At 69.9% G+C, this 56,633-nt stretch carries 53 protein-coding genes, 1 tRNA gene and 1 pseudogene (1 of these 55 running past the window's edge); 14 read left to right on the top strand and 41 right to left on the bottom strand.

Annotated elements, in window-relative coordinates; all coding sequences use genetic code 11:
* From NS220_RS01025 to NS220_RS20755, 8 genes and pseudogenes are all read right to left on the bottom strand, one after another.
* Nucleotides 1-417: the 5' portion of a 16S rRNA (uracil(1498)-N(3))-methyltransferase gene (locus NS220_RS01025; RefSeq protein ID WP_058622255.1), read on the bottom strand. It extends 318 nt beyond the left edge of the window; only the first 417 of its 735 coding nucleotides appear in the window; the start codon lies at nt 415-417; its stop codon lies beyond the left edge, outside the window.
* A gap of 2 nt (nt 418-419) precedes the next feature.
* Nucleotides 420-1,541, bottom strand: a complete 1,122-nt coding sequence (gene dnaJ, locus NS220_RS01020; RefSeq protein WP_058622254.1) for a molecular chaperone DnaJ — start codon at nt 1,539-1,541, stop codon at nt 420-422.
* A gap of 61 nt (nt 1,542-1,602) precedes the next feature.
* A complete protein-coding gene (gene hrcA / locus NS220_RS01015) occupies nt 1,603-2,643 on the bottom strand; it encodes a heat-inducible transcriptional repressor HrcA (protein ID WP_058622253.1) in 1,041 nt (346 codons plus the stop codon).
* 297 nt (nt 2,644-2,940) lie between these two features.
* Nucleotides 2,941-4,158, bottom strand: a complete 1,218-nt coding sequence (gene hemW, locus NS220_RS01010; RefSeq protein ID WP_058622252.1) for a radical SAM family heme chaperone HemW — start codon at nt 4,156-4,158, stop codon at nt 2,941-2,943.
* Complete coding sequence (locus NS220_RS01005; RefSeq protein ID WP_058622251.1) at nt 4,158-4,802, bottom strand: DUF1990 family protein; 645 nt, start codon at nt 4,800-4,802, stop codon at nt 4,158-4,160. The genes hemW and NS220_RS01005 overlap by 1 nt, the downstream gene beginning before the upstream one ends.
* Before the next feature lie 22 nt (nt 4,803-4,824).
* The gene (gene lepA, locus NS220_RS01000; RefSeq protein WP_058622250.1) at nt 4,825-6,669 is read right to left on the bottom strand and encodes a translation elongation factor 4; all 1,845 of its coding nucleotides are present in this window, start codon (nt 6,667-6,669) and stop codon (nt 4,825-4,827) included.
* Nucleotides 6,670-6,698: 29 nt separating this feature from the next.
* A complete protein-coding gene (locus NS220_RS20490; protein WP_058622249.1) occupies nt 6,699-7,175 on the bottom strand; it encodes a pyridoxal phosphate-dependent aminotransferase in 477 nt (158 codons plus the stop codon).
* A 106-nt stretch (nt 7,176-7,281) separates the two neighbouring features.
* Nucleotides 7,282-7,479, bottom strand: a pseudogene (locus NS220_RS20755) (pyridoxal phosphate-dependent aminotransferase); the annotation flags it as partial.
* Nucleotides 7,480-7,621: 142 nt separating this feature from the next.
* On the opposite strand from NS220_RS20755, the gene NS220_RS00985 reads away from it, so the two are divergent.
* Nucleotides 7,622-8,344, top strand: a complete 723-nt coding sequence (locus tag NS220_RS00985) for an alpha/beta fold hydrolase (protein ID WP_058622247.1) — start codon at nt 7,622-7,624, stop codon at nt 8,342-8,344.
* A gap of 118 nt (nt 8,345-8,462) precedes the next feature.
* Nucleotides 8,463-8,723, top strand: a complete 261-nt coding sequence (gene rpsT, locus NS220_RS00980; protein ID WP_013586458.1) for a 30S ribosomal protein S20 — start codon at nt 8,463-8,465, stop codon at nt 8,721-8,723.
* A 354-nt stretch (nt 8,724-9,077) separates the two neighbouring features.
* Here the strand turns inward: rpsT and holA are convergent, their stop codons facing one another.
* From holA to NS220_RS00940, 10 genes are all read right to left on the bottom strand, one after another.
* Complete coding sequence (holA, locus tag NS220_RS00975) at nt 9,078-10,115, bottom strand: DNA polymerase III subunit delta (protein ID WP_058622246.1); 1,038 nt, start codon at nt 10,113-10,115, stop codon at nt 9,078-9,080.
* Nucleotides 10,116-10,179: 64 nt separating this feature from the next.
* On the bottom strand, nt 10,180-10,527 hold the full coding sequence (locus NS220_RS00970; RefSeq protein ID WP_058622245.1) for a hypothetical protein: 348 nt from the start codon (nt 10,525-10,527) through the stop codon (nt 10,180-10,182).
* 387 nt (nt 10,528-10,914) lie between these two features.
* Entirely contained in the window at nt 10,915-11,397 is a 483-nt protein-coding gene (locus tag NS220_RS19090) for a DUF4265 domain-containing protein (protein ID WP_193755233.1), read from the bottom strand.
* 150 nt (nt 11,398-11,547) lie between these two features.
* Nucleotides 11,548-12,099, bottom strand: a complete 552-nt coding sequence (locus NS220_RS19535) for a hypothetical protein (protein WP_153004095.1) — start codon at nt 12,097-12,099, stop codon at nt 11,548-11,550.
* A complete protein-coding gene (locus NS220_RS00965) occupies nt 12,096-12,329 on the bottom strand; it encodes a hypothetical protein (RefSeq protein ID WP_058622244.1) in 234 nt (77 codons plus the stop codon). Before NS220_RS00965 ends, NS220_RS19535 begins: the two co-directional genes overlap by 4 nt.
* A gap of 340 nt (nt 12,330-12,669) precedes the next feature.
* The gene (locus tag NS220_RS00960) at nt 12,670-15,033 is read right to left on the bottom strand and encodes a ComEC/Rec2 family competence protein (protein WP_058622243.1); all 2,364 of its coding nucleotides are present in this window, start codon (nt 15,031-15,033) and stop codon (nt 12,670-12,672) included.
* Nucleotides 15,030-15,647, bottom strand: coding sequence for a ComEA family DNA-binding protein (locus NS220_RS00955; RefSeq protein ID WP_058622242.1), 618 nt, complete (start codon nt 15,645-15,647; stop codon nt 15,030-15,032). Before NS220_RS00955 ends, NS220_RS00960 begins: the two co-directional genes overlap by 4 nt.
* A gap of 95 nt (nt 15,648-15,742) precedes the next feature.
* Nucleotides 15,743-16,108: an SdpI family protein gene (locus NS220_RS00950; RefSeq protein ID WP_058622241.1), complete on the bottom strand. Its 366-nt coding sequence runs from the start codon at nt 16,106-16,108 to the stop codon at nt 15,743-15,745.
* Nucleotides 16,109-16,196: 88 nt separating this feature from the next.
* Nucleotides 16,197-16,853, bottom strand: a complete 657-nt coding sequence (locus tag NS220_RS00945) for a response regulator transcription factor (RefSeq protein WP_058622240.1) — start codon at nt 16,851-16,853, stop codon at nt 16,197-16,199.
* Nucleotides 16,850-18,004, bottom strand: coding sequence for a sensor histidine kinase (locus tag NS220_RS00940; RefSeq protein ID WP_058622239.1), 1,155 nt, complete (start codon nt 18,002-18,004; stop codon nt 16,850-16,852). The genes NS220_RS00945 and NS220_RS00940 overlap by 4 nt, the downstream gene beginning before the upstream one ends.
* A gap of 58 nt (nt 18,005-18,062) precedes the next feature.
* Here NS220_RS00940 and NS220_RS00935 point away from each other — a divergent pair, with 58 nt between their 5' ends.
* Entirely contained in the window at nt 18,063-18,557 is a 495-nt protein-coding gene (locus NS220_RS00935) for a DUF2087 domain-containing protein (RefSeq protein ID WP_058622238.1), read from the top strand.
* A 62-nt stretch (nt 18,558-18,619) separates the two neighbouring features.
* Here the strand turns inward: NS220_RS00935 and leuS are convergent, their stop codons facing one another.
* Both leuS and NS220_RS00925 read right to left on the bottom strand, forming a co-directional pair.
* A complete protein-coding gene (leuS, locus tag NS220_RS00930; RefSeq protein WP_153004094.1) occupies nt 18,620-21,193 on the bottom strand; it encodes a leucine--tRNA ligase in 2,574 nt (857 codons plus the stop codon).
* 67 nt (nt 21,194-21,260) lie between these two features.
* Nucleotides 21,261-22,496, bottom strand: coding sequence for an anthranilate synthase component I family protein (locus NS220_RS00925; protein ID WP_058622236.1), 1,236 nt, complete (start codon nt 22,494-22,496; stop codon nt 21,261-21,263).
* Nucleotides 22,497-22,538: 42 nt separating this feature from the next.
* Between NS220_RS00925 and NS220_RS00920 the strand changes: the two genes are divergently transcribed.
* From NS220_RS00920 to NS220_RS00900, 5 genes are all read left to right on the top strand, one after another.
* A complete protein-coding gene (locus NS220_RS00920; protein WP_058622235.1) occupies nt 22,539-23,219 on the top strand; it encodes a DedA family protein in 681 nt (226 codons plus the stop codon).
* A gap of 5 nt (nt 23,220-23,224) precedes the next feature.
* Nucleotides 23,225-24,256, top strand: coding sequence for an App1 family protein (locus tag NS220_RS00915; RefSeq protein WP_058622234.1), 1,032 nt, complete (start codon nt 23,225-23,227; stop codon nt 24,254-24,256).
* Between the two features lie 55 nt (nt 24,257-24,311).
* Nucleotides 24,312-25,022, top strand: a complete 711-nt coding sequence (locus tag NS220_RS00910) for an SOS response-associated peptidase (RefSeq protein WP_058622233.1) — start codon at nt 24,312-24,314, stop codon at nt 25,020-25,022.
* Entirely contained in the window at nt 25,019-25,924 is a 906-nt protein-coding gene (locus tag NS220_RS00905) for a hypothetical protein (protein WP_058622232.1), read from the top strand. The genes NS220_RS00910 and NS220_RS00905 overlap by 4 nt, the downstream gene beginning before the upstream one ends.
* Nucleotides 25,925-25,967: 43 nt before the next feature.
* A tRNA-Ala gene (locus NS220_RS00900) sits at nt 25,968-26,040 on the top strand.
* Nucleotides 26,041-26,481: 441 nt separating this feature from the next.
* Here NS220_RS00900 and NS220_RS00895 read toward each other — a convergent pair.
* The 10 genes from NS220_RS00895 to rplU all read right to left on the bottom strand — a co-directional run bounded on the left by NS220_RS00895 (nt 26,482) and on the right by rplU (nt 34,456).
* Entirely contained in the window at nt 26,482-27,717 is a 1,236-nt protein-coding gene (locus tag NS220_RS00895; protein ID WP_058622231.1) for an LCP family protein, read from the bottom strand.
* Nucleotides 27,718-27,802: 85 nt separating this feature from the next.
* Nucleotides 27,803-28,183, bottom strand: a complete 381-nt coding sequence (rsfS, locus tag NS220_RS00890; RefSeq protein ID WP_058622230.1) for a ribosome silencing factor — start codon at nt 28,181-28,183, stop codon at nt 27,803-27,805.
* On the bottom strand, nt 28,180-29,256 hold the full coding sequence (locus NS220_RS00885; RefSeq protein ID WP_058622229.1) for a hypothetical protein: 1,077 nt from the start codon (nt 29,254-29,256) through the stop codon (nt 28,180-28,182). The genes rsfS and NS220_RS00885 overlap by 4 nt, the downstream gene beginning before the upstream one ends.
* Nucleotides 29,253-29,849 (bottom strand): nicotinate-nucleotide adenylyltransferase, encoded by a 597-nt coding sequence (nadD, locus tag NS220_RS00880; protein WP_013586445.1) that lies wholly within the window; start codon nt 29,847-29,849, stop codon nt 29,253-29,255. Before nadD ends, NS220_RS00885 begins: the two co-directional genes overlap by 4 nt.
* A 10-nt stretch (nt 29,850-29,859) precedes the next feature.
* The gene (locus tag NS220_RS00875; protein ID WP_013586444.1) at nt 29,860-30,084 is read right to left on the bottom strand and encodes a hypothetical protein; all 225 of its coding nucleotides are present in this window, start codon (nt 30,082-30,084) and stop codon (nt 29,860-29,862) included.
* Nucleotides 30,085-30,134: 50 nt separating this feature from the next.
* Nucleotides 30,135-31,394, bottom strand: a complete 1,260-nt coding sequence (locus NS220_RS00870; protein WP_058622228.1) for a glutamate-5-semialdehyde dehydrogenase — start codon at nt 31,392-31,394, stop codon at nt 30,135-30,137.
* A gap of 4 nt (nt 31,395-31,398) precedes the next feature.
* A complete protein-coding gene (gene proB, locus NS220_RS00865) occupies nt 31,399-32,235 on the bottom strand; it encodes a glutamate 5-kinase (protein ID WP_058622227.1) in 837 nt (278 codons plus the stop codon).
* Nucleotides 32,232-33,776: a GTPase ObgE gene (gene obgE / locus NS220_RS00860; protein WP_058622226.1), complete on the bottom strand. Its 1,545-nt coding sequence runs from the start codon at nt 33,774-33,776 to the stop codon at nt 32,232-32,234. Before obgE ends, proB begins: the two co-directional genes overlap by 4 nt.
* Nucleotides 33,777-33,871: 95 nt before the next feature.
* The gene (gene rpmA, locus NS220_RS00855) at nt 33,872-34,129 is read right to left on the bottom strand and encodes a 50S ribosomal protein L27 (protein WP_013586440.1); all 258 of its coding nucleotides are present in this window, start codon (nt 34,127-34,129) and stop codon (nt 33,872-33,874) included.
* 18 nt (nt 34,130-34,147) lie between these two features.
* Nucleotides 34,148-34,456 carry a 50S ribosomal protein L21 gene (gene rplU, locus NS220_RS00850; RefSeq protein ID WP_013586439.1) on the bottom strand — a complete coding sequence of 103 codons (309 nt, stop codon included), beginning with the start codon at nt 34,454-34,456 and terminating at the stop codon, nt 34,148-34,150.
* A 213-nt stretch (nt 34,457-34,669) separates the two neighbouring features.
* On the opposite strand from rplU, the gene NS220_RS00845 reads away from it, so the two are divergent.
* Entirely contained in the window at nt 34,670-34,945 is a 276-nt protein-coding gene (locus NS220_RS00845; protein WP_058622225.1) for a DUF4031 domain-containing protein, read from the top strand.
* A 54-nt stretch (nt 34,946-34,999) separates the two neighbouring features.
* Here NS220_RS00845 and NS220_RS00840 read toward each other — a convergent pair whose 3' ends face one another.
* Nucleotides 35,000-37,777: an Rne/Rng family ribonuclease gene (locus NS220_RS00840; RefSeq protein ID WP_242864483.1), complete on the bottom strand. Its 2,778-nt coding sequence runs from the start codon at nt 37,775-37,777 to the stop codon at nt 35,000-35,002.
* Nucleotides 37,778-38,060: 283 nt separating this feature from the next.
* On the opposite strand from NS220_RS00840, the gene NS220_RS00835 reads away from it, so the two are divergent.
* Both NS220_RS00835 and NS220_RS00830 read left to right on the top strand, forming a co-directional pair.
* Nucleotides 38,061-38,657: a vitamin K epoxide reductase family protein gene (locus NS220_RS00835; protein WP_058622224.1), complete on the top strand. Its 597-nt coding sequence runs from the start codon at nt 38,061-38,063 to the stop codon at nt 38,655-38,657.
* A gap of 38 nt (nt 38,658-38,695) precedes the next feature.
* On the top strand, nt 38,696-38,926 hold the full coding sequence (locus NS220_RS00830) for a PLD nuclease N-terminal domain-containing protein (RefSeq protein WP_058622223.1): 231 nt from the start codon (nt 38,696-38,698) through the stop codon (nt 38,924-38,926).
* A gap of 171 nt (nt 38,927-39,097) precedes the next feature.
* Here NS220_RS00830 and ndk read toward each other — a convergent pair whose 3' ends face one another.
* The 8 genes from ndk to NS220_RS00790 all read right to left on the bottom strand — a co-directional run bounded on the left by ndk (nt 39,098) and on the right by NS220_RS00790 (nt 49,981).
* Nucleotides 39,098-39,514: a nucleoside-diphosphate kinase gene (gene ndk / locus NS220_RS00825; RefSeq protein WP_013586434.1), complete on the bottom strand. Its 417-nt coding sequence runs from the start codon at nt 39,512-39,514 to the stop codon at nt 39,098-39,100.
* Between the two features lie 3 nt (nt 39,515-39,517).
* Nucleotides 39,518-39,946, bottom strand: a complete 429-nt coding sequence (locus NS220_RS00820) for a DUF4233 domain-containing protein (RefSeq protein WP_058622222.1) — start codon at nt 39,944-39,946, stop codon at nt 39,518-39,520.
* Entirely contained in the window at nt 39,934-41,286 is a 1,353-nt protein-coding gene (locus tag NS220_RS00815; protein WP_058622221.1) for a bifunctional folylpolyglutamate synthase/dihydrofolate synthase, read from the bottom strand. Before NS220_RS00815 ends, NS220_RS00820 begins: the two co-directional genes overlap by 13 nt.
* A complete protein-coding gene (gene ileS / locus NS220_RS00810; protein WP_058622220.1) occupies nt 41,283-44,678 on the bottom strand; it encodes an isoleucine--tRNA ligase in 3,396 nt (1,131 codons plus the stop codon). Before ileS ends, NS220_RS00815 begins: the two co-directional genes overlap by 4 nt.
* Nucleotides 44,679-45,004: 326 nt before the next feature.
* The gene (locus NS220_RS00805) at nt 45,005-46,555 is read right to left on the bottom strand and encodes a dipeptide ABC transporter ATP-binding protein (RefSeq protein WP_058622219.1); all 1,551 of its coding nucleotides are present in this window, start codon (nt 46,553-46,555) and stop codon (nt 45,005-45,007) included.
* Complete coding sequence (locus NS220_RS00800) at nt 46,552-47,364, bottom strand: ABC transporter permease (protein WP_058622218.1); 813 nt, start codon at nt 47,362-47,364, stop codon at nt 46,552-46,554. The genes NS220_RS00805 and NS220_RS00800 overlap by 4 nt, the downstream gene beginning before the upstream one ends.
* Entirely contained in the window at nt 47,361-48,338 is a 978-nt protein-coding gene (locus NS220_RS00795; RefSeq protein WP_058622217.1) for an ABC transporter permease, read from the bottom strand. Before NS220_RS00795 ends, NS220_RS00800 begins: the two co-directional genes overlap by 4 nt.
* Nucleotides 48,339-48,367: 29 nt before the next feature.
* On the bottom strand, nt 48,368-49,981 hold the full coding sequence (locus tag NS220_RS00790) for an ABC transporter substrate-binding protein (protein WP_058622216.1): 1,614 nt from the start codon (nt 49,979-49,981) through the stop codon (nt 48,368-48,370).
* Between the two features lie 263 nt (nt 49,982-50,244).
* Between NS220_RS00790 and valS the strand changes: the two genes are divergently transcribed.
* On the top strand, nt 50,245-52,815 hold the full coding sequence (gene valS, locus NS220_RS00785; RefSeq protein WP_058622215.1) for a valine--tRNA ligase: 2,571 nt from the start codon (nt 50,245-50,247) through the stop codon (nt 52,813-52,815).
* Nucleotides 52,815-53,063, top strand: coding sequence for a hypothetical protein (locus NS220_RS00780; protein ID WP_058622214.1), 249 nt, complete (start codon nt 52,815-52,817; stop codon nt 53,061-53,063). Before valS ends, NS220_RS00780 begins: the two co-directional genes overlap by 1 nt.
* 47 nt (nt 53,064-53,110) lie before the next feature.
* On the opposite strand, the gene NS220_RS00775 is transcribed toward NS220_RS00780, so the two are convergent.
* Nucleotides 53,111-53,335 carry a hypothetical protein gene (locus NS220_RS00775; RefSeq protein ID WP_058622213.1) on the bottom strand — a complete coding sequence of 75 codons (225 nt, stop codon included), beginning with the start codon at nt 53,333-53,335 and terminating at the stop codon, nt 53,111-53,113.
* Nucleotides 53,332-53,922: a winged helix-turn-helix domain-containing protein gene (locus NS220_RS00770; protein WP_058622212.1), complete on the bottom strand. Its 591-nt coding sequence runs from the start codon at nt 53,920-53,922 to the stop codon at nt 53,332-53,334. The genes NS220_RS00775 and NS220_RS00770 overlap by 4 nt, the downstream gene beginning before the upstream one ends.
* An 81-nt stretch (nt 53,923-54,003) precedes the next feature.
* On the opposite strand from NS220_RS00770, the gene NS220_RS00765 reads away from it, so the two are divergent.
* Nucleotides 54,004-56,055 (top strand): M3 family metallopeptidase, encoded by a 2,052-nt coding sequence (locus NS220_RS00765; protein WP_058622211.1) that lies wholly within the window; start codon nt 54,004-54,006, stop codon nt 56,053-56,055.
* Nucleotides 56,056-56,633 lie beyond the last annotated feature (578 nt).

Here is a 56,633-nt window from a genome sequence, read left to right as displayed (position 1 = left end):
CTTGGCGGCCTCGCGCACGATCGTCCGCCAGCGGGCGAGGCCTTTCTCGGCCTTGGCATCCCACCGGGACACGCAGCGATTCGCCTGCCAGGGCATGATCGCGTCGACGCCGAGTTCGGTCGCCGCCTGGATGGCGAGCTCGTCGCGATCGCCCTTGGCAAGGGCCTGGACGAGCACGAAGCGCGGACTCGGGGCAGGCACGTCGTCGCGGCCGGTGATGCGGACGTCGACCTGCTGGGGCGACGCGGCGATCACGAGGCCCGCGAGCCACGCGCCGCGCCCATCGCCGAGGGTCACCGCCTCATCGACGCGCACTCGACGCACCGTGGACGCGTGATGCGCCTCGGAACCTCGGAGGGTGACGACGTCGCCGGGCTCCGCGGATGCCGCCTCGTCGGTGACGAAATGCAGAGCCACGATCAGTGCCGGAAGCGATCGCGGAACTTCGCGAACATGCCCTGCTGGTGCTCGGCGAGGCGGGGCTGGGGAGCCTTCGTCCGCTTCGCGAACTCCTCGATGAGGGCGCGCTCCTTGTGATCGAGGCGGGTCGGGGTGACCACCTGCACGCCGACCTTCAGGTCGCCGCGCTGGCTTCCGCGCAGGGGCGTGATGCCACGATTCTTGATCGTCAGCACGTCGCCGGACTGGACTCCGGGACGCACCTCGAGGTCGACGCTGCCGTCGAGCGACTGGATCGTCGTGGTCGTGCCGAGAATGGCATCCGGCATCGAAACCTCCAGGGTCGCGAGCAGGTCGTCGCCCTCGCGGCTGAAGGCCTCGTGCGCCTCGACGGTGACCTCGATGTAGAGATCGCCGTTGGGGCCTCCGGCGGGACCGACCTCGCCCGAGCCGGGGAGCTGCAGACGCAGGCCCGACTCGACCCCGGCGGGGATGTCGACCGAGACGGTGCGACGCGCGCGCACGCGGCCCTGACCCTGGCAGGTGTTGCAGGGGTACGGGATGGTCGTGCCGTGGCCCTGGCAGACGTTGCAGGGCTGGCTGGTCACGACGTTGCCGAGGAGGCTGCGGACCGTGCGCTGCACGTGCCCCGAGCCGTGGCAGATGTCGCACGTGACCTCGCTCGTGCCCGGCGCGGTGCAGGCGCCCTGACAGGTCTCGCACAGCACCGCCGTGTCGACCTCGAGGTCGCGGTGCACCCCGAACACGACGTCGCCGAGCGAGAGGGTCACGCGCACGAGGGCGTCCTGACCGCGCTCACGCCGCGAACGGGGTCGCGGTCCGCGTCCGCCGCCGCCCTGAGCCCCGCCGAAGAACGTCTCGAAGATGTCGCTGAAGCCGCCGAAGCCGCCCGCTCCCCCGCCCCCGAACGGATTCTGGTCGCCGCCCATGTCGTACCGGCGGCGCTGCTCGGGGTCGCTCAGCACGTCGTAGGCGTGCGTGACGAGCTTGAAGCGCTCGGACGCTTCTTCGCCCGGGTTCACATCGGGGTGCAGTTGGCGCGCCAGGCGTCGGTACGCCTTCTTGATGTCTTCGGGGCTGGCGTCGCGCTCGACGCCCAGGACCTCGTAGTGGTCAGCCACAATCGCCTTCCTGTCCGCTTGCGCGGGGTCGTTCTCGGTGGGGTGCTCGTCGTGCTCGGTGTCAGCGAGCGCCGTCGTCGTCTTCGAGCATCCGGGTCAGATAGTGCGCGACGGCGCGGACCGCCGCGAGGTTGGAGGAGTAGTCCATGCGCGTCGGGCCGAGCAGACCGACGCGGGCACCGCCCGTCGACCCGTCGTAGCGGCTGGCGAGGACCGACGCCTCGACGAGGCCGAAGGGCTCGTTCTCGCGGCCGATACTGGCCGAGAGGCCCTTGTCGTCCGCGACCATCTCGCTCATGAGACGCAGCAGGGTCACCTGCTCCTCGATCGCCTCGAGGAGCGGGTAGATGCTGCCGCGGAAGTCGTGCTCGCGTTTCGCGAGGGTCGCGGCCCCCGCCATCACCAGGCGATCCTGGCGGAATTCCTCGAGCTCTTCGCCCACGACGCGCAGTACCGCGTCGGCGATCGCGTCGAGCACCACGCCGGGGCGCGGCCCGTCGGCGAGGGCGTCGGCGACCCGCTGGACGCAGTCGGCGACGCTGCGGCCGACCAGGATCGCGCCCACCCGCGCGCGCAGCTGCACGATCTCGGTCTCGCCGGGTTCTGCCGGGGCGAACGAGATGCGCTGCGACACGCGACCGGTGTCGGTGACGAGGATGACGAGAACGCGCGGCCCGCCGAGGGCGACGAGTTCGACATGCGAGACGTTGGCGCGCGCGAACGACGGGTACTGCACGATCGCGACCTGGCCGGTCAGCTGCGTAAGGGCTCGCACCGTTCGGGCGAGGAGGTCGTCGAGATCGCCGGCCTCGTCGAGGAAAGACGTGATGGCGCTGCGCTGGGCACTCGAGAGCGGGCGCAGCTCGGCGAGGTGATCGACGAAGACGCGATAGCCCTTGTCGGTCGGGACGCGCCCCGACGAGGTGTGCGGGGCGACGATGAGCTCTTCGTCTTCGAGCAGGGCCATGTCGTTGCGGATGGTGGCCGCAGACACCCCGAAGGCATGGCGGTCCACGATGGCCTTGCTGCCGACGGGCTCGCGCGTGTCGACGTAGTCCTGCACGATCGCGCGGAGCACCTGAAGGCCGCGTTCCGACACCATGAGCTGCTCCTCCCGTCTGGCACTCGACTCGACTGAGTGCCAATTCTACGACGATCACCGCGGCCGGTGCGTCGAGCGGCTCGCGGGGTTGAGGGTGCACGCGCCCCGTCTCCCCTCGAGAAACGCCTTCCGATGCGAGACACGGTGCGTCGCGGCGTGTCTCGCAAGGATCACCGTTTATCGCTGATGGGGGCCAGGGGCCACGGTGCGTCGCGGCGTGTCTCGCAAGGATCACCGTTTATCGCTGATGGGGGCCGGGGGCCACGGTGCGTCGCGGGCGGGCGATGTCCGCGCCCCTCAGGCCGTCAGCGCGCGCACCACGGCATCCGCCAGGAGGCGACCGCGCCGCGTCAGGACGATGCGTCCGCGCACGGCATCCGGACCCTCCACGAGACCGTCGGCGATGAGGGATGCCACGGCCTTGCGGCCCTCGCCGAGCAGCTCGGAGACCGCGAGACCCTCGCGGATCCGGCTGCGCAGGAGCACCGACTCGAGGCGCCGGGCCGTCTCGTCGGGCCGTTCCCGCGCCGCGGCCGGCGACTCCTCGGCGGCGAGCCGCTGCGCGTACGCCGCGGGATGCTTCACGTTCCACCAGCGGAGGCCGGCCACGTGACTGTGCGCCCCCGGGCCGAAGCCCCACCAGTCGGTGCCCCGCCAATACGCGAGGTTGTGGCGCGAGCGGTGCTCGACACCCCGCGACCAGTTCGACACCTCGTACCAGTCGTACCCGGCGTCGGCGAGGAGCTCGTCGGCCAACTCGTACATGTCGGCCTGGAGATCGTCGGAGGGCTCGGCGACCGCGCCCGAGCGGATCTGCCGCGCGAGCTTCGTGCCGTCCTCGACGATGAGCGCGTACGCCGAGATGTGGTCCGGCGCGAGCACGGCCGCCGCCTCGAGGGACGCGCGCCAGTCGTCGAGCGACTCCCCCGGTGCCCCGTAGATGAGGTCGAGCGAGACGTCGAGTCCCGCGCCCCGCGCGGCGGCGACCGCGGTGGCGACGTTGGCCGGATCGTGGGTGCGGTCGAGAGCGGCGAGGACGTGCGGCCGCGCCGACTGCATCCCGATCGACACGCGCGTGACGCCGGCCGCAGCGAGCGTCTCCATGACCGCGTCGTCGACGGTGTCGGGGTTGGCCTCGACCGTGACCTCGGCCCCGTCCGCGATCCCGAACTCCGCGCGCACCGCGTCGAGCATCCGCGCGAGGTCTCCCGGGGGGAGAAGCGTCGGCGTTCCGCCCCCGAAGAAGACGGTGGATGCCACGCGGCGGCCGCCCGCGGCATCCATTACCGTTCCCGCCAGACGCACCTCGGCGGCGAGGGTGTCGGCGAAGTCGTCCTGGCGCGCGCCGCGGAGCTCGCTCGCGGTGTAGGTGTTGAAGTCGCAGTAGCCGCACCGTACGCGGCAGAACGGGACGTGCAGGTAGACCCCGAAATCGGTCGACGGGTCGATGGTGAGGTCGGCGGGCAGATGTCCGTCGGTGGGAGCCGGGTCTCCGAGGGGAAGAGGCCCGCCCATCAGGACGTGTAGAGCGGGGAGATCGCGCGCAGATACTGCGAGAAGAGAGCGCGCCGACGACGGCGGAGGCGGCTCGCGAACAGCCGGTACGACGGCACGGTCGGGCGGTCGAAGGCACGGACGACGAACCACACCTCGTCGTTGTCGCGCCACTCGACGACGAAGAGCTCCTCGCCGCTGACGATCGAGTGTCCGACGGTGCCGAGGATGAAGCCGACCCGGCGCGGCTCCTCGAAGACCGAGATCACGCGCAGCTCGGCGTCGGCGCGGTGCCCGTCGACCTTGCCGTGCAGGCGCACGCCCGCGCCCGGGCTGACGAACGGCGTGCCGTCGGCGGCGAAGCGCTGCTCGGGCTCGAGGCTGCTGGGGGCGACCGGGGCGCCTTCCGCGTCGAAGCCGACGCCCGAGTACCCGCCTCCGGATGCCGGCCGCACATCGCTGATGCTCAGGTCGCCCGAGCGCAGCGGCGCCCACGACAGCAGCAGCTCGCTCGCCGCGGCGAAGCGCTCCTCGCCGCTGCCGATACGCCAGGCGTCCTCGGCCGGCACGGAATGCTCCGGCGGATACTGCATGAGGTCGGGCGCCTGCGTGGCGCCGACCGCCGCGTAGTCGACCGTGTCGTCGGTGAAGTTCTGCCGTCGCATGATCTCCCTCTCGATTCGGTCGCTACTTCTTCGCCTCGACGTCTCCCGACAGGGCGGCGATGAACGCCTCCTGGGGGACCTCGACGCGGCCCACCATCTTCATGCGCTTCTTGCCCTCTTTCTGCTTCTCGAGGAGCTTGCGCTTTCGGGTGATGTCGCCGCCGTAGCACTTGGCCAGAACGTCCTTGCGGATCGCTCGGATGGTCTCGCGCGCGATGATGCGCGCACCGATCGCGGCCTGGATGGGCACCTCGAACTGCTGGCGCGGGATCAGCTTGCGCAGCCGCTCGGCCATGAGGGTGCCGTAGGCGTACGCCTTCTCGCGGTGCACGATCGAACTGAACGCGTCGACCTTCTCGCCCTGGAGCAGGATGTCGACCTTCACCAGATCGGCGGTCTGCTGGCCGGCGGGTTCGTAGTCGAGGCTCGCGTAGCCCTGAGTGCGCGACTTCAGGTGGTCGAAGAAGTCGAACACGATCTCGCCGAGCGGCATGTGGTAGCGCAGCTCGACGCGGTCTTCGCTGAGGTACTCCATGCCGAGCAGAGTGCCGCGGCGGGACTGGCAGAGCTCCATGACGGTGCCCACGTAGTCCTTCGGGAGCAGGATGCCGACCTTGACGATCGGCTCCGACACCGAGGCGACGCGACCGTCGGGGTACTCGCTGGGGTTGGTGACTGAGACCGTCTCGCCGTTGTCGGTGGTGACCTCGTACGTCACCGACGGCGCGGTCGTGATGAGGTCGAGACCGAACTCGCGGGACAGGCGCTCGGTGATGATCTCGAGGTGCAGGAGGCCGAGGAAGCCGGCACGGAAGCCGAAGCCGAGGGCGACCGAGGTCTCGGGCTCGTACTGCAGCGAGGCGTCGGAGAGCTTGAGCTTATCGAGGGCTTCGCGCAGCTCTGCGTAGTCACTGCCGTCGATCGGGTAGATACCCGAGAAGACCATGGGCTTGGGATCCGTGTAGCCGGCGAGGGCCTCGGTGGCGGGCTTGCGGTGCGTGGTGATCGTGTCGCCGACCTTCGACTGCCGCACGTCCTTCACGCCGGTGATGAGGTACCCGACCTCGCCGACGCCGAGCCCCTTGGTGGGGATCGGCTCGGGGCTGGAGACACCGATCTCGAGCGCTTCGTGCGTCGCGCCGGTCGACATCATCTGCAGACGCTCGCGCGGCTGCAGGGATCCGTCGATCATGCGGACGTACGTGACCACGCCGCGGTAGGCGTCGTAGACCGAGTCGAAGATCATCGCGCGTGCCGGGGCGTCGGCCTGGCCGACGGGCGCGGGGATCTTCTCGACGATGAGATCGAGCAGCTCCTCGACGCCCATGCCGGTCTTGCCGCTCACGCGCAGCACGTCTTCGGGCTTGCCGCCGATGAGGCCGGCGAGCTCGGCTGCGTACTTGTCGGGGTCGGCCGCGGGGAGGTCGATCTTGTTGAGCACCGGGATGATCGTCAGATCGTTCTCGAGCGCGAGGTACAGGTTGGCCAGCGTCTGGGCCTCGATGCCCTGCGCCGCGTCGACGAGGAGGATCGCGCCCTCGCACGCGGCGAGCGAGCGGCTGACCTCGTACGTGAAGTCGACGTGACCGGGCGTGTCGATCATGTTGAGGGCGAACGTGCCGTCGGCGGTGGACCACGGCATCCGCACCGCCTGGGACTTGATCGTGATGCCGCGCTCGCGCTCGATGTCCATGCGGTCGAGGTATTGCGCGCGCATATCGCGGTCGCTGACGACGCCGGTGATCTGCAGCATGCGGTCGGCCAACGTCGACTTGCCGTGGTCGATGTGAGCGATGATGCAGAAGTTGCGGATCTGCTCCGGCGGAGTGGCAGACGGCTCGAGGGGCTTCAGGGCGCGCGGTGACATGTTCCGTCGATTCTACGGGAGGCCTTGCCTCACGACGGGCGCGAGGGCGCCGGCAGCGCCGACAGCCCGCGTCGCAGGGCTTCCCACGGGCTCGCTGCGCAGATGCGGATCCAGCCCTCCCCGCCGTCCCCGAACGCGGATCCCGGCGCGACGGCGACGCCCTTCTCGATGAGGAATCGCTCCGCCCACCCGGCGACATCGCCCCGCGAGGCGTGCGAGACGTCCACCCACAGGTAGAACGCGCCGGTCGGCGGGAGGTACGCGATGCCGCGTTCGTCGAGGAGCGCGCAGCTCGCCCGCAGGCGCTCCCGGTAGACCTCGCGCGCGTCGCGCACGGAGTCCTGTGGGCCGGTGAGAGCGTCGAGAGCCGCATGCTGCGCCGGGGTGTTGACGCAGCTCGTGGTGGCTTCCTGGATCTTCCCGAGCACCTCGTCCACACCCGGGGGCGTCACGAGCCACCCGACGCGGGCACCGGTGAGGGCGTACGTTTTGGAGACGGAGTGCACCGTGAGCGTGCGGTCGGCGGCGCCCGGGAGGGTCGCGACGGAGACGTGCGAGGACCTCGTCGCCCTCGCCGAGCGCGAGGAGGATCGCGTGCGAGAGCGCCTGGGTGCCCCCGTTCGTGACGTGGACGCGGTCGGTGTCGACGAGGAGCTGGTTCTCGCGCCGAAGCTTGTCGACGATCGCCTCTCGCAGCTCGACGACGCCGGCGTTGGCGGTGTATCGCACATCGGCGGCCGTCCATGTGTCGGTGCCGGCCGCGAGGGTGTGCGGCGGCGCTTCGGCGACCGGTTCCCCGACCGCGAGCATCACGGTGTCCGGACGCCGCAGAGCGAGCTCGAAGATTCGACGGATCCCCGACGCGGGCATCCCCGAGGAGCGAGACGAGGGCTCATGCTAGGCACCGCGGATTTCGTGCCGGTCACGGGCCGCTTTTCGTAGATTGGATGCCATGACGGTCCAGGTCGTGCTCGTGCACGGCATCCGCACGTCGGCGACGATGTGGCGATCCCAGGTCGCGTATCTGGAAGAACGCGGCACCCCCGTGACCGCCGTCGATCTGCCCGGACACGGAAGCCGCCGGGGCGAGGAGTTCACGCTCGACGAGGCGTTCGCGACGATCGATCGGGCGGTTCAGGATGCCGCCGCCTGCGGCCCCGTGCTTCTGGTCGGGCATTCGATGGGCGGGCTGTTGTCGATCGAGTACGTCGGGCGCGAGGAGCCGCCGCCGGTCGCGGCGTTCATCGCCGCGTCCTGCACCTCGATCCCCCGCGGGATCGGGCTCGCGGCGTACCGGTTCCTCGCGCGGCGGTTCGACAGCCTCCCCGATCGGGGTCTCGGCCTGACCAACCGCGTGCTGGATCGGACGCTGCCGCCCGAGACCCGGCCGGACTTCGGCGCGGGTGGGTACGCGTTCGACGCCCAGGACACGGCGCTGGCGTCGCTGTCGGTGCTCGACCTGTTGGCATCCGTTCGTCGGATCCGCGTGCCGCTGTGGTTCATCAACGGGCAGTGGGACCAGCTGCGCGTGAACGAGAGGCTGTTCGTCGCGCTCGCCCCTCATGCGGAGCTCATCGTCGTGCCGAGGACCACTCACCTCGTCACCGCCATGCGACCGCGGGTGTTCAACGCGCTGCTGGAGGTGGCGCTCACCACGATCGAGGCGGCGACCTGATAGAATCGGTCCTTGGCTTGCGTGTGGGGTTTTTCCCGACCTCCACGACCGCCGGTGCAGCGTCCCTCTACCGCTCGCCCGGCACTTCCAACACTCACTCAAACGAAAGACCGATGACGTGGCGAACATCAAGTCGCAGATCAAGCGCAACAAGACCAACGAGAAGGCGCACGAGCGCAACAAGGCCGTCAAGAGCGAGCTGAAGACGCACGTGCGTCGCACCAAGGAAGCCGTCCTGGCCGGTGACAAGGAAGCCGCCGTCAAGGCGCTCGCCACCGCGACCAAGAAGCTCGACAAGGCCGTGAGCAAGGGTGTCATCCACCAGAACCAGGCCGCGAACCGCAAGTCGGCCATCGCGAAGTCGGTCGCCGCTCTCTGAGCCGCCGAACCTCGACAGCCCGTCCCGCATCAGCGGGGCGGGCTTCGTCGTTTCCGGGGGTCATGCGCGGTGCGGCACCCGGCGGTGCGCCGTGCCGGTGGCGGGAGGAGATTCGGTGAAGGGAGAATGCGCGCGCGATCGGCTGTCCTCCTGGGAGCGGGTCTCCTGCCGTCGCGGGGTTCGACCGGCGCGTCGTGGTGGCCGGCGGACGGTGTGGGAACCGAAGGCGGCAACACGGTGGGCCGGGCGTGAGCGGTTCCCGCGTCGGGCCGGGGCCGCGACGCTCAGGAACCGAAGGCGGCAAAGCGGTGGGCGGGGCGTGGGCGGTCCCCGCGTCGGGTCGGGCCGCGACGCTCAGGAACCGTAGGGCGCGCGCGTCGCGATGATCGTGATCATCCGTTCGAGCGCGAAGACGGGATCGCGAGACGCGCCCTTCACTTCGGCGTCGGCGCGCGCGGTCGCGTGGATCGCTCGGCCGAGACTCGCGGCGGTCCAGCCCACGAGGTCGCGGCGGGCGCGGTCGACCTGCCAGTCCTTCATACCCAGACGCTGCGCGAGCTGCGACGATGGCTCGCGCGTACCGGCCACGCGGGCCATCGTGCGCAGTTTCATCGCGACCGCGGCGACGAGGGGGACGGGATCGGCTCCGGATGCCAGAGCGTGACGCAGTGCGAGGAGCGCGGGGCCGTACTGGCCGGCGATCGCGGTGTCGGCCACCGTGAACGCGGAGGTCTCGACGCGGCCCCCGTAGTACCGCTCGACGGTGCGTTCGTCGATGTCGCCCGGGACGTCGGCGATGAGCTGCTGGCAGGCCGCCGCGAGTTCGGTGAGATCGTCGGCGAAGGCAGACACGAGCGACCGCAGCGCGACGGGCGCGATGCGCTTTCCGGCCGCCTTGAACTCGCCGACGGCGAAGTCGAAGCGATCGGAGTCGCGCTTGATCGCGGGGCACGCGATCTCGATGCCGCTCCCCTGTCCCGCGCGAATCGCGTCGAGGAGCTTCTTGCCGCGCACGCTCGCGCCGGTGTGGCGGAGTACGACCGTCGCGCCGTCCTGCGGCTGAGCGAGGTACGACACGGCTTCGCTGAGGAAGGTGTCGCTGCACTTCTCGACACCTCCGACGCGGACGAGACGCGGCTCGCCGAACAGGGATGGCGAGGTGACGGCCAACAGCGTTCCCGCGGCGTAGTCGTCGGCGCGTACGTCGGTGACCTCGAGGCTCGGGTCTTCGCTCTTGAGGAACTCCCGGATGCCCGCGGTCGCGCGCTCCGCGCAGACCTCTTCGGGTCCCGAGACGAGAACGATCGGCGCGGGCTGCGGCGTACGCCACGACACCTGCGGGATGGCCGTTTTGGCCTTCGCCGGAGCGGAGCGTCGGGGAGCCGGGGTCACCTCTCCAGCCTACCGACCGGGTCCGACATCGCGGTTCGTGGCCGACGAGGCATCGGCCCGGTCGTCACCCTGGGGGCCGCGCGCGCCACAGGGTGAGATCGCCCTGACTCATGCTGACGGCGAGGTCTCCGTCGGTGTCCGTTCGCCCCACCACGACGCCGAGCGCGGCCATCGTCGACAGGAGTGTGGCGGGGCGGTGCCCGTAGCGGTCGTCTGCTCCGACGTCGATCATTCCGACGATGGGATGCAGACGCCGGTAGAGCTCCGGATCCTGGTCGGCGCTGCCGTGGTGCGAGATTTCCACCACATCGATCCGCGGCGCCTCGACCCGACGAAGGAGGGCCGCCCGCGCGTCCTTGCGCCTCACGACAGCCCGCACCGACGTCCAATTGCTCGCCGAAGCGACCGACATCCGTGGCGCGTACGCCTCCCGTTCACTCGCCGCCAAGAGAATCATCGCTCGTAACGTGGTGCAGGTAACTCTGCACACGGGGAATCAAGCGGGTACCAGAAGGCTCCAGTTAGCGCTCGACCAAAGTGAGACTCGGTGGCCGGTCGATCGATCGGGAACAGCGTCGCCACGACTGACGCCGCATGGATACGCGCCACATTGCCCTGGTGCTCTTTCTCGGCTCTCTGGTCCGACGCCCAACCGAGCGTTGATTCGATCTGACCCTTCAATGTATCGAATACTTGCCGCGCAGAGTCACAAATCTACGGGGACGAGGCGATCATCGCCCGGTCTACTTGCCGTGCGGCCGCCCATCTTTACATTCTCGAAGAAGGCCGGGATGGCTTGTCAGACCCTGCCTGTCTCGTAATGAAGAAGTCCTCTTTGTTGGCACTCCATAAGCCACGTGGCAATCGCGTCCGCTTGCTTCAGATTTGGCGCATCTATGGACATGAGGCCAGCGGAATACCATTCGAGTAGGGCTTCAAATTTGTTCAACTCGGCCATGATCGATTCGCGCCACCCATACTGCTTTTCTTCCAGCAGCACCCGAAAGACGTAGTGCCCAGATGGCTCAAGGACCCTCTGAAAATGATAATTTGGCGCCAAGATAATGTCGCCTAACGCGACGTTGTAGAGATAGAAGGGAATGCAGCAAACCTCAAACTTGTCGTCGCCTAGCTCTCTGCGCCAAATTTGCTCTGAATTGTTCTCCTCTTCTAGGAGTGCTTGAACTAAGGCGTCCGATTTATGCCACCAGGCGGGTAATTCGTGTGTTCGGAATATCATTATCTCCATCCGAGTCAGTTGGGCCACCACGGTGGACGCCATGGGCCGTTGTACCCGGGGGGGCTTACCCGGGAACTGACGCGCACCGCCAGGGTTGGACCGGCGTCGCGATAAAACTGATGCTCGCATCACCCAGCTACGCGGGACTTCGCAGCCACAATGGCCAGATCGCCGGCGCCGCCATCTGGCCGGCTACTGCTTCTGGCCGATTTGCAGGAGCTTGGTCGCCTGGTCGACGATTGCCACGAAGTGGTCAGGTCGCACCGGTAGCTGGCGAACCACGCGAGTAGCGTAGGTGACGAGTGGGGCGGATATGTTCATTTCCATTCGAACTTTAGGAATGTTATCGAAACCCATGATCACCGGGTGCTGATAGGAGATATCAATCTTCCTTCCAGTAAAGAATTCCCAATGCAGGTTTGGGTGTCGGTATATGATCATCTCCCCCATAAAGGCAGACAAATCTTGGATCACCGAGTACCAGAGGTTCTCAAGCTTGTCGGGGTCTCGTTCGCACCTTTCGACGTTTTGAATGAACCAATCGTTGACATTCTGAAGATCCCCTTCGATGAAATCTAAGGCAATGCCGTTTCGCTTCAGGAGGCCTTTCAATTCTGTGACGCGTGTGTTTCTTTCTTTCATGAAGTGCTCGAAGGAAATTTTTGCTTCTTTTCGACTCAAGGAGCTCAGGGGGCCTTCGAACGGGGGCCAATCGGGCTTATAGTTCGTCCAGTCGACGGTCATTCAAACATCCTCACTGTGATGCCCGACTCCTCCAGGAGCGATCTCAGCGCCGGGCTGGGACCGCCGCGGCCGGTTACCTCTCTGGTCGAGAACCACCACTCGACGCTATAAACGCGCCGGTCAGAGCGCGCCAGCAGCTCGACGTTCTTGGCGATTTGGGTCCGAATGGCCTTGGTGGCAGACGTGTATCCCACCATAGACTCGATCGCAATACCGTCCGTGGTGAGCACGTCGATCCTCCGCCAGCCTAGTGTCGTCTCCAGGCCCTCTCGTGGCGATCTGCGCCAGCACCCACCGCAGTCGCGATTTTGTCCGACGCTGCATCTCCAGGTGCTTTGTTCGCAGCAATCGTCGAGCCAGCCTTGGAACCTGGTCCGGCAGCCGCAAGGGCGTTTGCAGCCCCATCTACCGCCGCCGTACGCTCTCCGGTCGCGGCGGCCGAGGCGAATGCACTCCCGACAGCGCCGGATGCGGGTTTGGTGAGGAGTCCGACTGCTCCCCCGAGCGCCCCACGCGCGGCTCCCAAGAGGGTTGCGGTCAGCGCGCCTTCTGCGGTCTCAGCCCCAGAAGTCAACTGGTAGGTCGCCGCCGCGGCCCCGGCGCCGACAGCGAGGGAAATACCTCACCACCAGTCAGTACTTTCGCGGGCCGCGCGCGCCATAGCGTGAGCTGGCCGTCGGCCATGGTGACGGCGAGGTCGCCATCCGTATCGGTTCGCCCCACGACGACGCCGAGCGCGGCCATCGTCGACAGGAGCGTGGCGGTGGGGTGCCCATAGCGGTTCTGCGCCCCCACGCCGATCAGCCCGACGACCGGATGCAGCCGGCGGTAGAGCTCTGGATCCTGATCGGCGCTGCCGTGGTGCGACACCTTCACCACATCGACCTTCGGCACCTCGACCCGCCGGATGAGAGCGGCCTGCGCGTCTTCGCCCAGGTCGCCGAGAAGCACTGTGCGCGGGAAGTCCGCACCGACCACGTCGAGGGCGACGCTGGCACCGTTGCCGGGCTCGTCGCGCGGCGCCGGCCCGAGAGCCTGCCAGCGGGTATCCCCCACCATTCCCGTCGTCCCGGTCGTCGCCTGCTGCAGCTCGGCACCCGCCGCGGCGAACCGGTCGAGCAGCCGCTGATCCTCGGGGACGTCGACGGGCCCGTGGACGACGAGTGCGGTTCGTCCGACGACGGCCGCCGATCCGCCGATGTGGTCGAGATCGAAGTGCGTGAGCACGACGACGTCGAGGTGTTCGACACCGAAGGTCTGGAGGCACTGCGCGAGTCGTTCCGGTTCGGGTCCGGTGTCGACGAGCGCCACCGCGCCGCCGGAGCGCCACAGCGTGGCGTCGCCCTGCCCCACATCGCACATGGCCACGTCCCACGTCGTCGGGACCGTGAGCGGCCCGGCGACGGTTCGCAGGGTCGTGTGGCCCGCGACCAGGCCGACCGTGACGGCGACGATCGCGGTCGACAGTGCGGTCACCCGTCTGACCCGGGTCGGTCTGATGAGGGCGACGGCCATCGACGCGCTGACGACCGTCAGCAGCGTCGCGCCGAACGCGCCGTCGGGCCACGGCAGGTTCTGTGCCCCGATGCCGCTCGTGGTGTGTGCCACCGCGGCGATCCAGGCCGCGGGTACCCAGGCGAGAGCGGAGAGTCCGTCGCGCAGCCACGGAAACGGGGCGATGCACGCCAGAACCCCCGCAATCGTCGCCGGTGCCGCTGCCGGGTCCGCCACGAGGTTGGCTGCGATGCCCAGCAGCGGGACGTGGGGATCGATCAGGACGACGAGGGGCCCGCACGCGAGCTGAGCGGCCGTCGGCACCGCCAACGCGAGGGCGAGGGCGCGTGGCATCCATCGCTCCAAACCGCGGGCGAGCGGTCGTGCGAGCAAGAGGAGCGCGGCGGTGGCCGCGGCGGAGAGGGCGAAGCCCAGCGACGTGGACAACCAGGGGTCGGCGATCAACAGCGACGTCACCGCGGCGGAGAGCACCGCCACTCCCGCCGCAGGACGCCCCAGGACGACAGCCAGGAGGGCGATCGCGGCCATGGTCGCGGCGCGCACGACACTGGGCTCGGGCGTCACCAACGCCACGAAGCCCGCGAGAACACCCGCGGCGCCGACGACGCGGAGCCACCGCGGAGCCCCCACCGCGGCCAAGAGGACGAAAGCGGCACCCACCACGAGCGCACAGTTTGCTCCGGAGACGGCCGTGAGGTGAGAGAGCGAGGAGGCGGTCATAGCCTCCTCCGTCGCCGGATCAAGGGTCGAGGTATCGCCCACCGCGAGTCCGGGCACGAGCCCCGCCCCGGGCTGCGGCAGGCCGCGGGTCGACGCGACAAGACCGTCGCGGAGCGCCTCGAACCACGCCCACATCCCCTCGGGCGGGGGCGCGTCGACGACCTCTTGTGCGCGCACGACGAGAATCGCCCTCTCGCCCGGGCTCGGCGGGATCGCGCGTCCCGTGAGGCGGATCTCGCTCCCGAGACCGGATGCCGCGACCGCGGCGCGACCGTTCGCATCCACGCCGACGCGCGTGGGGATCGTCCCGGTCACCGCCACGGGGCCCGCGGCCACGCGGGAGGCGATCGCGTCGAACCACGCGCCGCCCTCGGCGGACCCGGAGATGTGCCCGACCACGGTCAGGTCGACGTCGAGCCGGCGGCCGCCTTCGACCTGCAACGCCTCGACCTGTGCACGCACCGGAGCCGCAGCCGCGACGCTGCCACCCGCGGCGGCCGCGCACGCGAGGGCGACCGCCGCGATGCCGAGGGCCGGACGCCGACTCCTCACGAATGCCACCGCACAGAGGGCGGCGACCACAGCCGCAGCGACGGTCAGTCCGGAGAGATCCGGCACGGAGGTCGCGAACCCCGCGGCGGCCCAGGTCACGACCGCCACGGCGGCGGGACGGAGCGCTCGGCGCTGCACGGGTGTCACACCCGCACCAGATCGCGGAGCCCGTCGAGCATCTTCTCGCCGATCCCCGGGACCGAACCGAGATCGTCGACGCTCGTGAAGCGACCATTCTCTTTCCGCCACGCGATGATGCGGTCGGCGATCGCCGGCCCCACCCGCGGCAACGTGTCGAGTTGTTCTCTCGTGGCGGTGTTCAGATCGACGAGGCCACCCGCGGCTGTGGCGGTGCCCGTCCCCCCGTTGTCATCGGGTGTCGCACCGATCACGGGCACCACGATCTGCTCTCCGTCCGCAACGGGACGCGCGAGGTTCACCCCGGCTCGTTCGGCGTCGTCCGTGAAGCCGCCGGCGCGGGCCACGGCATCCGCGACCCTGTCTCCCGCGGCGAGACGGTAGAGGCCGGGGGCACGCACGGCACCCGCGATGTGAACGTACAAACCCGCCTCCGGAGGTGCGAGCGTGGTCCCGAGCGGTGAGGACGCGACGGACACCTGCTGCGAGCCGGACATCCCCCGCAGCATCCCGATCCCGATCGTGACCGCGAAGGCGATCAGCACCAGCACGATCACGGCACCCACGCCGAGCCGCCGGCGCGCGACGAGGGCGTCCGGTGGGGGTTCGCGGGTATCGGTCACGCGGCCACCCTAGGAACCCGCACGAAATGCGCGCAGCGCGGCGGACCCTGTTCGTGGAGGGTTTTCGCGACGCTCGCGGTGGGGAGGAATCGTGCTCAGGATCGCTCGGCGGTGTAACGCCGGGCCGCGCGATGCGCCGGGACGATTCCCGAAATCGTGCAGACGAGCAGCCACACGAGCCCGAACCCCAGCAAGCCCGGCGCGACACTGCCGAACCCGAGAAGGGCTGACACGAGGGCGAGGACGGCGGTGGCCGCCGCGCCGATCCCTCCCGCCGCGACGAAGCGGGCGGGTGCTCGATTGACCGCGATCCACGCGGCTTCGTCCGACAGTGTGAGGGGCGTTCGGTAGCCGAAGATCAGGTTCTGCGGAAGCGTGCCGCGGTGGGAAGCACGCGCCCACCAGAGCGCGAGCAGGCCGGCTCCCAGCACCAGGAGGGCGGCGACGGCGATCTCGATCATGTCGCCCCCTTCACGGCTCCACGGATCCTTCGTGACGAACGTACGGCCCCGCGCCGCGCATCGGCCACCACCCACGGGTGGAGATCTCTCAGGGTGCCATGATGCCGAGCCGGTACGCGAGGATCACCGCGTGGACGCGGTCGCGGATCTCCAGCTTGCGAAAGATCTTGTTGATGTGACTCTTCACCGTGGCGGGGGTCAGGAACAGACGCTCGCTGATCTCGGCATTCGTCATGCCCGTCGCGATCGCCAGGAACACGTCCTGCTCGCGTGGCGTCAGCACCGCCAGTTCGTCGGGAATCCCCACCGGTTCCCGCGCCGTGTTCGAGCCCACCGCGCGCTCGATCAGCTTCCGCACGGTGCGCGGCTCGACCACGGCCTCACCCCGATGGACGGTGCGGATCGCGTCGATGAGACGCTCGGGGGTGGCGCTCTTCAACAGGAACGCACTCGCACCGGCTTCCAGAGCGCCGAAGGCGTAGGTATCGAGGTCGAACGAGGTCAGGACGGCGACCCTGGTCGCCGCGCTCACCGACGTGATCGTGCGCGTCGCACGGATGCCGCCCTCCCCCGGCATCCGGACGTCCATCAGGACGACGTCGGGTCGCAAGGTCTTCACGAGATCGACGGCCTCTTCCCCCGTCGACGCCTCTCCGACGACGCGGAGATCGGGGGCACTGTCGACCACGAGCGTGTTCCCGAGTCGGGCGAGCGCCTGGTCATCGACGATGAGCACGTCGATCATCGCTCTGACTCCGTGCGCAAGACGACATGGACGGCCCAGCCTCGGGGAGACCGCGGACCGGACATGCAGGTCCCGCCGAACGCCGCAGCCCGCTCCGCGATCCCGATCAGACCGCGACGGGTTCCCCCGCGCGAGGAGGGGTTCGGGATGCCGTCATCCTCGACGTCGATCACGACGGTGCCGGCTCGCGCGGAGCACTCGATCGTGGCACCCACGGTCGTGACTCCCTCCGCATGCCGGAGAACGTTCGTCAGGCACTCCTGGACGATGCGGTGAACGGCAGCGCGCAACATCGCGTTCTCCGGGAGGTCGTCGCCTCGTCGGCGCAGGTGAACCGGGACCCCCGCGGCACGGACGACCTCCACCGCGCCGTCGATCTCGAACAGCTCGTGCCCCGACTCGTGCAGCGCATCGTCGAGCTCGCGGTCGGCGTCGCGAAGGACTCGGAGTGTGCGGTGCATGTCGTCGAGCGCCGTCGCGCCGACGCGGCCCAGATGAGTGAGCGCCCGCCGGGAGCGCTCGGGGTCGGTGTCCCACGCCGAGCGTGCGCCGTTCGCCAGGGAGATCATCACGGTGAGAGCGTGACCCACCACGTCATGCATCTCGGCGGTGATCCTCGCGCGTTCCAGAGCGCGGGCCGTGGCGATCCGCTCCTCGTGAAGCGCCGCCTGTGCCCGGCGTCGCTCATACACGTTCCGCGTGACGATCCCGGCGGCGAGTGCGACCACGACGTACGGGTCGACGAGGCTCGTCCCGACGCCGATCGCGGGGATCGCGCCTCCGACGGTCGGATCGGCGAGGTCGAGCGCGATCTTCACGGTCGTCCCGAGCAGTGGCGTCCCTGCGGCGACGAGATAGCCGAACACCGCCGGTGCGGTCGGAAAGCGCATCGCGACGGTGAATGTTGCCAGACACAGCGCTGCGGTGAAGGAGCGGCTGTCGGCGATCGCGGCCAGCGCCGATACGGTCACGAGTGTCGTCCAGGGCATGTGGCGTCGTGCGCACAGGACCACCGCCGCCAGAGCCAGGAGCGCTGCGGAGAGGTCCGTCCGGTCCGGGGAGAGGAAGCCGGGAAGGACCGCCACGACGGCGAGTGCACCGTCGAGAAGCACCCGTTGCCAGCGGGTGAGGGGAATCCGCGTGTCGACCATGTGCGGAGAAGTCTAGTGAAGGGGCGTGCAGAGCCCAGGTGTGGAGAAGAATCATCCCATGCACCACAACGCCTGGCGCGCGATCCTCGCCGCTCTCGCCGACGACCGCGCGCGCGAGATCTATGCCCGCATCGTCCTCGCTCAGCCGATCGACGAGGCTCTCTCCGCGCTCCCCGCGAAGAAGGCGGAGCGCATCATCGAGTCGCTCTCGGCGGCGGGACTCGTCTCCGCCACCGCCGAGGGGCTCGTCGCCGTCCCGGACGTGTTCGCCGGGGCCCTGGCATCCGCCGGTGCCCCCGCTCGGCGCGAGGGTGTGGATCGCTTCCTGCAGGACGGCCGCCTCATCGGCATGCCCGCGCGTGCGGCCGACCGACGGGCGGTCCTGGAGCACCTCGCCACCCGCGTGCTCGCCGACGGCGACACCGTCTCCGAGGCCGAGATCAACGCGCGTCTTGCCGAAGTCACCGACGACGTCGCGGGCCTACGCCGCGCCTTCGTCGACCACGCGCTGGTCGTTCGCACCGCCGACGGCTCCGCCTACTCCCGCACCTGAGAACGACGGATGCCACGTCCCCACCGCTGCGCGAAGCGCCGGGGACGTGGCATCCGAGAATCTCACTTGGTCGAGAAGCTGACCACCTTCGGCGGACGCACGACCGCGCGCACGATCTCGCGATCGCCCAGCGCGCGGCGCACCTTCTCGTCGCTGCGCGCGAGCTTCTCGAGCTCGTCGGCGCCGATCTTGGCCGAGACCTCGAGGGTTCCGCGCACCTTTCCGTCGATCTGCACGACCGCGGTGACCGAGTCCTCGACCAGCAGCGTCGGGTCGGCCTGGCGCCAGGTCGCCAGCCCCACGAAGCCGTCGTACCCGAGTGTCTGCCACATCTCCTCCGCGGTGTGCGGGGCGAAGAGGTCGAGGATCATGGCGATGACCTCGGCGGCCTCGCGGACGGCGGGGTCGCTGGTGCCGGCCGAGCCGTCGATCGCCTTGCGGGTGGCGTTGACGAGCTCCATCAGGCGCGCGACGACGACGTTGAACTTCGTCTGCTCGATGAGGTTCGGCGCTTCGGCCAGCAGGCGGTGCGTGACGCGGCGCAGCGACGGGTCGCCCTCGGCCCAGACCACGTCCTTCTCGCTGTCGACGTCGTGCGCGATGCGCAGAGCGCGGGCGAGGAACTTCGCCGCTCCCGTTGTCGAGACGTCGTTCCAGTCCTTGTCGTCTTCCACCGGACCCGCGAAGGCCAGGGCGACGCGCAGGGCGTCGGCGCCGTGGGCGTCGAGCTCCTCCTGGAAGAGCACGAGGTTGCCCTTGCTCTTCGACATCTTCGCGCCGTCGAGGATGACCATGCCCTGGTTGATGAGGCTCGAGAACGGCTCGGTGAACTCCACCAGGCCCATGTCGAACAGGGCCTTGGTGATGAAGCGCGCGTACAGCAGGTGCAGGATCGCGTGCTCGACGCCGCCGATGTAGAAGTCGACCGGCCCCCACTTCGACGCCTCGCGGCCGGAGAACGCCTCGGTCTCGCTGTTCGGCGACAGGAAGCGCAGGTAGTACCAGGAGCTGTCGACGAAGGTGTCCATCGTGTCGGGGTCGCGCAGCAGCGTCTGGCCCGTCTCGGGGTCGGTGACCTGCACCCACTCGGTCGCCGCACCCAGGGGCGAGGTGCCCTTGGGCTTGAGGTCGAGACCCTCGACCGAGGGCAGCACCACCGGGAGCTGATCGGCGGGGACGGGGGTGATCGACCCGTCCTCCCCGTGCAGCATCGGGATGGGAGTGCCCCAGTAACGCTGGCGCGAGATGAGCCAGTCGCGGAGGCGATAGGTCTTGGCCGCGCGGCCGACGCCCTTCGCCTCGAGCTCCTCGATGACGCGCGCGATGGCGTTGCGCTTGGACAGGCCGTTGAGGGAGCCCGAGTTGATCATGCGTCCGTCGCCGGTGAGCGCGATCCCGGTCTTGACCGGGTCGGTCTCTTCGACGTCGCCCAGCGGGTCGATCGGCACGCCTTCGTCGTCGAGCTCGATGACGGGGATCGCGCCGGTGACGGGGGCCAGCGTGTCGACGACGACCTTCACGGGGAGGTCGAAGGCGCGGGCGAAGTCGAGGTCGCGCTGATCGTGCGCGGGCACGGCCATGACGGCGCCGTGACCGTAATCGGCGAGCACGTAGTCGGCGGCCCAGATCGGCAGCTTCTCGCCGTTGATCGGGTTGATCGCGTGGTGGCCGAGGAACACGCCCGTCTTCGGTCGGTCGGTCGCCTGCCGCTCGATGTCGGTCGCGCGCTGCACCTGGGCGAGGTATGCCTCGAACGTCTCGCGCACGCCCTGGTCTGCGGATGCCGCGAGCTCGGCCGCGAGGTCGGACTCGGGCGCGACGACGAAGAACGTCGCTCCGTGCAGCGTGTCGGGGCGGGTGGAGAAGACCGTGATCTTCTCCTCGCGGCCCTCGATCTCGAACGAGATGTCGGCACCGACGGAGCGGCCGATCCAGTTGCGCTGCATCTGGATGACCTTGCTCGGCCAGAAGCCCTCGAGCTGGTTCAGGTCGTCGAGCAGGCGGTCGGCGTAATCGGTGATCCGCAGGAACCACTGCGTGAGCTTCTTCTTCACCACGACGGCACCGCTGCGCTCGCTCGTGCCGTCGGGCAGCACCTGCTCGTTGGCGAGCACGGTCTGGTCGACCGGGTCCCAGTTGACGAGGGCGTCCTTGCGGTACGCGAGGCCCTTCTCGTACAGCTTCTGGAACAGCCACTGGTTCCAGCGGTAGTACTCGGGGTCGCTCGTGTGCAGCACCCGGCTCCAGTCGAACGAGACGCCGTAGTCCTTCAGGCTCGCCTTCTGCTGGGCGATGTTGGCGTAGGTCCACTCGACCGGGTCGGCGCCGCGCTTGATCGCGGCGTTCTCGGCGGGCAGGCCGAACGAGTCCCACCCGATCGGGTTGAGCACGTTATAGCCGCGGTGACGCCAGAAGCGCGCCACGATGTCGGAGTAGAGATAGTTCTCGGCGTGGCCCATGTGCAGGTCGCCCGAAGGGTACGGGAACATCGCGAGAACGTACTTGCGCGGACGCTTGTCGTCGTCGCCGCCGGCGCGGAACGGATCCTTGTCCGCCCACGCGCGCTGCCACTTCGCCTGGATCGCGTGGGCATCGAAGGCGCCCTCGCCGGGCACAGGGCTGGTGTTCTCAGACACGGGTGAAGCCAATCGTGAGGTCGGGGAGGCCACGAGGGCCGACGTCCAGGCTATCGGACCGTGCCCCTCACCATCCCGGCGGGACCTCGGCGCCGAGCGCCGCGAGAGGGGCACGGGCCTTGATGCCCACCTCGGCCACCTCGGATGCCGCGACCGAGCGCCATGTGATGCCTCCGCCCGCGCCGACGGAGGCGGCATCCGCTTCGACGACGAGGCTCCGGATCACCATGGCGAGATCCGCCGAGCCGTCGTCGCCGATCCACCCGAAGGTTCCGGAGTAGATGCCCCGCGGGGCACCCTCGAGGCGCTCGAGGATCGCCATCGCGGAGGCCTTGGGCGCACCGGTCATGCTGCCGGCCGGGAAGGCGGCGTCTCGGAGCGCGCGGAGAGTCGTTCCGGGACGCAGCCGGCCGGACACCTCGCTCACCAGTTGGTGGACGTGCGGGTAGGTCTCGACCTCCAGCAGACGGTCGACGCCGATGCTGGACGGCGCGCAGACCCGCGAGAGGTCGTTGCGCATCAGATCGACGATCATGACGTTCTCGGCCCGCTCCTTGGGATCGGTGCGCAGTTCCTCGGCGAGCGCGGCGTCGGCGACGGGATCGACCGCGCGCGGACGGGTGCCCTTGATGGGGTGCGTGTGGACGGTGCCGTCGCGGACCTCGAGGAAGCGCTCGGGCGACGCGCTCACCAGGGCCGTGTCGCCGATGCGCACGAAGCCCCCGTGGTGCGATGACGAGGTGCGCCGGAGGCGCCGGAAGACGTCGAGGGCGAAGAAGCGGCCGGGAATGGTGAATCGGGTGGTGAGACACAGCTGGTACGCGTCACCCTCGCGGATGTGCTCCCGGCACGCGGCGATGAGTCCGGCGTACTCGTCTGGTCGATGGCGACCGGATGCCACCCCCCGAGGCTCCGCGGGCGGAACCGGCGCGGCCACCCCGACTCCGAGCGCCCTCTCGGCGAGGGCCGCGAGGGCCGTGGCATCCGTTCCCACCGCCCACACCCGGCGCGCCGCGTGGTCGAAGGCGAGAGCGGCGTCGACGCGGAGCCACGCGGCGTCTCCGTCGTAGGGGATCCACCCGACCCAGCCGCCGTGGAACGCGCCTCCCCCGAGGCCCGCGACGAGGTCCAGGGGGTCGGTGTCGTGCTCGGGGCGGCCCGCGCCCATCCAGCTCCATCCGGCGTCGGTGTCGACACCGCCGTCGAGCCAGAACGCGGCGGGAGCGCCGGCCCAGAGGTGGGTGAACACCGCCTCGGGATCGACCCACCGGGGCAGGGCGAGCGGGGGGACGGAACGCGGCACGCTCCCAGGCTAGGCCGAGGCCGCGCCCCTAGGCTGACGGAGGTGAACGAGATCCTCACGTGGCTGCTCGACATGGTCCAGAACGTCGACCCCGTGCTGCGCACGATCCTCGCCGGGATCGCCGTCATGCTCGAGACGAGCGTGCTGGTCGGTCTCATCGTTCCGGGCGACACGATGGTGATCGTCGCGGGCACCGCCGTCGCCTCGCCGCTCGAGGGCGTCATCCTCGCGGCGGTCGTCGTCGTCGGCGCCCTTCTCGGGGAGAGCGGGGGGTTCTGGCTCGGCCGGTACTTCGGACCCCGCATCCGCGCCTCGCGTCTGGGGCAGAAGCTCGGCGAACGCAATTGGGAGCGCGCGGACCGCTACCTGCGTCGTCGAGGCGGACCCGCCATCTTCCTCTCGCGGTTCCTCCCGGTCCTGCACTCGCTCGTGCCCCTGACGGTGGGGATGAGCGGCTACAGCTATCGCCGTTTCCTGGCGTGGACGGCCCCGGCGTGCGCGATCTGGTCCGCGCTGTACATCTCGGTGGCGGCGACCGCGGCGGGGACGTACCGCGAGCTCGCGGACCGCATCCACTACGCCGGCTACATCTTCGTCGGCATCCTGGTCGTGTTCCTCGTGCTGGTCTTCATCGGCAAGAAGGTGATCGAGCGCATGGAGCGTCGGCACCTGGCCGACGACGTCCACCCCCTCGAATCGGCGGACGGTGACGTGAAAGACTGAGGCGGATGCCTCGTTCTCCCCGCGCCAAAGTGCTCTGGTTCGCCCGACTGGAGCGCCGCTTCCACCGGTGGCGCGAGAAGCGTGCCCGCGCGCGGGGCCTTCGTCCCGCCGTCACCGGGTTCCCCGGATACGGCACGGAGGAATGGGTGCGCGTGCTCGGCCGGGTCCTCATCGCCCCGCCGATCAAGCGGACCTCGACGGGCGAGTTCGCGAGCCTCCGGGGCTGGCGCAGCTTCGCGGCGGTCCCGGTGGGGATGGCTCGTGTCCGCGTCGTCATCGACGGCGTCTCGCATGAGGTGTCCGCCGATCGCGGCGGCGTGATCGACGCGCGTCTGCCCGCCTCGCTCGCCCCCGGCTGGCAGACGATCACGATGTCGGTCGAGGGCAGCGAACCCGCCGAGACACGCGTCTTTATCGTCGGCTCCGACGTCCGCTTCGGCGTGGTGAGCGACATCGACGACACCGTCATGGTGACGGCCCTGCCCCGCCCTTTCCTCGCCGCCTGGAACTCGTTCGTCCTGGACGAGCACGCCCGCCAGCCCGTTCCCGGCATGGCCGTGATGCTGGAGCGACTGACCCGTGAGCACCCCGGCACGCCCGTGATCTACCTCTCCACCGGCGCGTGGAACGTGGCTCCCACGCTCACCCGCTTCATGCGGCGGCATCTGTTCCCCGCCGGCTCGTTCCTGCTGACCGACTGGGGTCCCACGCACGATCGCTGGTTCCGCAGCGGCCGCGACCACAAGGAGCAGAACCTCCGCCGTATCGCGAGCGAGTTTCCGAAGGTGAAGTGGCTCCTCGTCGGCGACGACGGTCAACACGACGATGCGATCTACACGCAGTTCGCGATCGACCACCCGGAGAACGTCGCCGCGGTCGCCATCCGGCGCCTGCTCCCGGCGGAGGCCGTCCTGGCCGGCGGCCGCACGGTCGTCGACGATCACTCCGCGGCCGAGGTGCCGTGGGTGACGGGGTCGGACGGGGCTGCGTTGCTCGACCGCCTCGAGCGCGCCGGGGTCATCACGGCCGACGGCTGAGGACGGATGCCGCGCTCACCCGCCCGATGTCGGAGGGGGCGCGTACGGTGGAGGGATGTGCGGTCGATTCGTCGTGGCCAATGTGGCCTCAGAGCTCGTGGGCGTCCTCCGTGTCGATGTCGAGAGCGATGAGCTGCCCCCGCCGTCGTACAACATCGCGCCGACGTCACCTGTGGCGATCGTGCTCGACTCGGTGAAGACCGAGCCGCCGGTCCGCCGTCTGGAGGTCGCTCGGTGGGGACTCGTCCCCGGCTGGGCGAAAGACGTCAAGATCGGTGCCCGCGCATTCAACGCGCGCTCCGAAGAGGTCGAAGACAAGCCGATGTTCCGCAACGCCCTCATCAAGCGGCGCGCGGTGATCCCGGCATCCGGCTACTACGAGTGGAAGACGACCGCCGAGGGCAAGACCCCCCATTACATCCACCCCGCCGACGGTTCCCCGCTCTTCTTCGCGGGGCTGTACGAGTGGTGGAAAGACCCCGCGTTGGCCGAGGACGACCCGGCGCGGTGGGTCCTCAGCTGCACGATCCTCACGCGCGACGCGATCGGTCGGCTGGGCTCGATCCACGACCGGATGCCGCTGTTCATGGACCCCGACTTCGCAGACGCGTGGCTCGACCCGACGACCGAGAACGTCGGCGACGTCCTCGACGCGGCGATCGATGCGGCCCCCGACGTGGCCGAGACTCTCGACGATCATGTCGTGTCGTCCGCGGTCGGGAACGTCCGCAACGACTCGCCCGCTCTCATCGAGCCGGTCGAGTGACCGCTGTTCTCGCGGATCGCGTCCTCGACCGCGACGAGTGGACGGCCGCGGCCGCGGAGCACGCCGCGCGCGCCGACGCGCTGACCGCCGATCACCGGGCCCGTGCGAGCCGCGCCGAGAAGCACCCCGTCGAGGACTTCCTCTTCACCTACTACTCGTACAAGCCCGCGATCCTGCGCCGGTGGCATCCGGGTCCCGGGGTCATCCTCGACGACGCCGAAGAGAGGGCCGCGTGGCGCTGGTACCAGCGCGTCGGCAGTGGGGTGCGGGTGGATGCCGAGGCCTTCCGCGTCGAGCGGGCGTCGCTGTACCGCGGGATCACGAACCTGCTCCGCGCCACGCTGCACCGCCCCGCCCAGTTCGGGTGCTTCGGTCTGCACGAGTGGGCCATGGCGTATCGCGTGGACGAGGTCCGCCACGCCGTTCCGCTCCGGTTGGGCCGGGAGGGGACCGATGCCGTCGTCGACGCGCACGACCTGCGGTGCACGCACTTCGACGCGTTCCGGTTCTTCACTCCGGACGCCGTTCCCCGCAATCGCGAGCCGCTCTCGCGGGAGAGCCAGGCCGAGCGGGAGCAGCCGGGGTGTCTGCACGCCGGGATGGACGTCTACAAGTGGGCGGTCAAGCTCGGCCCCCTCGTTCCGGGGGCTCTGCTGCTCGAGGCGTTCGTGCTGGCCCGTGACATCCGCACCCTCGATATGGAGGCCTCGCCTTACGACCTGACGGCGTGGGGGTACTCCCCCGTGGCGATCGAGACGGCCGAGGGCAAGGCGCAGTACGTGTCCCGCCAGCGGGCACTGAGCGAGCGGGCGCAGGGGCTGCGACGGACGGTTCTGGTGGCCGTCGGCGCGGGAGACGACACGCCCGGCCGCGCCGATTTCTTCCGTCTCGATCCCGTGTAGTAAGCTCATGGAGTTGCCTCGAACGGGGCGGAAAACAAAAAACGGGCCTGTGGCGCAGCTGGTAGCGCACCTGCATGGCATGCAGGGGGTCAGGGGTTCGAGTCCCCTCAGGTCCACCCAGAGAGAAAGCCTCCGCTTCGGCGGGGGCTTTCTTCGTTCCCGGACCGTGCCGGATCGGGGTGTCGGCGCAGCGGATCCGGAGAACGTTCGCGGATCCGGAGGGTTTCGCCCCCTGGCTCCGGTTCCGGTGCCGATCTCCGGTTCTACGCGCACACCGGGCCCACCGCGCACACCGGCCCACTGCGCACCGGCCCACCGCGCACACCTCACCCACCGCGCACACCGGCCCACTGCGCACCGGCCCACCGCGCACACCTCACCCACCGCGCACACCGCACCCCCCGGCGCGGGGCACCGCCGTCTCACGACGACAACGGATCCGGATGCCGGGAGCTCCGGCATCCGAATCCGTCCGCTTCAGCGCGAGGCGACCGTTCCCCGGCTCCACGCCTCCTGCGCGTCCCGGTCCGGGAGCCGTACGGCTGAGCGGCCACCGGTCAGTTGACGCAGGGAACCGCCCCCGCGCGCAGTGGCTGCTCCGAGTCGGTGTAGACCGCGGACGTCGGGCTCGGCGCGGCCGAGGGCGCGCCCGAGGCAGAGTCCGGCGCGGAGGTCCCGTTCGGGTCGGGAGCCGCCGCCGGCGCCGGGTGCAGCAGGGCGCTCACCTGGGCGGCGATCGCCTTCTGGTCGACGATGTTGACGCTCTCCCCGTCGACCGTCCCGAAACGCTCGATGGGAAGCGTCTGGAACGTCACGTCCCCGCCCGCCAGACGCTGCGCGGTCGAGGCGAGGCTGAGCAGGTCGAAGCCCTTGTCGACCGCGACGTACTGCTTCGCGGTGTCGAGCAGATCTTGCATGCGGCCGAAATCGGTGAAGGTCTGCGCGTCGCGAAGCTTCAGCGCCAGAGAGACGAGGAACGCCTGCTGCCGACGGGTACGGTCGAGGTCGGTGAGGAAGACGTTGTCGTACTTCGTGTCGCGACGTTGGCGCACGAAGGCCATCGCTTGGGCCGCGTCGATCTGCTGCGGCCCCGCCGCGAAGTCGGCCCCCGAGAAGGTGTCGGCGGTCGCGTGGTTCAGGCAGACGTCCAGGGGCTGAACGGCTTGCGCGACCCGGTAGAACGCGGCCATGGTGACCTCGACGAAATGGTCGATCGGTACGCCGCCGAGGAACTGCGAGACGGTCTGCATCTCCTCGGCGCGCGCCGCGTCGCGAGCCTGCTGGTAGGCGTCGTCCTCCGAGACACCCGCGGCGCGGAGCTCGTCGTCCTTCGCCGCGAAAGCGCGCCCGTACGCTTCCTTGATCTTGCCCTTTCGCGCTCCCCCAGGCGCCCCGGCGTAGTCCACGTCGTCGTCGCGCGGAATCGAGAGGGCGACGGCCTGCCCGCCACCCGCGGGGATGTGCACGTACATGAGGACGTTCGTGTTGTACCCGCCCACGGACGCGTCCTCCGCGTGGATCGCGTCGTAGATCTCCTGGGGGTACGGCTTCCCGTCCTCATCGACGCGGCTGTCGAGACCCATGATGAGGATGTTCTGCTCACCCTCGTCCTGGGGGACGCCTGCCGCGGCGGTCGGCAGGACGGCATCCGAATGATGGATGCCGTTGGCCGCCCCCGCGAGATCGATCGCGACGAAGGCGACCGTGCCGACAACGGCGACGGTGACGAGGGCGGAGACGGCGAACAGAAGGCGACGCCGGTTGCGGCGTACGCGGGGCGAGGTCGGAGACACCGCCCCACTATGCGCGCCGACGCCTATGAGTTGGGCGAACGAGAACGCCCCCTGCCGTGGGCAGAGGGCGTCGACGTGTCACCTGTCAGTCGGCGGCGTGGGCCGGGCTGGGAAGCTCGAGCGGGACCACAGGGCAGTCCTTCCAGAGACGCTCCAGGCCGTAGTACATGCGCTCCTCCTCGTGGAAGACGTGCACGACCAGGTCGCCGAAGTCGAGGAGGACCCAGCGGGATTCCTGGCGGCCCTCGCGACGGAGGCGCTTGTGGCCGGCTTCGAGCAGTTTCTCTTCGACCTCGTCGGCGATCGCCGCGACGTTTCTCTCGTTGCGCCCCGTGACCAGGAGGAAGATGTCGACGAGTGGAAGGGGCTCGGACACATCCAGGGCGACGAGGTCTTCCCCGGACTTGCTGTCGGCGGCGAGGGCGGCGATCTGCGCCATCTCGCGTCCGTTCTGGGTCGCGGTCATCCGAATACTCCTGTCGTGACGGCGATGGCGAGGGCCACAGCCACGGCGATCGCGAGAGCGCCGGTGGTGATGATGAGGCCGATGACGAGCTTGCTGCCCTTCTCGGGTGCCGGCGGACGAATGATGTCCCCGGGCTGCTTGACGGTGCTGATGGCCGCGCTGGCGGCGATCGGCGTCGGCGATGACGCGGCCGGCAGCTCCCCGTCGAGGAGAACAGCGTCGGCCTCACGGCCGTCGGTGGTGCCGGGAGCGTGCCCGACGGAGCCGAGGCCCTGCGGGAGCTCGAAGGTGCCGGTGATCATGACCTCGCCGGTCGCCGTGACCGGAGCGACCAGGGGTCCGCCGATCGGGGTCTCGGAGAGGATCAGGGCGTTGGGCGTCGAGACGGATCCGGTGGCCACACCGCTGCGGGCGATGAGCTGGTCGAAAGACGGCGGGAGCGAGATGTCAGGGGTCGCGCCGTTCAGCAGGTCGGAGCCGAGGTTCGGGTTGACCGTCGACGAGACGGGCTGCTCGGGGGCGGGTTCCGCTCCGTCGAGCTCCTCGGCGACCGCGGGGCGGAAGATCGCGGGAAGGTCGCCGGATGCCGTGTCCTCGGCCGACTCCGGACGGGCCGGGGGCGACGCGGGGCCGAGGTCCGGCGAGATCACCGGCACCGACGCCGTGCGGATCTTCTCCTGCGCACGCACCTGGCGGCGGGTGAGTCCGGTCGGCGCGTAGGCCGACCCCTCGTCCTCGGAGGGCGTGCCGAAGCCGATGACCGCGGGTGCGGGCGTCGTCGCGGGACGCGACGGAGCGGTTTCACCGGCCGGTTCTTCCCGTGTGGTGGTGTCGTCCGCCCCTGTTACGGGTTCCGCCGGCGGGGTGGGCTCCTGGGGCGCCACGGTCTCCTCCGGCGCCGGGCGCGGCTCCGGGACCGCGGGCGTGAGATCGACGGCCGGGGCCTCGGGGGCGGCGTCGGCCACGGGCTCGACGGGCTGCGTGGGGATGATCGGAGTCGCGCCGGTGTTGCGGATCTCGCGCAGCTGGCGCCGCGTCAGCGGCGGGGTTCCATTGTTCTCGGAAGTGCTCATGCCTTACTCCGGTAGAGGTGGTGCTTCGCGATGTACTGCACGACGCCGTCGGGCACGAGGTACCACACGGGGTGTCCTCGGCGTACGCGGGCGCGGCAGTCTGTGGATGAGATCGACAGGGCCGGGATCTCGAGCTGGCTGACGTCTTCGGTGGGCAATCCCTCCGTGGTCAGCACGTGACCCGGGCGCGAGACGGCGACGAAGTGCGCCAGATCCCACAGCTCCTGGTGGTTGCGCCAGCTGAGGATCTGCGCGACCGCGTCGGCGCCGGTGATGAAGAACAGGTCGGCACCCGGACGTTGGCTCTTCAGGTCGCGCAACGTGTCGATCGTGTACGTCGGGCCGTCGCGGTCGATGTCGACCCGGCTGACGGTGAACTGCGGGTTCGAGGCCGTCGCGATCACCGTCATCAGGTAGCGGTGCTCGCTCGCCGTGACCTCGTCCTTCTGCCAGGGGCGACCCGTGGGCACGAAGACGACCTCGTCGAGATCGAACGACTGCGCGACCTCGCTCGCCGCCACCAGGTGACCGTGATGGATGGGATCGAACGTCCCACCCATGACCCCGATGCGAGGGGCGCGCGTCACCGACATACGGTGGGCCTCAGTGGCCGTGCGCCTCGGGCGTGGGCGTCCCGTGCTTCTTCGTGTAGGCCTCGGCCTTGTGCGCGTGGCGGTTCGAGACGTTGCGGTACGACAGCGTGACGAGGCTGAGCGACACGAACACCACGAAGGCGAGGGCGCCGATCCAGAAGGTCTGGGCCTGCACGTTGCCGCCGTGGTGACCGGCCTCTTCGGCGGCGTGGGCGAGAAGTGAGGCGAAAGTCATCAGTGCTCCGTTTCGGGTGTCTGCGCGGCGCGCAGTGCCATTTTAGGCGGTTAAACGCGGACCTGTCCGTCGCCGCGCCCGAGCCACTTCGTGCTCGTGAGCTCGGCGAGACCCATGGGACCGCGCGCGTGAAGTTTCTGGGTGGAGATGCCGACCTCGGCGCCGAAGCCGAACTCGCCCCCATCGGTGAAGCGCGTCGAGGCGTTGACGAGCACGACGGCCGAATCGACCTCCGCGAGGAAGCGCTGCGCGGCAGCGTCGTCGTCGGTGATGATCGACTCGGTGTGGTGCGTCGAGAACCGTCGAATGTGGTCGAGAGCGCCGTCGAGGTCGTCGACGACGCGCACCGCCAGATCGAGGCTGAGGTACTCGGCAGCCCAGTCTTCGTCGGTTGCGGCCACGACCCGCGGGTCGTAACCGGCGACCGTCACATCGCCGTGCACGCTGACCCCGGCCTCGGCGAGCGAGACGAGCAGCTCCGGGAGGAGTCGGTCGGCGGCGGCGCGATGCACGAGGACCGTCTCGACGGCGTTGCACACGCTCGGACGCTGGGTCTTCGCGTTCAGCACGATGTCGCGCGCCCAGTCGGCGCGCGCCGTCTCATCGAGGTAGACGTGCACGACACCCGCGCCGGTCTCGATCACGGGCACGGTGGACTCGGTGACGACGGTCTCGATCAGCGAGGCGCTCCCCCGCGGGACGAGGACGTCGACGAGGCCCCGGGCGTTCATCAGGGCGCGTGCGCCGTCGCGACCGAAGTCGTCGACGGTCTGCACGGCTTCCGGCGACACTCCTCGGGAAGCGAGTGCTCCGCGCATCACGGTGACGAGGGCGGCGTTCGAGCTCTGGGCCGCCGAGCCGCCGCGCAGCACCACCGCGTTGCCGGAGCGCAACGCCAGAGCCGCGATGTCGACGGTCACGTTGGGGCGTGCCTCGTAGATAGAGCCGACGACACCGAACGGCACGGCGACCTTCTCGAGAGAGAGACCGTTGGGCAGGGTGCGTCGGTCGAGGACGCGTCCGACGGGGTCGGGCAGGACCGCAACGGCTCGAACGGCGGACGCCAGCGCGGCGACGCGGGCGGCGTCGAGACGCAGGCGGTCGAGGAGCGCCTCGCCGATGGCGTTCGCGCGCCCCCGCTCGAGGTCGTCGGCGTTCGCCGCGACGATGTCGGGGGTCGCCGCGTCGAGAGCGTCCGCGATCGCGTTCAGGAGATCGGTCTTCGCGGCGGTGTCGAGAAGAGCGATCTGTCGCGACGCGTCTTTGGCCAGACGCAGGCGCTCATCGACGGAGACGGCGATCGTGGTCATCGCGTCAGTCTACCGTCGCACCGACGGCGCCGACGGGGCCGGTCGACAGGGTGACGGCATCCGGATTCGGGGCGAACCACGTGCCCACGAACTGCCCCGCGAGGGCGTCGGCGACGAGGTCGGCACTCGTCACGAGGACGCCGACCCCCGCCGTGCACGCGAGCTTCGCGGCGGACACCTTGGTCGCCGCTCCCCCGGTGCCGACGCCGTTGACGACGCCCGCCCCGAACTCGAAGTCCGACAGGTCGTCGCCCCACGCGACCTCGGTGATGGGACGCGCGCCGGGCTCGTTCGGGGGCGCGGTGTACAGGCAGGCGATGTCGCTGAGCAGGATCAGGGCATCGGCGCCGATCAGCTGCGCCACCAGAGCCGCGAGCCGGTCGTTGTCCCCGAAGCGGATCTCGTGGGTGGCGACCGTGTCGTTCTCGTTGACGATGGGCAGGATGCCGAGCCCCAGAAGGCGCTCCATCGCCCGGCGCGCATTCGAGCGCGGCGTGGCGTTCTCGAGGTCTCCGGCCGTGAGCAGGACCTGACCCGCGAGCAGACGGAAGCGGTCGAGGGACGTCTGGTACCGCCACATCAAGACGTTCTGACCGACCGCGGCGGCCGCCTGCTGGGTCGCGAGGTCGTTCGGGCGGCCCTCGAGATCGAGCAGGGGTAGCGCCGTGGCGATGGCGCCGGACGAGACCAGGACGACCTCCACGCCCGCGGCGTGCGCTCGCGAGAGTGCCTCGACGATCGTGTCGATGCGATGGGCGCCGTCGCCGCTGATCGACGACGAGCCGACCTTGACGACGACCCGGGATGCGCGGGGGATGTCGGCGCGGGTCGGGACGGTCACCGCTCGTCCTCGGCACCCGAAAGGGCGGACGAATCGCCGTCGGGGTCGATCCCCGCGGCACGCGCCGCGCGACGCTCGGCCTCGAGTTCGGCGCGGGCCTCGGCCTTGGCATCCATCCGCTCGTGATACTGCTCGCGGCGCTCCGACGAGGTCCGGCGCGGGTTCTGCACGAGGCGCGGGTCGGTACCGCGCGGAGCCGTCATGAGCTCCGCGGCCGAAGTGAGCGTGGGCTCCCAGTCGAAGACGATGCCGTCGCCGGGGCCGATGACGACCGTCGCACCCGCAACGGCGCCGGCGCGGAAAAGACCGTCTTCGACGCCGAGGCGTGCGAGACGATCCGCGAGGTAGCCGACGGCCTCCTCGTTCTGGAAATCGGTCTGCTGGACCCACTTGACCGGCTTGTCGCCGAGGATGCGGTACACCGGTCCGTACGTGCCGCCCTCGACCTTGATCTCGAACTCCTTGTCGGCACCCTTGGGGCGGATGACGATGCGCTCGGCGGGAGCGTCGTCGATCGTGGCGATGCGGTGCTGCTCGACGATGTCGGCGAGGGCGAAGGTGAGCTCCCGCAGCCCGGCCCGGCTGACCGTCGAGATCTCGAACACGCGGAAGCCGCGCGCCTCGAGGTCCGGGCGCACGAAGTCGGCGAGCTCGTGCGCTTCGGGGACGTCGACCTTGTTCAGGGCGATGATCTGCGGGCGTTCGAGCAGCGGGACCTGGCCCTCGGGGACCGGATAGGCGCCGAGCTCGGCGAGGATGACGTCGAGGTCGCTCAGCGGGTCGCGGCCCGGGTCGAGGGTCGCGCAGTCGAGGACGTGCACGAGGGCGGTGCACCGCTCGACGTGACGGAGGAACTCCAGGCCGAGGCCCTTCCCCTCGCTCGCGCCCTCGATGAGGCCGGGGACGTCGGCGATGGTGAACCGGACATCGCCCGCCTGGACGACGCCGAGGTTGGGGTGGAGCGTCGTGAACGGGTAGTCCGCGATCTTGGGACGCGCGGCGGAGACGGCGGCGATGAGACTCGACTTGCCCGCCGACGGGAAGCCGACCAGCGCGACGTCGGCGACGGTCTTGAGCTCGAGGACGACGTCGCCCTCCCAGCCCGGCGTTCCGAGCAGGGCGAAACCGGGCGCCTTGCGCTTGGGCGACGCGAGAGCCGCGTTGCCGAGCCCGCCCAGTCCGCCCGGAGCCGCGACGAAACGCATGCCCGGGGTGAGCATGTCGACGAGAACGGTGCCGTCCACGTCTTTCACGACCGTGCCGAGCGGGACGGGCAGCTCCTGGTCTTCTCCCATGGCGCCCGAGCGGTGATCGCCCATCCCGAAGCCGCCGTTGCCCGCCGAGCGGTGCGGCGAGTGGTGGTACGACAGCAACGTCGTGGTCTGCGGGTCGGCCACGAGGACGACATCGCCACCGTGGCCCCCGTTGCCGCCGTCGGGACCGGCGAGCGGCTTGAACTTCTCGCGGCGCACCGACACGCAGCCGTTGCCGCCCTTGCCCGCACGCAGGTGCAGAGTGACGCGGTCGACGAAGGTGACCATGGGAGTCCTTTCGGGACGGGACCGGGGATGCCGGAAAGAAAAGAAGAGGGGGCGGGCTGTGCCCACCCCCTCTATCGCGCGTTCAGCGCTGTGGATTACTCCGCTGCGGCGACGATGTTGACGACCTTGCGGCCGCCCTTGTTGCCGAACTCGACCGCACCGGCGGCGAGGGCGAAGAGCGTGTCGTCGCCCCCACGGCCGACGTTGGCGCCGGGGTGGAAGTGCGTGCCGCGCTGGCGGACGATGATCTCGCCGGCGAGGACGGCCTGGCCACCGAAGCGCTTCACGCCGAGGCGCTGTGCGTTGGAGTCACGACCGTTGCGGGTGGAGCTTGCGCCCTTTTTGTGTGCCATCTCTGCGTCTCCTGGCTCTTACTTGATGCCGGTGATCTTGACGCGCGTGAGGTCCTGACGGTGGCCCTGGCGCTTCTTGTAGCCGGTCTTGTTCTTGAACTTCTGGATCACGATCTTCGGACCGCGCTCCTCGCCGAGCACCTCGGCCGTGACCGAGACCTTCGCGAGCTTGTCGGCGTCGGTCGTGACAGCGTCGCCGTCGACGAACAGAACGGCGGGCAGCTCGATGCTCTCGCCGACCTTCGCCTTCTGGCGGTCGAGCACGACAACCGTGCCGACCTGGACCTTCTCCTGGCGGCCGCCGGCGCGCACAACTGCGTAAACCACTTCACACCTGTTTCGTTCGGGAGCTCGAGGCTCCGGTTGTCTGATGACGTCGAGAGGGTCTCTCGACCCAAATCTCGGTGCGATCCGGCAAGCGACAGCTCGCGGGGTCACGCGCCGGTAAGGGCGGACACGACGCACCAAGGGTCGAGTTTAGCTCACGTCAGGGCATCCGGCAAAAGCATCCGCCCCGCGTGTCGACCGTAGGATCGCGGAATGGCGATCCTGATCGATGACCCGCAGTGGCCCGCACACGGACGGCTCTGGGCTCACCTGGTGAGCGACAGCGACCTCGCGGAGCTGCACGCCTTCGCCTTCGCCGCGGGAATCCCTCGTCGCGCGTTCGATCTCGACCACTACGACGTCCCCGATGATCGGCACGCCGACCTCGTCGCCGCTGGCGCCGAGCATGTGGGTGGACGCGAGCTGGTCCGACGCCTCCGCGCCTCCGGCCTGCGCATCACCGCACGCGAGCGCCGTGAACGCCCGTGAGGGGTCATGTCCTGCCGGACACGACAGGACATGACCCCTCACGGGTGAGCTCGACTACTCCGCGGACGGCTGGGCGTCGACGGGGGTGCCCGTCAGGGCCGCCGTGGTCACACGACGGCGGGACCGGCCCTGACCGGGCGCCTTCGGCTCCGGGAGCGCCTCCAGCACCGACTCCAACAGCGCGTCCTTCTCGGTGCGCGGTGCCTTGGGCTCGCGCTTCTTGCGCGGGCGCTTCTCGCGTGCGGGCGGGTCGACCTTGGCATCCAGGACCGCCTCCACCGAGGCCACCACGGCCGCCTCGACGACCGCCGGATCCTCGACGGAGGGGTGGATCGTGGATGCCGCGATCTGGGCGAGAGCGGACTTCACGCCCTCGGTGATCACGTGCGTGCCGCCGGCGGTGGCCGCTCCCCCGTTGCCGTGGGAGCCGCCGTTGGCGGGGGCGTTGCCGCCGGACGTGGAACCGCCGTTCCCCCCGCCGTTGCTGTTACCGTTGCCGCCACGCGTACGCCGGTTGCTCGAACTGTTCGAGCCGCCGTTGCCGTTCGCGCTCGTGCGGTGGCGGACGACCGGGTCGTGGTGGACGACGACTCCGCGGCCGGCGCAGACCTCGCAGGCCTCGCTGAAGGTCTCGAGCAGACCGAGGCCGAGCTTCTTGCGCGTCATCTGCACGAGGCCGAGCGAGGTGACCTCGGCGACCTGGTGCTTCGTCCGGTCGCGGCTCAGGCACTCGATGAGACGGCGGAGCACCAGATCACGGTTGGATTCGAGCACCATGTCGATGAAGTCGACGACGATGATGCCGCCGATGTCGCGCAACCGCAGCTGGCGGACGATCTCTTCCGCCGCCTCGAGGTTGTTCTTCGTGACGGTCTCTTCGAGGTTTCCGCCCGAGCCGACGAACTTGCCGGTGTTGACGTCGACGACCGTCATCGCCTCGGTGCGGTCGATGACGAGGGAACCGCCCGAGGGCAGCCAGACCTTGCGGTCGAGCGCCTTCTCGATCTGCTCGGTGACGCGGAAGGCGTCGAACGGATCCTGCTCGCCCTCGTACTTCTCGACGCGCTCGAGCAGGTCGGGGGCGACGCCCGCGAGGTAGTTCGAGATCGTCTGCAGCGCCTCGTCGCCCTGGATGAGCATGCGCGTGAAGTCCTCGTTGAAGACGTCGCGCACGATCTTGACGAGCAGATCGGGCTCGGAGTGCAGCAGGGCGGGTGCCTGGAGGGTCTTGAGCTGAGTGCTGACGTGCTCCCACTGCGAGGTGAGTCGCTGCACGTCGCGCGTGAGCTGCTCCTCGGTCGCGCCCTCGGCGGCGGTGCGTACGATCACGCCCGACGATTCCGGGAGCACCTCCTTGAGGATCTTCTTCAGGCGGGCACGCTCGGTGTCGGGGAGCTTGCGCGAGATCCCGTTCATCGTGCCGTTGGGCACGTAGACGAGGTACCGACCGGGCAGCGAGATCTGGCTCGTGAGGCGCGCCCCCTTGTGGCCCACGGGGTCCTTGGTGACCTGCACGAGAACCCGATCGCCCGACTTGAGCGCGAGCTCGATGCGGCGCGGCTGGTTGCCGGTATCGATGCCGTCCCAGTCGACCTCGCCGGAGTACAGCACGGCGTTGCGCCCGCGGCCGATGTCGACGAACGCGGCCTCCATGCTGGGCAGCACGTTCTGGACGCGACCGAGGTAGACGTTGCCGATGAGCGACGCGTCCTGGTTGCGGGCGACGTAGTGCTCGACGAGCACGTTGTCTTCGAGGACGGCGATCTGGATGCGACCGGCCTTGGATCGCACCACCATCACACGGTCGACGGCTTCGCGACGAGCGAGGAACTCGGCCTCGGTGACGACGGGGCGGCGGCGTCCGGCTTCGCGACCGTCGCGGCGACGCTGCTTCTTGGCCTCGAGGCGCGTGGAGCCCTTGATGCGCTGCGGCTCGGTGACGACCTCGACCGCGCGCTGGCGCGGAGGGGCCGGGGGCGCGTCGTCGTGCTCGTCGCCGTTGCCGGCGGCGGGGCCTCCGCGGCGACGGTTGCGGCGCCGTGCGTTGGCCGAGGTGCGCTCGGCGCGGGCATCGTCGTCGCTCTCGTCGCGGAAGCCGCGCTCCTCGACGTCGTCGCGCAGAGCGGCCGGGAGCGGCTCGGGCGCGTAGAAGTGCAACTGCGTCGACACGGCCGAGACGAACACCTCGGGCAGCAGGCCCAGCGAGACAGCGGTGGGGCGCTCCGGCTTCTGCGGCGCGGCCGCTTCTTCGGCGGGGGCGTTCTGCGTCGGAGCTTCGGATGCCACGGCCTCAGCCGTCGTGTCCGCAGCACGGTCGTCGACGGTGCGCGCCTCGGCGGTCGTCTCGTCCGCCTGCGCGGGAGCGTCCTGCGCGGGGGCATCCTGCGCGGGGGCATCCTGCGCCGGAGCGTCCTCCGACGACGGGGCCTCCGCCGAAGAGTCCTGTGCCGAAGAGTCCTGTGCCGGAGCGTCCTGCGCCGAAGCGTCGTGCGCCGGAACCTCTGGTGTCGCAGCTTCCCGGCCGGGAGCCTCCGCGCTCACGGCGTCGGCGGTCTCCGCGTCCTGCTCGCCCCGTACGGGAGTCTCGTCAGCGGGCGCTTCGTCGAGCACCGCGGGAGGGGCCGTGTCGAGCGCCGCAGCGCTCTCGGCATCCTGAACCGCGCCCTCTTCCTCATCGACGGTCGGCGCGTCGACGGGCGGCGCGTCGACCGTCGACGCGTCGGCGGAAGCGGTGTCGGCGGAAGCGGTGCCGGAGACGGGTGTCTCCTGCTCGACCGCTGTGTCGGGCGCCGTCTGCTCGGTGGGGGTCTGTTCGTCGCTTGCGTCTGCCATTTTGGCGTACTCCCTGGCGGGGCGACACCGCGCGTCGCCCGGCGAAATCTCGTGCGGCGCCGCACCCGGCGGGGCCGCGAACTCACTCGGTCTGCAGCAGGCCGGAGGCTCGTGCTGCGAAGGGCGGTCATCGCCCGAAGTCTTCTGGTGATGCTCCTGCGGCGCGGCCGCGGTACATCGAAACATCATTATCGCACGGTCCGTCCGGATTCCGCCGCATCGCGCTCCTCGACACCGAGCAATCCTCAGCGGACAGCGAACTCCGCGGTGACAGAATCGAGCCATGAGCGACACCGTCACCCCCCGCCGCCCCGTCGTCGTCGCGATCTGGCTGGTTTTCGCCGGCATCGTCGGATGGTGGGCGGCGTTCTCCCTGACGATGGAGCGCTTCGCGCAGTTGCAGAACCCCGGGACGGCGGCATCCTGCGACTTCAGCGTTCTCGTGCAGTGTTCGGCGAACCTCCAGTCGCCCCAGGGAAGCGTGTTCGGGTTCCCGAACCCCATCATCGGGTTGACGGCCTGGGCGGCTCCCGTCGTCGTCGGCATGGCTCTCCTGGCCGGCGCCCGGTTCGCCCGCTGGTTCTGGGTGCTGTTCTGGCTCGGCTTCGCGTTCGCCCTGACGTTCGTGATCTGGCTGATCTCGCAGAGCATCTTCGTGCTCGCGACCCTCTGCCCGTGGTGCATGGTGACGTGGTCGGTGGTCATCCCCTCGTTCTTCGTGGTCACGCTGCACGTGCTCCGCGAGGGCGTGATCCCGGCACCACGCGTCCGTCACCTCGCCGAGCGGCTGATGCCCTGGGTTCCGTTGATGACGCTCGCGGCGTTCGTCGTCGTCGCGGTGATCGCGCAGTCGCGCCTCAACGTGCTGGCGCAGCTCTGACCTGGCGGCGTGGCACCTTCGTGCTCTAGCGTCGAGGGATGGATGCCGTGAACCCGCTGATCCCGACCGCGTACGACCTGGTGTGGTCGGGGCTGGCCGTCGTTGCGTTCGGTCTCGCCGTGTGGGGCATCGTGAGCCTCTCCCGGAGTGCGCGCCGCCTGTCGTCGACGGTTGTGCTGATCTGGGCTCTGGTCATCTTGCTCGTTCCCGTGCTCGGGCCCGTCTCGTGGCTGTTCGCGGGTCGTCGGGCCGGGGTCGCGCGGACCTGACCGCGTCTGCGTGCCGGTGGCTTCGACAGGCTCAGCCACCTTGGGCGCAGGCTCAGCCACCCTGGGCGCAGGCTCAGCGACCTCGGGCGGAGGTCCCCGAGCTCGTCGAAGGGACCGTCACACGACGATGGCCGCCACCCCTCGGGGCGGCGGCCATCTCGGCATCCGGGATCAGGCGAACCAGATCGCGAGCTCGCGCTCCGCGGACTCGACGCTGTCGGAGCCGTGGACGAGGTTCTGCTGCACCTTGAGGCCCCAGTCGCGACCGAAGTCGCCACGGATGGTGCCGGGGGCGGCGGTGGTGGGGTCGGTGGTGCCGGCGAGGGAGCGGAAGCCCTCGATCACGCGGTTGCCCGCGAGGCGGATCGCCACGGACGGACCGGACATCATGAACTCCAGCAGCGGCTCGTAGAACGGCTTGCCCTCGTGCTCGGCGTAGTGCTGGGCGAGGGTCTCGCGGTCGGGCTCGACGAGGCGGATGTCGACGAGGGCGTAGCCCTTGGCTTCGATGCGGGCCAGGATGGCTCCGGTCAGGCCGCGGGCGACGCCGTCGGGCTTGACCAGGACGAGGGTCTCTTCGGTGGCCATGGGTCATTCTCCGTTCGAGAGGTCGGGGGAAGCGGCGCGTCGGGCGTTCTGCCGGTCGAGTGCCGCTCCCTTGATCGTCGCATACGCCCACATGCCGCCGAAAATGAGGGCGACCACCGAAAGCGCCGGAACGAGGAACCCGCCGAGGAGCAGCAGGATCTGCAGCCCCCAACCGGCCCCCACCGCTCCGCGGCGCGGCAGCGTCCCCGCGACCGCGACCATGGCGAGGGCCATCACGACTCCCCCGATGATCCCCCACCACGGCTCGATGCCGAAGGGCAGAACCTTGAGCCCATAGACGACGAGACCGCCGAGGAAGACGATGATCGACTCGAAGCCGAGGACGACGGCGCCCAGGGACTCGAGGGCGCCGCGCTGGCGACGAGGACGAGGACGCGGAGCGCGGGGCTCGCGCGCGCTCACGCCTGCCACCCGGCCTTCCAGTCCTCGAGCTCGGAGAGACGCAGTGCTTCCCCGGCGAGCACGACCGAGCCCGCGATGACCACGGCGCGTCGGTCGGACTCCGCCGCCCACGCGCGCGCGGCATCCGCCGCGTCCTCGAGCGTCGGATGGACGGTCACCGGCAGGTCGGCGGCCTCGGCGACGTCGGCGATCGTGTCGGGGTCGGTCGCACGGTCGCTGTCGGGCGCCGTGGCGAAGACCCGCGCGACGGCCGGAGCGAGCGTCGACATGATGCCCGCGGCATCCTTGCCCTCGAGGATGCCGACCACGGCCCCCCACTCGTCGATGTCGAACGACTCCTTCAGCGCGGCGACGAGGGCGCGGGCGCCGTGCGGGTTGTGCGCGGCGTCGACGAAGACCGTCGGCGCGGTGCCGATGAGCTGCAGGCGGCCGGGCGAGGTGGCGGTGCCGAGCCCGTCGGCGACGACGTCCGCGTTCAGCGCCTGCTCTCCCCCGCCGATGAGCGACTCTACGGCCGCGACCGCGAGGGCCGCGTTCGCGCCCTGGTGAGCGCCGTAGAGCGGCAGGTACACCTCGCGGTACGAACCGGCGATGCCCCGCAGATCGAGCTGCTGGCCGCCCACGGCGAGGGTCTGCCCCTCGAGGTCGAAGCCGTCGCCGGCGACGGCCACGGTCGCGCCCTCCTTCTCGGCGCGCGCGCGGATCGCGCGCAGCGCCTCGGGCGGCTGGGGAGCCGAAACGACGGCCGCCCCGGGCTTGATGATCCCCGCCTTGACGGTGGCGATCTCGGCGATCGTCGACCCGAGACGGTCGACGTGATCGACGTCGATCGGGGTGAAGACCGCGACGTCGCCGTCCGCGGTGTTCGTGGAGTCCCACTCCCCGCCCATCCCGACCTCGAGCACGAGCACGTCGATCGGCGCGTCGGCGGCGACGACGAACGCGAGCACCGTGAGCAGTTCGAAGAAGGTCAGCGGAGCGTCTCCGGATGCCGCGAGCTCGGCATCCACCATGTCGACGAACGGCTGGATCTCGTCCCACGCGTCGGCGATCGCGGCATCCGCCACGGGCTCCCCGTCGATGAGGATGCGCTCTGTGAAGCGCTCGAGGTGCGGGCTGGTGAACAGGCCGGTGCGCAGGCCCATCGCGCGCAGCAGGCTCTCGATCATGCGGCTGGTCGAGGTCTTGCCGTTCGTTCCGGTGACGTGGATCACGCGGTACGTGCGCTGCGGGTCGGCGAGCAGCTCGAGCACGCGGCGGGTGCGCTCGACGCGCGGCTGCACCCACTGCTCCCCCTGCCGCTCGAGGAGCGCGCTGTAGACGGCGTCGGCGCGGGTGCGGTCGCTCATGCGGGGGCTCCGATCCGCGCGACGGCGACCGTGACGGCGCCGACGTTCGCGTAGGTCTTGGCGGCGAGCTGCGCCTCGTGCTCGGCGGGGAGGGCCCGGCCGCTCTCGATCAGTCGTCCCTCGGGACCGGCGAGCACGACGGCCTCGGCGAGGGTCTCGGATGCCACGCCCGCGACCTCGAACGCCTGGGCGACGGCCTGCGCGTCGGCGTCGTCGGCGAACGTGAGCGAGAGGAAGATCCGGTCGCTCACGTCGAAGCCGGCGGCCTTGCGGGTGTCCTGGATGCCGCGGATCATGTCGCGCGCCAGGCCCTCGGCCTCGAGCTCGGGGGTGGTGACGGTGTCGAGCAGGACGAAGCCGCCCGAAGTCAGCACCGCGAGTGCCTCGCCCTCGGGACGACCCGCGGTCTCGACGACGAGGTCGTACTCGGCGGGTTCGAGAGCGATGCCGCCCGCGACGACCTTCCCGTCGACCTCGCTCCAGTCGCCCTCGCGCGCGGCCTTGATGGCCTGCTGCACCTGCTTGCCCAGGCGCGGACCCGCGGCGCGGGCGTTCACCGAGAGGCGGTGGGTGATGCCGTACTCGGCGGCCGTTCCCTCCCGGAGGGCGACCTGCTCGACCGCCTTGACGTTGAGCTCTTCGCGGAGGATGCCGTCGAACTGCGCCAGGCCGGCGGCATCCGGGGTCACCACCGTCAGACGGGGCAGGGGCAGGCGCACGCGCTTGCCCTCGCGCTTGCGCAGCGCATTCGCGACGCTCGAGACCTCGCGGACGGTGTCCATCGCGGTGCGGATGTCTTCCGCGGCCGGGAAGGCCGAGGCGTCGGGCCAGTCGGTCAGGTGCACGCTGCGCCCGCCGGTCAGGCCCTGCCACACGCGCTCGGTGACCAGCGGGAGCAGCGGAGCGGCGACGCGGGTCAGCGTCTCGAGCACCGTGTACAGCGTGTCGAAGGCCTCGCGGCTGGACGGGTCGTCGGTCACGCCCACCCAGAAGCGGTCGCGCGAACGACGGATGTACCAGTTGGTCAGCACCTCGGCGAAGTCGCGCAGGCGCTCCGCGGCGGTCGTGGAGTCGAGACCCTCGAGGTCGGCGGCGACGTTCGTCACCAGGTCGCCGGTGAGCGCGAGGATGTACCGGTCGAGCACGTCAGTCGAATCGGTGCGCCACTCGGCGGTGTAGCCCTCGGGGCCCGAGGCGTTGCTGTAGGTCGCGAAGAAGTACCACGCGTTCCACAGCGGCAGCAGGAACTCGCGCACGCCGGAGCGGATGCCCTCCTCGGTCACGACGAGGTTGCCACCCCGCAGGACGCTCGACGACATGAGGAACCACCGCATGGCATCCGAACCGTCGCGGTCGAAGACCTCGCGCACGTCGGGGTAGTTGCGCAGCGACTTCGACATCTTCTGCCCGTCGTTGCCGAGCACGATGCCGTGGCACGACACGCCCGTGTAGGCGGGGCGGTCGAACAGCGCGGTCGAGAGCACGTGCATGACGTAGAACCAGCCGCGCGTCTGCCCGATGTACTCGACGATGAAGTCGGCGGGGGCGTGCTCGTCGAACCACTCGTGGTTCTCGAACGGGTAGTGCACCTGCGCGAACGGCATCGAGCCCGAGTCGAACCACACGTCGAGCACGTCCTCGATGCGGCGCATCGTGGACTGCCCGGTCGGGTCGTCGGGGTTCGGGCGCGTGAGGTCGTCGATGTACGGACGGTGCAGGTCGACCTCGCCGTCGGCGTTCACCGGCAGGCGGCCGAAGTCGGCCTCCATCTCGGCGAGCGAGCCGTACACGTCGACGCGCGGGAAGTTCGGGTCGTCGCTCTTCCACACCGGGATCGGCGAGCCCCAATACCGGTTGCGGCTGATCGACCAGTCGCGCGCCCCCTCGAGCCACTTGCCGAACTGGCCCTCCTTGACGTTCTCGGGCACCCAGGTGATCCGCTGGTTGTTCGCCAGCAGGTCGTCCTTGATGTCGGTCACGCGCACGAACCAGCTCGACACGGCCTTGTAGATGAGAGGGTTGCGGCAGCGCCAGCAGTGCGGGTACGAGTGCTCGTACGACGCCTCGCGCAGCAGGCGCCCGGCCTGCTTCAGCAGACGGATGAGGGGACGGTTGGCCTCGAGCCACAGCTCGCCCGCGACGTCGGTCACGGCCGAGAGGAACCGTCCGCCGTCGTCGAGCGAGATGATCGTGGGCAGGCCCGCGGCATCCGCGAGGCGCTTGTCGTCTTCACCGTAGGCGGGGGCCTGGTGCACGATGCCGGTGCCGTCGGAGACCGTGACGTAGTCGTCGACGAGGATCTTCCACGCGTTCTGCGTGCCCCACGTGTCGGCGTCGGCGTAATAGTCGAACAGCCGGTCGTACGCGACGCCCTCGAGCTCCACGCCCGAGATCGTCGTCTGCACGGCCGCGCGGGCGGCATCCGCGCTGTCGTACCCGAGGTCCTTCGCGTAGTTCGCGAGCAGGTCCTCGGCCAGCAGGTAGCGGTGCGCGACGGCCTCGAACGCCTCGTCGGGCGTGCCGTCGGGGGTCGTGTGCACGTCGGCCGCGCCGTTCGGGCCGCCCTCGATGACGGCGTACCGGATGCCGGGACCCACCGCGAGAGCGAGGTTCGTCGGCAGGGTCCACGGCGTCGTCGTCCAGGCCAGGGCGCGCACGCCGGTGAGGCCGAGCGACTCCGCCTTGGCGCCCACCAGCGGGAAGGTGACCGTGACCGAGGGGTCCTGGCGCATCTTGTACACGTCGTCGTCCATGCGCAGCTCGTGCGTCGACAGCGGCGTCTCGTCGCGCCAGCAGTAGGGCAGCACGCGGTAGCCCTCGTACGCGAGACCCTTGTCGTGCAGCGTCTTGAACGCCCACAGGACGCTCTCCATGTACGTCGTGTCGAGCGTCTTGTAGCCGCGCTCGAAGTCGACCCAGCGGGCCTGGCGGGTGACGTAGTCCTGCCACTCGCGCGTGTACTCGAGCACCGACTCGCGGGCCTTCGCGTTGAAGGTCGCGACGCCCATGCGCTCGATCTCGTCCTTCTCGGTGATGCCGAGCTGCTTCATCGCCTCGAGCTCGGCGGGAAGGCCGTGCGTGTCCCAGCCGAAGACGCGGTCGACCTTCTTGCCGCGCATCGTCTGGAAGCGCGGGAAGACGTCCTTCGCGTACCCGGTGAGCAGGTGCCCGTAGTGCGGCAGGCCGTTCGCGAAGGGCGGGCCGTCGTAGAACACCCACTCCTCGGCGCCTTCGCGGTTCGCGATGGAGGCGCGGAAGGTGTCGTCGCTCTGCCAGAACGCGAGCGTGTCCTGCTCGATGGTCGGGAAACGGGGGCTGGGGACGACGGATGCCGTCTCCGCCGCGCTGACGTCAGCGGCGGGGCCGAAGGATGAGGGGCGAGGGTAGGTCATGTCTCTCCGCGGGTCGAGGTCTCCTCGCCGGGACGATCCTCTCGGACCGCGGTACCACCCTGCGTTGCGCCGGACCCTTCGACGAGCTCAGGGGCCGGCACCGCTCTCACTGCGGCTGTGACGGGCCTGCCCCGCGCGGTTCTACTCGGGGCCTGGACCCGTTTCTTCCGCGAGCTCCCCGGTGATGGCCGGATCGGTGCTGATCCGTCCATTCTACGCGCTTGTTCCGCACTCCGCGGGCCGTCGTCCGGCCTCCCGCCCCCACTCCCCTCGAGCGTCCGGAACACGCCGTACGAACCGCGAGCGTGACGGCGTGTCCTGGACACTCACCGTGCGGGAGGGGGCGGAAGCGTGGACGCCGCCAGCAGCTCCCGGGTGAACGGATGCCGCGGCTCGGCGAACACGCACGACACCGCGCCGGCCTCGACCACGCGCCCGTCCTTCATGACGATCACGGTGTCGGCGATCCCCGAGACGACCTCGAGGTCGTGCGTGATGAACACCATGGCGAGCTCGCGCTCGCGCTGAAGGGTGCGGAGGCGATCGAGGATCCGCGCGCGGACGGTCGCATCGAGCGCCGAGACCGGCTCGTCCAGCACGAGGAGGTCGGGATCGGTCGCCAACGCCCGGGCGATCGCGACGCGCTGGCGTTGTCCCCCCGACAACTGCGCGGGCAGACGCCGCCCGAAGGCCGGGCTCAGCCCGACCTCGTGCAGGAGAGCGTCCACTTCCGTGCGTCGCCGGGGCCGCGGCACGCCACTCGCGGCGACCGCCTCGGTCAGCGTCCGGGCGACGGTCCACCGCGGATCCAGGGCGCCCCAGGGGTTCTGCTGCACGAGCTGCACGCGGCGACGAGCAGCCCCGCGCGCCGCGTGGGGAGACCACGGGCGTCCATCGAACGTGAGGGTCCCGGCATCCGGCGCGCTCACCCCGACGATCATGCGCGCCAGCGTCGTCTTGCCCGACCCCGACTCACCCACGACCGCGAGCGTTCGACCGCGGTGCACGGCGAACTTCGCGTCGTCGACCGCGACGCGGTCTCCGAAGCTCTTCCGCAGGCCGTCACCCTCGATCAGGGGTGCGTCGAAACGCGGGGCGCGGTGCAGCATCTCGTGCTGCGTCGCGGCGACGAGCGCGCGCGTCTGCGGATCGCGCGGTGAGGAGAGGACCTCGGCGGTGGTGCCTGTTTCGACGACGCTCCCGTCGTGCAGGACGATCACGCGGTCGGCGACGCGCCGCACGGCCGCGAGGTCGTGGCTGATGAACACGACAGCCACGCCGTCGTCGGCGATGCGACGAAGCTGATCCAGCACGCGCGCCTGCACGGTGGCATCCAGGGCCGTCGTCGGTTCGTCGGCGATGAGGATCGCGGGATCGGCGGCCAGGGCCGATGCCAGGAGCGCACGCTGCCGGAGGCCGCCCGAGAGCTCGTGCGGGTACTGGCGCGCGCGCCGGTCGGGGTCGGGCAGCGCGACGCGTTGGAGGACGTCACGCACCCGGGTGCGCAGGGCATCGCCGCGGACGGACGGTTGGTGAATGCGAAGCGGCTCCGCGACCTCGGCACCGACGCGCCGGAGCGGGTCGAGCGAGACCAGGGCATCCTGGGAGACGAGGGCGATGCGCCGCCCGCGCAGTCGGCGCCAGGAGCGCTCGTCGAGGTTGCGCGCGTCGACGCCGTCGACCTCGAGCGCGGCGGCGCTGACCGACAGCGAGCTCGGGAGGAGTCCGAGCAGCGCTCTGGCGCTCAGGGACTTGCCGGTGCCCGATTCGCCGACGAGGGCGACGCACTCCCCCGGAGCCACGTCGAGGTCGAGGCCGCGGACGAGGAGGGCCTCCCCCGCCGCGATGCGCAGATCGCGGACGCGGAGGCCGCTCATGCGCCCCGCTCCTCGGCCCGGGAGCGCAGGATGCGACCGATCACGCTCACGCTCACGACCGTCGCGGTGATCGCGAGGCCCGGGAAGACGGCGACCCACGGGGCCTGCAGGAGCAGGTTGCGTCCCGCCGAGAGCATCAGACCCCATTCCGGCGTCGGTTCGGTGGGGCCGAGACCGAGGAAGCTCAGCCCGGCCGCGGCGAGGATGCTCGTACCGATGCCGATCGTCGCCAGCACGCTGACCGCCCCGATCACGCCGGGAAGCACATGACGCACGTGCACGACGACGGCGGGCACGCCGACGATACGCGCGGCTTCGACGTGCTCGGCCGCCGCGAGGCTCCGCGTCTGCGCCCGCGCGAGACGGATGTAGACGGGGACCGCCGCGATCGTCACGGCGATCGCGACGTTGACGGGACCCGGACCCAGCACGGCGACGACGAGAAGGGCGACGAGGAACTCGGGGAATGCCAGCAGTACGTCGACGATGCGCATGGCTCCGGCATCCACGAGCCGCGGGGCGACGGCCGAGAGCGAGCCGGCGATCACGCCGACGACGAAGGCGAGGGCCGTGGCCAGGAGCCCGATGCCGACCGAGCGCCCGGCGCCGGCGACCACGCGCGAGTAGACATCGCGACCGCTCTGGTCGGTGCCGAACCAGTGCGCGGCGCTCGGGGGCTGCAGGGCTGCGCGGACGTCGGTCACGAGCGGGTCATGCGTCGCGAGGAGCCCCGGGTCGACGGCCGCGAGGGCGATGACGGCGAGGACCCCGCCGGCGACCGAGAGACCGACCACACGTCCCACGTTCATGCGGGTATCCCCGCACGCACCTGCACGGCCGCCGCCGCTCGGCGCAGGCGCGGGTCGAGCACGGGCACGACGAGATCGACGATCGTGTTGACGACGACGAAGACGAGGGCGCTCAGAAGAATCACTCCCGTGATCACCGGCAGATCGCGATCGGTGATGGCCGTCAGCGTGACGCGGCCGATGCCCGGGCGAGCGAAAACCGTCTCGACGAGGACCGCCCCGCCGAGGAGCGAGCCCACGAGGTACGCGGTGAGGGTCACCGCCCCGACGCCGGCGTGGCGGAGCGTGTGGTGGACGCTCTCGCGCAGGGGCGTCGCCCCGCGTGCCCGCACCGTGATGAGGAACGGCTCGCGCTCCGCCGCCTGCACCCCGTCGCGCAGCACCTGGGCCAGCAGCGCCGCGACCGGAAGCGCCAGGGTCACCGCGGGCAGCACGATGGCCGACGGATCACGCGCCCCCGACACCGGGAACCAGCCGAGCTGGAATGAGAACACGCTCAGCAGCACCAATCCCGTCCAGAACACGGGCGACGACAGCACGACGAGCTCGATCCCGGATGCCACGGCCCGGCCCGTCCTCCCCCGCACGAGCACCGCGGATGCCAGGGCCAGCACCGCCGCGATGAGGAGGGCGAGCGCCGCCAGCTGCAGCGTGGATCCGAGCTGGCGTCCGATGACCTCTGTCACGGGCAGCCGCAACTGGTACGACTCCCCGAGGTCACCGCGCGCGAGACGTCCGAGGAACGCGCCGTACTGCTCGAGGACCGGCCGGTCGAGGCCGAGCTCCGCGCGGATCCCGTCCTTCACCGCGTCGCTGACCTGCGCCTGGGGGCCGAGCATCACGTCGACCGGGTCGCCCGGGATGATCCGGAAGGCGACGAACGCGAGCGTCGCCGCTCCCCAGAGCACGAGGACGACGGATGCCACGAGCCCACCGATGCGCGACAGGATCGCGCGCGTGCGAGAGCGTGGCATCCGAGGAATGTGCGGGGAACCCGGCGGGCTCAGCCGACGGAGGCGGTCGCGAACAGCGGACGACCGTAGAGGTCGAACGTGAGGCCGGACACCTTTGGGGTCACCGCGCTGATCAATGTCGGGCTGTAGAGCGGCACGATCGCGGCGTGGGTGAGGTTCCACTGCTGAATCTGGGCGTAGACGGCGCCCCGGGCAGCCTGGTCCGTGGTCGACGCACCCTTTTCGAGCAGGGCGTCGAGGGCGGGGTCGCTGACCTGGGAGGCGTTCTGGAACCCGTCGGTGGCCAGGTGGCTGCGCAGCAGGTCGGGGTCGACGCCCGAGAAGCCCCAGTCGGTCACGTCGAAGGTCTTCGGACCGTACTGCTCGTTGTAGGCGCCGGGTTCGAGCACCTCACGCTGCAGGTCGAAACCGACCGCCTTCAGATCGCTCTGGATCGCGTTCGCGAGCGCTGCACGGTCATCGGGTACCGGGGTCCAGGCGATCCATCGGGCGGAGAGACGCTGACCGTCCTTGGTGCGGATGCCGTCGGCATCCCGTCCCGTCCAGCCGGCCGCGTCGAGCAGAGCGTTCGCCTCGGTCGGATCGAAAGGCCAGGCGTTCTCGAGGCTCGCATCGTAGCCGGGCGTGGTGGCGCCGAGGATGCTCCAGGCGCGGGGGTACTGACCGAAGAAGATCTCCTGTACCGCCGTATCGACGTCGATCGCGCGGGTGAAGGCCTGACGCACGTTCTGGTCGGCGAAGACCCCGTACTTCTCGTTGAGGAAGAGCGAGTAGGGAAGACCGGGGTAGGCGATCGATTCGACCGTGTCGTCGCTCGGCACCTGCGACACGAGGTTCGGCGGGAGGTTCGTGACGACGTCGGCCTGGCCGCTCGAGAGCGCGCCGAGGCGCACCGAGGCCTCCGGGAGGATGTCGACGCGCAGCGTCTTGAACGCCGGCTTGCCGCCGCCGTCGGGACCCCACGCGTAGTCGTCGTTGCGGGTGTACACGATGTCCTGGTCGGGCGTGTATTCGGTGAGCTCGAAGGGGCCGGTGCCGACGTTCACGCCCGGACCGCCGGCCTTGAGCTGGTCGGCTTTCGACGACAGCACCGCGGGCGAGTAGAAGCCGAGCAAGGCCGTGCTCGCCGCCTGGAGGAAGGGGGCGTAGGGCTGCGAGAAGCGCACACGCACGGTGTGCTCGTCGACGACGTCGGTGCCGGCGTACAGCTCGCCGCCGAGCATGGAAGCGGCCTGCGCCGAGGCCGTCTCGGGATCGGAGATGCGATCGAAGTTCGCCTTCACCGCCGCGGCGTCGAAGGGCGTGCCGTCGTGGAAGGTCACGTCGTCGCGCAGCTGGAAGACGTAGGTCGCGCCCCCGTCCTCGACGTCCCACGAGGTCGCCAGCCACGGTGAGAACGAGCCGTCCGCCTCCTGGAACACGAGCGAGTCGAGCACGGCGCGCTGCACCATCGCGGACACGTCGAGCTGGCTCGTCTGCGGATCCATGTGCCCGGCCGAGAGGTTGGCCCCCTCGATCGCCCAGACGAGCTCGCCGTCACCATCCGCCGCGGGATTCGTTCCCGCGCACGACGACAGGGACAGGGCGGCGACCGCGGCGACGGCGACCGCGGCGAGGAGACGGCGGGTACGCACTGAAGGCATGGAAGAACCTCGGAGTTTTCGATGGGGAACCTTCAGCCTACCCGGGTTCCTGGACGGGGTGCGGAAAGTCGCGCGGGGCGGTGCCGTGCGCGGATCCGGAGATCGTCGCCAGATCCGGACGAATCGCGCGGATCGGTCCGGATCTCCGGCCGGTCTCCGGATCTGCGCGGCGCACGCTCGGGCCCGACTCCCCCGGTATCCTGGATGCCGAACCCATCAGGCACGCTCACACAGTGCCGCCCATATCGCTCGAGGAGTACCCCATGGCTGCCATCATTCCCGACAAGCCCGCGCTGGAAGGCCTCGAGCAGAAATGGGATGCCGCGTGGCGCGAGCGCGGCACCTACGTCTTCGACCGCCTCCGCGCGGCCGAGGCCGGCCGGCAGGGCGTGTACTCGGTCGACACGCCGCCGCCGACGGCATCCGGAAGCCTGCACATCGGCCACGTGTTCTCGTTCACGCACACCGACGTGAAGGTGCGCTTCGAGCGCATGCGCGGTAAGACCGTGTTCTACCCGATGGGCTGGGACGACAACGGCCTCCCCACCGAGCGCCGCGTGCAGAACTACTACGGCGTGCGCTGCGACCCTTCGCTTCCGTACGACGCCGACTTCACTCCGCCGTTCGCGGGCGGCGACAACAAGAGCAGCAAGGCCGCCGACCAGGTGCCCATCAGCCGCCGCAACTTCATCGAGCTGTGCGAGCAGCTCACGATCGAAGACGAGAAGCAGTTCGAGGAGCTGTTCCGCGAGCTGGGCCTGAGTGTCGACTGGACCCAGACCTATCGCACGATCTCGGACGACTCGATCCGCACGAGCCAGCTGGCGTTCCTGCGCAACATCGAGCGCGGCGAGGCGTACCAGGCGCTCGCGCCGACGCTGTGGGACGTGGACTTCCGCTCCGCGATCGCTCAGGCCGAGCTCGAGGACCGCGACCAGCCCGCGGCGTACCACCGCGTGGGCTTCGCCAAGAGCGACGGCTCGGGCGAGGTGTTCATCGAGACCACGCGTCCCGAGCTGCTGCCGGCGTGCGTGGCGCTCGTCGCAAACCCCGACGACGAGCGTTACCAGCCGCTGTTCGGCACGACCGTGCGCACCCCGCTGTTCGACGTCGAGGTGCCCGTGCTCGCGCACCCCCTCGCGCAGAAGGACAAGGGCTCGGGCATCGCCATGATCTGCACGTTCGGCGACGTGACCGACATCATCTGGTGGCGCGAGCTCGACCTGCCCAACCGCACGATCATCGGCAAAGACGGTCGGATCGTCGCCGACGCCCCCGAGGTGATCTCGACGGATGCCGCGAAGGCGGCGTACGGCGAGCTCGCGGGCAAGACCGTGTTCAGCGCCAAGAAGCGCATCGTCGAGCTGCTGCAGGAGTCCGGGGCCATGGAGGGCGCGCCCAAGCCCTTCACGCACCCCGTGAAGTTCTTCGAGAAGGGCGACCGGCCGCTCGAGATCGTGTCGACGCGTCAGTGGTACATCCGCAACGGCGCACGGGATGCCGAGCTGCGCGAGCGCCTGATCTCGCTCGGTCGCGAGATGTCGTGGCATCCGGATTTCATGCGCGTGCGCTTCGAGAACTGGACCAACGGCCTCACCGGCGACTGGCTCGTGTCGCGCCAGCGCTTCTTCGGTGTGCCGATTCCGGTCTGGTACGGCCTCGACGAGAACGGCGAGCGGGACTACGCGCGCGTGCTGACGCCCGACCTCGCTTCGCTCCCGGTCGACCCGACCACCGACGTGCCCCCGGGCTACACCGAGGATCAGCGGGGCGTTCCCGGCGGTTTCGACCCGGAGCGCGACATCCTCGACACGTGGGCGACGTCGTCGCTCACCCCGCAACTGGCCGGCGGCTGGCAGCGCGACGAGGAACTGTGGAACCTCGTGTCGCCGTTCGATCTGCGCCCGCAGGGTCAGGACATCATCCGCACGTGGCTCTTCTCGACGATGCTGCGCAGCGCCCTCGAGGACGACCGGAGCCCCTGGTCGGATGCCGCGATCTCGGGCTTCATCGTCGACCCCGACCGCAAGAAGATGTCGAAGTCGAAGGGCAACGTGGTCACGCCCGCCGACATCCTGAAGCAGCACGGCTCCGACGCGGTGCGGTACTGGTCGGCGTCGAGCCGCCTCGGCACCGACGCGGCCTTCGACCCGCAGAACCCCACGCAGGTGAAGATCGGTCGGCGCCTCGCGATCAAGCTGCTGAACGCGGCGAAGTTCGTGCTGTCGTTCCCGGTGCCCGAGGGAGCCGAGGTCACGCACGCTCTCGACGCGTCGATGCTCGCGACCCTGGATGCCGTGGTGCGCGACGCGACCGCCGCGTTCGAGGCGTACGACCACGCTCGCGCGCTCGAGATCACGGAGTCGTTCTTCTGGACGTTCTGCGACGACTACCTCGAGCTCGTCAAGGAGCGCGCCTACGACCAGACCGACGTGGGCCAGGCCTCCGCGGCCCTCGCGCTGCGCACGGCCCTGTCGACGCTGGTGCGCCTGTTCGCCCCCGTGCTGTCGTTCGCGTCCGAAGAGGTGTGGTCGTGGTTCGAGGAGGGCTCCGTGCACACCGCCGCGTGGCCCGAGCCGCTGGGCATCGAGGGTGACCCGGCCGTGCTCACGGCCGTGAGCGCCGCACTCATCGGCATCCGTCGCGCCAAGACCGAGGCCAAGGCCTCGCAGAAGACGCGGGTGACGTCGTTGACCGTGTCGGGCCCGCACATCGAGGCCCTGCGTCTGGCCGAGGGCGACCTTCGCGCCGTCGGCCGGATCGAGGCGATCTCGTTCGCCCAGGCCGACGCCACCACCGTCACCGACATCGTGTTCGCACCCCAGGAGGACTGATGCAGCTCGGAACCCGTTGGACCGCCCGCGAGCAGCCGCCGAAAGCTGTTCCCGAGGCGCTGCACGCACAGATCGCCGCGGTCGAGGAGGCACTCAACCCCGACGGGCTCAGCGCCCCCGCCCCGCGGTGGACCCTGACCTTCCTCGAGGGTCGCCCGGTCGCCGAACTCGACACCGGCGTCGTCGTGACGCAGGATGCCACCGGCGAGGTCGTCGTGCGCTACGACGAGGGCGACGAGTTCGCCTGAGCGACAGCCCGGGCCGCTGACGGCGGCGGGGGTAGACCCGCGTGTCGTCACCGCACCCGCAGAGCGAACTCGGCGTCGGCCATCGCTGACCGCCCGCGCTCGCGGGCGACTCGACGGACCTCGTCGTCGAGGCGGCGCGTCGCTCGCCGTTGCATGCGTGATTCAGCGGTCCGCGCGAGCACGCGCGAGAGGACGAGCAGTGCTCGATCGAGAGCGGTGGGCGCGAGTGCGCGTGGTGCGGTCGTGCTGAGCGGTGCGGTCAGCGTGCTCATGATGAGGCTCCTCGGGTGGGCAGGGGGAAGACGTCGGCGCGCATCGACACCACGCGCACGTCGTCCCCGGTCTGGTGGCGGTGCTGGGCGACCGTCTCGTTGATGACGGCCCGAAGCCGAGCGCTGAGCTCGGCCATCTGGGCGGCGGTCAAGCGCGCGCTGGCGGTCGAGATGAGGGTGGCTTCGCGCCACTCGGGAGTCTCCTCCCATCCGTCGCGCACGAATCGCATGAGCTGCTCCTGACGCAGTGTCAGCGTCTCGCTCGCGACCGCCTCCTGAACGGCGCGGCCGGCGGGCGTCTCGGCGAGCTCGGGATTCGACAGCGCGACCGCTCCCCTGGGGCGCTCCCACCAGCGTTCGCGCGCCGTCCCGCGTCCCTCGACCTCGCGAATCAGATCGTGTCGGGCGAGGGTGCGGAGGTGGTAGCTCGTGGCTCCCGTCGACTCCCCCGTCAGGGCCGCGAGGCCGCTGGCCGTCTGAGCGCCGTACTGGCTGAGCAGGTCGAAAAGCCGAACGCGCAGTGGGTGTGCGAGGGCGCGGAGTGCGCCCGCGTCGAGGACGCGTTCCCGGGGATCCTGTTCCGTCATGATGCAAATATATCTTTGCAATGTAAAGAATGCAAACGATTCTTTGCATCGCGTGTCGAAGCGGATGGCTACGCTGGATGAATGACGGATGCCGTGACCAATCCCCTCCTCTCACCGCCCGCTCTCCCCTACGACCTGCCCCCGTACGGGAGCATTCGTCCGGAGCATTACCTGCCCGCGTTCCACGCGGCATTCGCCGCGCACCGGGCCGAGGTGGACGCCATCACCGCGCAGACGGACGAGCCGACCTTCGAGAACACGCTCGTGGCGCTCGAGCGCAGCGGCGAGCTGCTCGACCGCGTCGCCCGCACCTTCTACACCGTGACCTCGGCCGACGGCACCGCGGAGATCCAGGCGATCGAGGAGGAGCTCGCACCTCTCATGGCGGCGCACAGCGACGCCATTCAGCTCGACTCCGCTTTGTTCGACCGGATCGCCGCCGTCCACGCGCAACTCGACGACCTCGACCTGGATGCTGAGAGCCGCTACCTCGTCGCACGCCACCACCGCGAGATGTCGCTGGCGGGCGCCGGTCTCGACGACGACGCGAAGAAGCATCTGACCGATCTCAACCAGCGCCTGTCGGTGCTGACGACGACTTTCGAGAAGAACCTTCTCGCCGACACGAACGATCTCGCGGTCGTGTTCGACGACGTGGCCGAGCTCGACGGACTGAGCGACGGCGAACTTTCGGCCGCCGCACAGGCGGGGACTGCGCGCGGGCTCGACGGTCGCTACGTCGTCACCCTCACGCTCTACACGGGGCATCCTTTCCTTGCGTCGCTCACGAATCGCGAGAGCAGGCGGCGTCTGCTCGAGGCGTCGCGTTCGCGCGGTACTCGTGGCAACGCGCACGACAACCGGTCAGTCCTGCGCGAGATCGTCCGCCTGCGCGCCGAACGCGCCGCTCTCCTGGGATACCCGTCCCACGCCGCCGCGATTCTGGCCGACCAGACGGCCGGCTCCCCCGAAGCCGCCCGCGACCTCCTCCGACGTCTCGCGACACCCGCCGCGCAGAACGCCCTGTCCGAGCAGGAGGCACTTCAGCGCCTCGCTGAGGCCGACGGCATCCGGATCGACGCTCGCGACTGGGCGTTCTACACCGAGAAGGTGCGGGCTGCCGAGTACGACCTCGATCGTGCGGCGCTGCGCCCCTGGTTCGAGGCGGAACGCGTGCTGCGCGACGGCGTCTTCTTCGCCGCCGAGCAGCTTTACGGCGTGACGATCGCCGAACGGCACGATCTGCAGGGCTACCACCCCGACGTGCGCGTGTTCGAGGTGCACAACGCCGATGGCAGCGAGCTCGGTCTCTTCCTGCTCGACCTCTACACGCGCGACACCAAGCGCGGGGGCGCGTGGATGAACTCGATCGTCACGCAGTCCGCCCTGCGCGGCACCGCGCCGGTGGTGGTGAACAACCTCAACGTGAACAAGCCCGCCCCGGGGACGCCCACGCTGCTGACGCTCGATGAGGTCACGACCCTGTTCCACGAGTTCGGGCACGCTCTGCACGGCCTCTTCGCCACCGTCACCTATCCGCATTTCGCCGGCACCGCCGTGCACCGTGATTTCGTCGAGTTTCCGAGCCAGGTGAACGAGATGTGGATCCTCTGGCCCGAGATCCTCACGAACTACGCGCGCCACATCGACACCGACGAGCCCCTCCCCGCCGCCGTCGTCGAGCGCTTGCACGCGTCGGAGGCGTTCAACCAGGGCTTCGCCACGAGCGAGTATCTCGCGGCATCCTGGATCGATCAGGCGTGGCACGGCCTCTCGGTCGACGAGGCCGCCGCCGATATCGACGTCGCGGAGTTCGAAGCGAGGGCGCTCGCCGACATCGGGCTGGACAACCCGGCGGTCCCGACCCGTTACTCCTCGACGTACTTCGCCCACGTCTTCTCGGGCGGCTACAGCGCCGGGTACTACTCGTACATCTGGAGTGAGGTGCTCGACGCCGACACGGTGGAGTGGTTCCGCGAGAACGGCGGACTCACCCGCGAGAACGGCGACCGCTTCCGCTCGCGGCTGCTGGGCGTGGGTGGCTCGGCCGATCCGCTCGCCGCGTACCGCGACTTCCGGGGTCGGGATGCCGAGATCCAGCCGTTGCTCGAGCGCCGGGGTCTCGCGGACTGAGGCCTCCATCCCCGAGGCGCAGCCCGACAGGGCGCCGCGCGCGGCGACACACCGTCCGCGCGGTTCGCCGGAACGAGCCACCGGAGGACGGGGGTGTGTGCCCGGCCATTTCGCATCGATGTTCCACTGCCCGTCCGAACGGGTGTGCGAGCGGAGCCCGGCCGTCGCGCGGCAGACCCGGCCGCCGCGCGGCAGGCCTGCCCCGTAGGTGGCAGACCCGACCCCGGGTGGAAAGACCGGACGCCCCGGTGGAAGACCGGATCCCGGGGGCAGACCTGACCCCCGGTGCCAGACCTGACCCCCGGTGGCAGACCTGACCCCCGGTGGAGAACGCGATCCGCCAGGTGGCAGACCTGACGCCTCGGTGGAAGACCGGATCCCCGGTGGAAGACCTGACGCCCCGGTTGCAGACGTGACCCGCAGGCGGTGAACCCAATCCGCCAGATGGCAGACCTGACCCGCAGGTGAAAAACCTGACCGGCAGGAGGCAGGCCTGACCCTCCAGGTGGCGGTTCAGAACGGCGCGTGGTCGGGTTCGGGTTCGGGTGGGGGTGGGTCGTCGGGGAGGAATCTGACGG

This window comes from Microbacterium testaceum (genome assembly GCF_001476655.1).
Taxonomy (GTDB): domain Bacteria; phylum Actinomycetota; class Actinomycetes; order Actinomycetales; family Microbacteriaceae; genus Microbacterium; species Microbacterium testaceum_C.
The sequence above is the reverse complement of the archived record's forward strand: the minus strand, read 5'-3'. Positions and strand labels throughout refer to the sequence as shown.

What these genes read in the sequence shown, in the direction of transcription:
- NS220_RS00840 (WP_242864483.1), bottom strand. Translation starts at nt 37,777, where the DNA reads ATGGCAGACGCAAGCGACGAACAGACCCCCACCGAGCAGACGGCGCCC.
- lepA (WP_058622250.1), bottom strand. Translation starts at nt 6,669, where the DNA reads ATGTCACCGCGCGCCCTGAAGCCCCTCGAGCCGTCTGCCACTCCGCCG.
- NS220_RS00805 (WP_058622219.1), bottom strand. Translation starts at nt 46,555, where the DNA reads ATGAGCGGCCTCCGCGTCCGCGATCTGCGCATCGCGGCGGGGGAGGCC.
- NS220_RS00780 (WP_058622214.1), top strand. Translation starts at nt 52,815, where the DNA reads ATGCAGCTCGGAACCCGTTGGACCGCCCGCGAGCAGCCGCCGAAAGCT.
- ndk (WP_013586434.1), bottom strand. Translation starts at nt 39,514, where the DNA reads ATGGCCACCGAAGAGACCCTCGTCCTGGTCAAGCCCGACGGCGTCGCC.
- NS220_RS00800 (WP_058622218.1), bottom strand. Translation starts at nt 47,364, where the DNA reads ATGAACGTGGGACGTGTGGTCGGTCTCTCGGTCGCCGGCGGGGTCCTC.
- NS220_RS00790 (WP_058622216.1), bottom strand. Translation starts at nt 49,981, where the DNA reads ATGCCTTCAGTGCGTACCCGCCGTCTCCTCGCCGCGGTCGCCGTCGCC.
- NS220_RS19535 (WP_153004095.1), bottom strand. Translation starts at nt 12,099, where the DNA reads ATGACCGTCGACTGGACGAACTATAAGCCCGATTGGCCCCCGTTCGAA.
- NS220_RS00875 (WP_013586444.1), bottom strand. Translation starts at nt 30,084, where the DNA reads ATGACTTTCGCCTCACTTCTCGCCCACGCCGCCGAAGAGGCCGGTCAC.
- valS (WP_058622215.1), top strand. Translation starts at nt 50,245, where the DNA reads ATGGCTGCCATCATTCCCGACAAGCCCGCGCTGGAAGGCCTCGAGCAG.
- rpmA (WP_013586440.1), bottom strand. Translation starts at nt 34,129, where the DNA reads ATGGCACACAAAAAGGGCGCAAGCTCCACCCGCAACGGTCGTGACTCC.
- NS220_RS00845 (WP_058622225.1), top strand. Translation starts at nt 34,670, where the DNA reads ATGGCGATCCTGATCGATGACCCGCAGTGGCCCGCACACGGACGGCTC.
- NS220_RS00915 (WP_058622234.1), top strand. Translation starts at nt 23,225, where the DNA reads ATGCCTCGTTCTCCCCGCGCCAAAGTGCTCTGGTTCGCCCGACTGGAG.
- NS220_RS00940 (WP_058622239.1), bottom strand. Translation starts at nt 18,004, where the DNA reads ATGGTCGACACGCGGATTCCCCTCACCCGCTGGCAACGGGTGCTTCTC.
- hemW (WP_058622252.1), bottom strand. Translation starts at nt 4,158, where the DNA reads ATGGGCGGGCCTCTTCCCCTCGGAGACCCGGCTCCCACCGACGGACAT.
- NS220_RS00945 (WP_058622240.1), bottom strand. Translation starts at nt 16,853, where the DNA reads ATGATCGACGTGCTCATCGTCGATGACCAGGCGCTCGCCCGACTCGGG.
- NS220_RS00935 (WP_058622238.1), top strand. Translation starts at nt 18,063, where the DNA reads ATGCACCACAACGCCTGGCGCGCGATCCTCGCCGCTCTCGCCGACGAC.
- NS220_RS01005 (WP_058622251.1), bottom strand. Translation starts at nt 4,802, where the DNA reads ATGCGACGGCAGAACTTCACCGACGACACGGTCGACTACGCGGCGGTC.
- NS220_RS00770 (WP_058622212.1), bottom strand. Translation starts at nt 53,922, where the DNA reads ATGACGGAACAGGATCCCCGGGAACGCGTCCTCGACGCGGGCGCACTC.
- NS220_RS00795 (WP_058622217.1), bottom strand. Translation starts at nt 48,338, where the DNA reads ATGCCACGCTCTCGCACGCGCGCGATCCTGTCGCGCATCGGTGGGCTC.
- rsfS (WP_058622230.1), bottom strand. Translation starts at nt 28,183, where the DNA reads ATGACCGCGACCCAGAACGGACGCGAGATGGCGCAGATCGCCGCCCTC.
- NS220_RS00950 (WP_058622241.1), bottom strand. Translation starts at nt 16,108, where the DNA reads ATGATCGAGATCGCCGTCGCCGCCCTCCTGGTGCTGGGAGCCGGCCTG.
- NS220_RS00815 (WP_058622221.1), bottom strand. Translation starts at nt 41,286, where the DNA reads ATGAGCGACCGCACCCGCGCCGACGCCGTCTACAGCGCGCTCCTCGAG.
- NS220_RS00765 (WP_058622211.1), top strand. Translation starts at nt 54,004, where the DNA reads ATGACGGATGCCGTGACCAATCCCCTCCTCTCACCGCCCGCTCTCCCC.
- NS220_RS00970 (WP_058622245.1), bottom strand. Translation starts at nt 10,527, where the DNA reads ATGTCGGTCGCTTCGGCGAGCAATTGGACGTCGGTGCGGGCTGTCGTG.
- obgE (WP_058622226.1), bottom strand. Translation starts at nt 33,776, where the DNA reads ATGGTCACCTTCGTCGACCGCGTCACTCTGCACCTGCGTGCGGGCAAG.
- NS220_RS00985 (WP_058622247.1), top strand. Translation starts at nt 7,622, where the DNA reads ATGACGGTCCAGGTCGTGCTCGTGCACGGCATCCGCACGTCGGCGACG.
- NS220_RS00830 (WP_058622223.1), top strand. Translation starts at nt 38,696, where the DNA reads ATGGATGCCGTGAACCCGCTGATCCCGACCGCGTACGACCTGGTGTGG.
- NS220_RS00910 (WP_058622233.1), top strand. Translation starts at nt 24,312, where the DNA reads ATGTGCGGTCGATTCGTCGTGGCCAATGTGGCCTCAGAGCTCGTGGGC.
- NS220_RS19090 (WP_193755233.1), bottom strand. Translation starts at nt 11,397, where the DNA reads ATGGCGTCCACCGTGGTGGCCCAACTGACTCGGATGGAGATAATGATA.
- ileS (WP_058622220.1), bottom strand. Translation starts at nt 44,678, where the DNA reads ATGACCTACCCTCGCCCCTCATCCTTCGGCCCCGCCGCTGACGTCAGC.
- NS220_RS00870 (WP_058622228.1), bottom strand. Translation starts at nt 31,394, where the DNA reads ATGACCACGATCGCCGTCTCCGTCGATGAGCGCCTGCGTCTGGCCAAA.
- nadD (WP_013586445.1), bottom strand. Translation starts at nt 29,849, where the DNA reads ATGTCGGTGACGCGCGCCCCTCGCATCGGGGTCATGGGTGGGACGTTC.
- NS220_RS00775 (WP_058622213.1), bottom strand. Translation starts at nt 53,335, where the DNA reads ATGAGCACGCTGACCGCACCGCTCAGCACGACCGCACCACGCGCACTC.
- hrcA (WP_058622253.1), bottom strand. Translation starts at nt 2,643, where the DNA reads ATGGTGTCGGAACGCGGCCTTCAGGTGCTCCGCGCGATCGTGCAGGAC.
- NS220_RS00885 (WP_058622229.1), bottom strand. Translation starts at nt 29,256, where the DNA reads ATGAGCACTTCCGAGAACAATGGAACCCCGCCGCTGACGCGGCGCCAG.
- NS220_RS00835 (WP_058622224.1), top strand. Translation starts at nt 38,061, where the DNA reads ATGAGCGACACCGTCACCCCCCGCCGCCCCGTCGTCGTCGCGATCTGG.